The organism is Nitrosospira lacus (assembly GCF_000355765.4).
Lineage (GTDB): Bacteria > Pseudomonadota > Gammaproteobacteria > Burkholderiales > Nitrosomonadaceae > Nitrosospira > Nitrosospira lacus.
On sequence record NZ_CP021106.3, the window covers coordinates 2131263 to 2188933 of the forward strand.

The window sequence follows — 57671 nt, forward strand, 5'->3', positions numbered from 1 at the left end:
AGAAAGCGCCTCGCGATCAGTGAGAGCGTATCGCCCGGCTGTACTTTATAGGGAAAGTATTCCTTGCCCAGCATTTCCACCGGATTCGCATCGATTTGCAGCAATAAGCTGGCAGCATTTTTATGACTGGGTTCCAGCACAAGCACTTGCTGCAAGAGTGGCCTGGCTTTTACTCCATCACCGTGTTGAAGGGCATCCACACCGGCCTTGAACAATTCCTTGGCGGTACCCTGGGGTACCACAACCACCGGAACTGGCGCGGGTTCAGGTTCTGGGGGCAATGGTGCCGGTTTTGGTGCCGGTACCAAAGCACAGCCACATAAACCGGCAATCAGTAAAATACAACCAAAAATGCCCAAGCGTTTCATCGCGGCCCCTTCCATGCTCATTTTATTATTGAGCTTTTAAATATTTTCGACAGAATGGGCATGTTGTGTTGTATACGGATATTGATGGGTTACGTTATGCCTCACCCATGCTGTATGCGTGTCAAATGGAGAATAGCTCATGGGTATATTTTTACTGCATTTTTTCGTGTTTCGACTTATGGAACTATAAAAGCACATATTCCCGCCGGGCAATTTAGCGTAGCAATATTATTGCTGGCCGGCTTTCAGCATCTCCATCAGCTGGTCCTTGAAGGGATCGCCCAGATTTCCAATATCTTCCACATTGATGAGTTCCTCGAACGCGTTCTTGCCGGACAGCTCGGTACTTTCGATAACCAGAGCATCCGGAGGAAGGCTGGTGGAGATTGACGACGTAATATACGTAATGGGCAATGCGCCAAAATCCGGCAATTGGCTCGACGCAAGCGGAAAGTGCAAGGTATTGAGTATCTGAGCGAGGCCAGGCTGTTTGGAGATGACAATATGCATGGCAAGGTAGTGCAGTACAAACTGCTGCAGTTCACCATCATTCCGGTTGCGGTTTGTGAGCAGCTCCTTGAGCCGCTTTGGGGAGTAACCTGTATAGGTGATTATCGACTTGAAGGGACTAGTAACGGTGATAGTTTTGCTCTCACCATCCTTCCCGGCTGTATGGATATACTCCCATGGCGTTAGTTCAAGCGATGAGGTCATTTGCATGAGCGGCGAATTGAGTTCCCTGGGTAGATGAAACGGTGCCGCGACTGCGATGGTCTCGTACAGGCCTTGTAATTCCTTGAAGGCCTGATCAGCGCCTTTGATCGTCTCTTTTCCGCTAGCCTGTATATATTCGCCGAAAACAGCCCGCTGGCGGAACAGGGGAGTAAGCGTTGCTATGTACGCTTTCATCCGGCCGCTAATAGTCTCTCCAATCGTGCGGGTGAGCCTTCTTAAGTTGAGGAGCTTTTGAGTTGTATAAGTATCGTTCATTCGGGCTCCAATAAATCAGGCATCTGGGGTGTCTTGAACAGATCTCTTTCTAAGCAAATCAGCATTAAAGCTGCAATATCCGCACATTCAGGATGGATAATAAGCTGATTCAACGCGGTTTTCCAGTCCAAGTTGACATTCCGTGCGATTGCCCAATGTTTTGTCGCGCAGCAGGCAATCCGGCCATCCGGGAACGAGCGGTCAGCTACTCTTTCCGGTGAACCGCAATGATTTTCTCGAAAGCGCTTTGTCGGTCAGTAAAATATATGCTATCAATAGGTTACGTGAGCAATAGAAGCTATTGGACGAGAATGAGTGATCAACTGCCGGATTTAGTATTATTATTCGTGAAGATATCCGAGCGATTGACCATGCCGTTATTATTTTTTTATCGCCACCATGAATCTGCCACAACCGCCCGACGATGACCGTACCGTCATGACCCCGTCTACGCCGGGAACCGTAGATGAACAAGCGGGACAGGAGTTGGGCGTGGATAATGCGCTCCCCATCGGGACAGCGCTCGGCGAATTCAAGATAACCGGCCTGATTGGCGCAGGGGGGTTTGGGATCGTATACCTTGCCTACGATCACTCTCTACAGCGTCGGGTTGCTCTCAAGGAATATATGCCAGCAGGGCTGGCGGCGAGAAAAAGCGGCGTGACTGTCGCGAAATCGAAACAGCATGTGGAGACATTTCAGGCAGGTCTGCGCAGCTTTATCAATGAAGCCCGTCTACTCGCTCAATTCGATCATCCATCTCTGGTCAAGGTTCACCGTTTCTGGGAAGCCAATGGGACTGCCTACATGGTCATGCCGTTCTACGAAGGCAGCACGCTGAAGGAAACGTTGCAACAGCGCAGTGAACCGCCAACCGAATCCTGGCTCAAGCAGTTGCTCGGACATCTGCTCGATGCGTTGCAAATCATTCACAAGGAAAACTGTTTTCATCGGGATATCGCGCCCGACAATATCCTGATTCTGAAAGATGGCCGGCCATTGCTTCTCGATTTCGGAGCCGCGCGCCGAGTCATCAGCGACATGACGCAAAACCTGACAGTGATATTGAAGCCAGGCTACGCCCCCATCGAACAGTATGCCGAGATGAACTCGATGCAACAGGGAGCATGGACCGATATTTATGCGCTGGCCGCAGTCATATATTTTGCGGTCACGGGCAAGACCCCCGTACCAGCTGTGGCGCGTATCATCTCTGATTCGATGGTGCCACTTAGCGAGGCTGTACGAGGTCAAACCCAAAGCCGGTATTCCGCGGCATTCTTGCATGGCATCGATAAAGCATTGGCGGTGAAGCCGGAAGAACGTCCGCAGGATGTGGCCACATTCCGTATGTTGCTGGGCTTGGTAGAAACCACCCCGATCACATCCGCCTTACCCCTCGGAGACAAGGCAGTCGTCATGCCTGGGGGCGGTTCAGCGGAATTGGGGAAGGCGAATGGTAAGCGCTCTCTGGCGCCGTATGGTTTCGGCGGCACGATGCTCCTTGCCTTGATCGTTGCGGGCTGGTTTATGATGCGAGAGACCCCGGGTCCCGCGCCTACGCCGGTAACACCTGAGGAAAACAGGATACTTGCCACACCGGCTATTCCAGCCGGCGGTGCTCTGGTCGACAAGCCAGAGACAGATGGGGTTAGAGGACGCGCCAGCGATTCCACCCCGCAGGCCGCACCCGAGGCAGCACTCATCACCCCTGGAGCAGCACCCGGGTTGCCGTCCAAAATGGCGCCTGATTTCAGGCAGGGTGATATCATGAGCCCAGCGGCACCTAAGCCAGGCATCATAAAACGTGAACGGCTTGATGCTGAATCGCCGGAGGCACGTGTCCGGATTGAGAAACAACGTGAGTCTCCGGCAAGTTCAATCGAAAAAGTGATCAACGCCAGTCTTGCAGAGGGGAAGGCTTGCCTCAGTAACAAAAATTTCGAGTGTGCCATCGCAAAGGCGGAAACGGTACTGCAACTCGAACCCGGCCACGCACCCGCACGCGCACTCCTGAAGGACGCTAACATAGCGCAGCAAAGAGCGTGGGAGGCGTCTGAACTCAAATAGCGATAATTGGGGGGTATGAATGAAAACCAATAGGCAGCACAGGTATTGGCGCACAATGGCGACCGGGACAGCCATGGTCATGACCCTGTCGAGTTGCGCATCGACTGGAGGGCCGGGCTTTGCGGAGGATAATGTCGGAAAATTGCTTGGTACCTTGGGCGGGGCGGCAATTGGAGCGGCTGTGGGCGGCAAGAAAAACCCCTTGATTGGGGCAGCGATCGGAGCATTGGTTGGCTACATGGCGGGCTATGCGTTTGACAGTTACCGGGTCAGCCAAAAGAAGGATGCCGCGCAGGTGAATGATGAGTACAAGAAAGATCATGGCGGGCATCTGCCGGCCGAGACCATAGTGACAAAATATGTAACAAGAACAGACCCATCAGGCTTGGTTAACAGAGGGAGCCAGCTTGACATTGTTTCAGAGATTGAGTTGGTGAAGGGTTCGGATGCTTCCGGGAAGAAAGATCGCGTTGACGAAGAGCTAATGATCTCTGATGCGTCGGGTAAGAATACAAAGAAATTGAGGAAACAGGCTCTGAGTGAGGCAAACGCCTCGGGCGCTTATGTAACCCGATTCACTTTCAAGCCCACACAGGAGATTGCACAAGGAACATATCCTTTCAAGACCGTTCTGTACCTCAATGACGAGCCAGTCAGAGAATCCACTGGGAAGATACAGGTTGTAATAGTGAATCAGCAAATAAAAGTGGCGATTCTTGAGCAAGAAGCGGTAAGCTACGCAATTAAGTGAATTCCCATACTATCCGGATGTTCCAAAAAGGCCGGCGTAGTTTATAAAATTGGGGCGCATGCGCCTCATATATGAAATGAAAGCAGCATGGCGCGGGGGAATGGATGTCCATGGAGGTGGGCTATAATGATCCGTATCCAAGTCACTAGTTATAACGGCGCTTCGCTATCCCAACCACTCTTTGCCGAGTTTAATGAATTGGGCGGCAATATCGGTCGGGGAGAGGGAAATGCGTTGGTGCTGCATGATCCTACGCGGACGATTTCCAGAACTCACGCTTCAGTTGCATTTCGTAGTGGAGGTTACGTTATTCGTAACCTCGGCACTGCGATACCTGTTTACGTCAATAACCAGCCACTGGGTAATGGCCAGGATACGGCAATAGCCGCTGGCGACGAAATTCGTATCGGGGGTTACATCATGCAAGTGGCAAGCGCGGAAAAATCCATATCGCTACGTGATAGCGATGGTATTCCACCAAAGGATGATCCGCTGGAGCTGTTTGGAGGCCAGTCCGGTATCAATCCGTTCGATGATCTGATTAAACCTTCCCCTCCGTATACTGGGCCACAGCTCCAAGACAGCGCATTATCGAACGCGAGAGAGGCTAATGCACAGCCGTTTGGCGAGGCTGGCACCCGTGCGCCGGCTCCCGCGTCTTTCGGCATTATTCCCCCGGATTTTGATCTGTCTCAGGAGGTGCCATCGCCTGCGCCTCAGTCACGTCCTTTTTTCACGCAGCCACGTAATCTCCCACCGGAAGACATATTTGGCGGGCTGGGTCCAGTGGTACCAAACAAAAGTATCGACGAATTGTGGGATTTGGGTCCGGAAACGAGTTCCGACCCGTTTGCCCCCGGTGCTCCATTAGCATCTCCGCTCAGCCAATCAAACACAGCCAGCGTCGACCCGTTGGTCGCGCTCGATGCTGTATCGGAAACGAAACCTGCCGGCAGCCCCATCCAGCGTGACGATGCTCCCGAATGGGAAAGTTCGTTTCATCCACCGAAGGCAAAACCTGACTCCGCTATCCGTGCAGTATCACCGGCTGCGCCGCAGGCCGGCAGCATCTCATCATCCGAACCCGGCAGCCTAGTGCTCTCCTGGGTAAGCAAGGAGGCAGATCAGGATACGGGCAAACTCATAAGCGTGATTGTGCCATCACCGGCACATGAGCGGCGAAAAAGCGAGAGGCGGCGCATCGAACAACAGTCAGTATCGCTAGGAGGAGCGGGACCTGACAAAATGACCGCTCCCGCGAACGGCATGCCGCCAGCAGGCGAGCACGCAACCATGCGAGTCGCATCGGTTAACGTGCCGCTTGCTTCTATCCCCGATGCGAAATCGATCGCTGATCGTGACGAATTGTTGCGTGCGTTTCTCGCCGGTGCCGGTGTACCTGATCTTGTCATACCCGCAGGATTGACGCCCCAGTTCATGAATACTCTGGGGCAGTTATTGCGCGAATCGACGCAAGGTACACTGGATTTGCTGCTTGCCCGGACGCTCACCAAGCGCGAAGTGCGAGCGGAACTCACCATGATCGCGCCCAGGGAAAATAATCCTCTGAAATTCTCTCCTGGCGTGGAGGTTGCGCTGTCGCATCTGCTTGCCCCTCAGGGGCGCGGTTTTATGACGCCGCTTCAAGCAATGAAGGATGCTCATGATGATCTGCGCTCTCATCAGTTTGGTTTTATGGCAGGAATGCGAGCAGCCCTGGCTGGAGTGCTGGAACGTTTCAGTCCAAGGCAGCTGGAACAACGGCTCACACAGAAAACAGTGATTGATTCCCTGATTCCGATCAATCGGAAAGCGAAGCTTTGGGATCTGTTTGCCGATCGGTACAACGATATATCTCATGAAGCCGAGGAAGACTTTCATGCTCTGTTTGGTAAAGAGTTTCTGCGGGCGTATGAGGCGCAGATTGCCAAATTTGAACAGGATGACAGGGACCAAAAACACTAGCAATCTGTCCGGCTGAAGAATGGCAGCAAAAATGAAGGGTGGGACGGCTGCTGCAGCCGATTTTCTTTAAGTCCAGCGGGCTGTTCGACAGCTCAATATTCAATTAATTAATTCGCCTGCCATGCAGCTTGAAATCGTAGCGCTTTCGAAAGCCGGGGGGCGCGAAGTCAATGAAGATGCATGCGGTTTCTGGTCAACTCCGGAAGCCTGTTTCTGTGTCTTGTCTGATGGTCTCGGCGGACATTATGGTGGCGATGTAGCCTCGAAAGTCGCCGTGCAACATATCCTCGATTGGTTTCGCAAAACCCCGGAATGCAGCGCGCGCGCGGTCAGGGCATCGTTGGAAGCTGGCAATTCCGCCATCATGCTTGAGCAACAGCGCGATACGCGACTTAAGCAGATGCGTGCAACCGCGGTGGTCCTCTCCATCGACACCAGGCGTGATACAGCGATTTGGGGGCATACCGGCGACTCGCGATTATACTGTTTCCGGCAAGGCCGGATCATCGAACAAACGAGCGATCATAGTGTGTTGCAGAGCATGGTCGATGCTGGCTATCTGCAGCCGAAGGAATTGCGTATTTCACCGAATCGCAGCAAATTGCTTGCCGCGCTCGGCAATGAACAGCAATTCGAATTGAATATCAGATCCGCCGAATTTCCATTACTGCATGGTGATATTTTTCTCTTGTGCACGGATGGACTCTGGGAGTATGTGGAAGAGGAAGATATGGAGCGAACGCTGGGCGCCTCAGCTTCCGCAGCAGAATGGTTGAGAGCACTGGAGAGCCAGGTGCTTGCGCGTGGACATGAACGACAGGACAATTACTCGGCAATCGTGGTGTGGTGTAGCGATCCCGATGAAACCATGCGGCTTGATAGCATAAAGAATACGGAGACGATTTTATCTGATGAAACCCCCCTGTAGAGGGTGTCATGGCAGACGGGATATCGTAACGTTCGCTTCATGATTCGGAAAGCCGCTGCATTCTTGCAGGAATATTATTTTTGAGCATGGTGGTGAAGTAATTCTCAGGAGGGAGGCCGGAGAAGCAGTGCAATTGCGTGGTCCCCGCTTCGGCCGCTACAGCCCACCAGAAGCTCTTGCCGGTGCTCGTGGAGGTGAGAAGATCTTCTGCGGCGGTATCAAACAGATCAGCCAATGCGTTTTCGGTCGGTAGAGTAAGCGCCATAAGGGTATGCTCTCCTGTCCACCAGGCCGCGAGTTCTTGCGCATTACTACGCTGGCCGCCCGGCTCGAATAAGGGAAATGGATTCTCGGACAGATTGCGGTCGAGATCATCGGGCAGTGCATTGATATTAAGCGTAGCGAGCGCGACTCGCTCCAGGGCGCCGTACCACGCTTGCGCGGAAAACAAGGCTAGCATCGACCCGGGGCGAGGATCGATCCGTAGTGCAATCGTCAGTGGAAAATAACGCCCCACTTTATCAACACTCGGCATGAGCACACCGGCCCATATGCTGGCCGTATCGCCACAAACCCCAGGCATGAGGGTAAACCGCCATATGGGTCCGGTGAGATAAGAATCGAGCCAGTGCTCACCCAGTTCTACACGACTTGCAGCCATGGCATGCTGCAACCATGAATCCCAGGTATCGATAAAGCCGGCTGGCAGGCGGCGTGAGATGAAGTCCCCGAGGCATGGGATTTTTCCATACCAGCCTGCGATAAGCGAGTCATCAGGGCCGCTACAACCGCTCCGGGCAGTGGAATTGTTCGAGTTCATGTAAGCGGAAAGGGTTTTGTACACTACTGGTAATGACTTCGAATCGTGCTTTTCTTCCATCGATACCGAAGGTGACGGCGAACTTCTCCGGTTGTGAGGTCGGGCTGATTTGCACGCCGTCGAGCATGCGGAATAATGCCCAGGGACCTTCAAATACCTGGCCCGATGCGCCACTCGTACTGGCCGGAGAAATTTGCAAGCGCACTTGGGCGCTGCCCCGCGGCCCCGGCCACTGCAACTCCATGGGAACCTGCGGACCATGGCTGTACTTGACCAGTTGTCCATCGACATCGAGAATAAATTGTGTAATCGATGCATCCATTTCAATGGGCTTGAAAACGAGCCTCATTCCCGGTGTGCGTCCACCACTCCGGAAAAATACGTCACGGATTATCTGTGCACGGCGGAACTCCTGCAAAGCCCCCGAAGCATGGCCCATGCTGGCATCTCCGGTTTTACGAAAACTCCATGGCCGCGTTGAGGTATCCACGTATTGCATGAGATTTTTCTGAAAAAATTCATCCAGCAATCCACCCGGCGCGAATAGCCGCGCAAAATCATCCTGGGTTACATCGCGTGCACTATTCTTGACAAATGGGTAGCGACCATCGACAGCCTTGTGGCAGAAATCACTGATCGTTGCTTGGAGAGATTTATTCAGGTTGGCCAGCGTCTCTCCCAGCGCCTGGCTAATGCCACCAGTGGAAAGAGTGACAAGCATTGACCGTAGGGGCTCCGGCATGCGGCCGGCATCCGCCTTTATTTTGGCTGGTACATCGCTCGGTGGCGGCGCGCCGCCACCTTTGACTGCTGCCTCAGTTGCAGTGAGCAGTATATACAGTTCATTGATTTGGGGGGGAATCGCGTCGATCGGCGCGGGCTGACCAGGGGCGGCGGGATGCACCATGCTGCGCAATTCCTTGAAACGATCATCGACGATACGCTCTGGCATCGATTCAAACGCTGCTTTGGGTATTTTTTTGCCGGTTTTCCCAATGAGCATTTCCAGCTTGTTCCGGGCAGTTTTCATTTTATCCGCCGCCTTGTCGGCCACGGTCTTGTCGGCCTCGTCGATATCAATAAGCGTCACTTCTTTCACGATGGCGCGTATGAGTGATGTCAGAGGTGAGTCGGCTGCGGAAAGCAGCCGCGCCGACTGGATACTTTTCTGCAAGCTATCGAAACGGAGTAGCCCGATATCGTCAATAAATGCTGACCAAATCTGCGCATAGTCTTCGAGATATAAACGGCGCACTTCATCCATCAGGCGTGCTTGTGCCTGGGGATTCGTCCACTTGTTGCGATCTTTTTCCTTGAGACCAAGCACCCATACTTCTTCATCCGCCAGTTGCCCGGTTACTTCCTTTGCGGCGTGGGAAAAAAACTTATAGTAACCATCATAGCTGAACAAGCCAGGCACACCCTGGGTAAGCGGTTGTCCGCTGATCCTGGCGAAAATCAGCGGTGCAGACGGACCGGCGGCCCTTACAATGGTAAATGCGGGTATTTCAGCGCCAATACCTTGTTGTTTAAGCCGGTTATAACTGCGTTGTGCGATAGGTGTCTGCGCAACGGTATACCGCACGTTGGCAATCAATTGCTCATTGAGAGGAATAGGCGAGGATAGCGGACCGCGAGACAAGAGATTATCCAGGTGAGATTCGAGTTCGTCACGTTGCTCAACCGTTATCTCCCGTGGAAGACTGACTTCCCAATCCGCGGTGATAAAAGACTTCAACGCAATAGGATCAAAATGCTCGGGGTCGTTCAGCATGAGATAAGCTTTGAGTCCTTCGTATAACAGATCCTGGTCTGCACGACTGCCGCTGGAAAGCAGGCGTTCAATACGTAGCACAAGCTGTGGCAGAAGTGCATCATGCAGTAAATGCTGGTACGTATTGTTCGCTGCGGCCGCCAGTTTGTTGCCCTGATAAAGACCAAATCCCATGGATAACGGTACGGCGTGATTGTCACCGGGAGAAGCGCTGCCTAAATCACGTACCGATTTGAGGACTGGCAGCAAGCTGATGATATCCATGTTTTGCAGGACGGGCAGTTCCTCGACCTGTTGAAAGATTGCGGGTATTTTTTCCCTTCCTTCGGCAAGATAGGCTTTGTTGCGTGAATAACTGACGGTCCATGCGGTTATGGCGCCGAGGGTGATCAGGCCGGCAGTGGCGAATGCTCCCCATTGTAACCATGCGCGTCGGCGTTCCCAACGCAGATTGGTGCCGGCGAGCCCTGCTTCACAGAAAATTACGTCTTTTATCAGTCGTGTGAGGAAGAAGCTCTTGCCACTTGGTTTATTGGGAGCGAGCAGCTTGCGGTCAAGGTGTAGTGCCCGGGCAAGGGTACCCATTACGCGATCGATCGGATTGCCTTCCTGCGTTCCGCTGGTGAAATAGAAGCCCCGCAATAGTGGTTGCTGTTCGAAAGGGGAGGGTGAAAATACCTGGTTCAAGAAATCGCCAAGTACTTCCTTGAGACTGCTGAACTGTTGGGGGAAGGTGTAGAGCAATGCTCGCTTTTGTGTATCCCTTTCCTGCTGCAAGCGGTCGACTAGCCGATCATTCAGTCGCTGCTCCAATGCGGAGAACTCTGCACTGAAATTGGTAAGCGGTAAAGTATCCTGTTTTTCGGTGAACGGAAATGTTGCACCCCAAACCTGAGTCCTTTCCTCTTTACCGTATTCACCGAAAAACTCCATGAAACCGGCAAGTAGATCAGCCTTGGTGACAAGTACATAAAGCGGAAAACGGATATTGAGCCCCGCGTGCAGCTCCTGAATGCGTTTGCGTATTGCGATTGCTTGTGCTTCTCGCTGCGCCGTGGTCTGCTGCAGCAGATCGGTCACACTGATTGTAACGATGACGCCGTTAATCGGCCGCCGGGGACGGTATTTTTTCAGGAGCTGGAGAAAACCCGTCCAGGCCGCGCTATCAGCTTCCCGGTTGCTCTCCTGAGTTGTATAACGCCCGGCTGTATCGAGAAGCACAGCCTCGTTGGTGAACCACCAATCACAGTTGCGTGTGCCGCCAATACCTCGAATGACTTCCTGGCCAAAACGCTCCGCAAACGGAAACTGCAGCCCTGAATTGACGAGCGCTGTGGTCTTTCCCGACCCCGGTGGGCCGATAAAAATATACCAGGGGAGTTCGTAAACGTATTGCTGGCGGGTCAGGAGCGCGAGCAGCGGTTTTTTGGGTTGGCCACCGAGATTGGCCTGTTTCAACACCGCTACGGCTTCCTCGAAACGCTTGCGCAAGACTGCCACTTCTTCAGCACCCGCACTATCGCCTGGTTGTGGCGCAGGCGAGGGATGCCGCAAGAGGCCATCCATTAGCCGTGCATTCAATGTCTTTGCTTTGATGACTTTCCAGGCATGTTTTCCGGCATAGAGAATAATGACAAGTGCCATAATAAACAGCCGTACCGCGCTGGATTCCAGCGGGTGATATTCCGCGATCGCGATTAAGGGCCCGACGAACCAAATCAGCAGCGCGGCCGCAACCAGACCGAGGAATGCCAAGGTCCAACGATTGAATAAAAGTTTAATTACCTTTTTCATCCCCTTTTACCTTTATTCCTGAAGCGGCTGTTGCCGTTTGCCGGTACGGGGGACATATAGCGTGATCTCCACCCGGCGATTGCGTGCGCGATCCGCAGGCGTGTTATTCGAAACGACAGGTTCGGCATCGGCACGGCCTTCCGCAGTCAAGCGGCTTGCCAAGGTTCCTTTTTCGATAAGAAAATGCATGACAGAACGGGCACGGTCTTGCGAAAGATGCCAATTGGAAGGGAATCGCAATGATCGTATCGGCTGATTATCGGTATGACCAGTGACTCTGACTTGCCCCGGCACGGCATTAAGCGCACTTGCGATGCGTGCCAGAATTGGCAAAAAGTGCTCAGAAATTGTCGCGCTGCCTGGGGCGAACAACCCGTCGCCCCGAAGGGTAACTACACTACGTCCCTCTTCATCGCGCACAGCCACCAGTCCTTCCTGAATTTCTGTTGCAAGAAATTCCGCAAGCCGGGGTTCTGCGGCCGGTAATGGTACCGGCTCGGGAACAGGGTACTTGACGCGGATGGACTGTATCTGGGTGAAAATCGGGTCGGAGGCATTATTGAGCTGAAAGCTGAACCACAAGTAAGTGGTCAGCATAATGAGTCCGCATACGGCCGCCAAAACCCATACAGGCAGGAGTGCGAGAATTTTTGCGCGCTTGATAAGTGTGGCGTGCCAATGGGGTGACAGATCACGTTCGTATTCGCCCCGCTCTTTACTCAACAGCTGCGCGAGGCGTTCGCGTAGAGCGTCGAGATGCGCCTTGCCATTTTCGATAACGCGATAGCGGCCTTCGAAACCCAAGGCCAGGCAAATGTACATGAACTCCAGGAGATCACGGTTGGCTTTGGGGTTCTCAGCCAGCTTCGAGAGCAGTTGAAAGAATTTCTCGCCTCCCCATGCCTCGCTGTGGAACATGACAAGCAGGCTTTGTTCGGCCCACACGCCACTGCCCCAAGGCGTGGATGCGGCGGTTTCATCCAGTAGCGTACACAGTGCGTAGCGGGCCGCTATCACTTTTTCGGGCGCCAATCCGGCGGCTTTGGCACGAATTTCGAACGCCTTGATATTCTGCGCAATATAATTGCGCAGACCTGATGGGTCCGCATGCTGCAAAGTAGTACGTAATTGCGGCACGATATTCAGCAACGAATTGGCGGCGGCAATTAATGGATTCAATCCCGCAGCTGTTGTAATTTCGTCTATCTCTCTGGCCGTTCCTGTCGAGCCGGGCGTTTGCCAGATGTTCGTGGACTGGCCTGGCGAAACGGTACGCCCCCCCGGTGAAGGCATTATTACCGTTTTGTCCGCATCCAAAGATGAAAACGGGTCATCCTGACTCATAATGTACATCCGTAAATATATTTATGACGCATGCCTAGGATCCCGGGTAGGGTTTTTAAAAGATCAATAGCAGTAAGGAATCGGTTCTATTTATAGCCTTTCGCTGCATCACTCCCTTATGGCCCAGAATTCAAGTTCAAGTCCGGGGAATTCACCGGCGACATGCATCGCCAAGCCACCGGAGCGTTCCAATTGCTTCCACATTTCACCTCCCCGTTCGAGCTCGAAGTAGCTGAACCCCGCATGGAAGGGTATCTGCCGCGGGGCAACCGGCAAAGAGTTGAGGGGAATGCCGGGCAAAGCCAGATTAACAAGATCTCTAATGCGTTCGACAGAGCCGATTTTAACTTGAGCGGGAAAGCGCGTTCGCAACGCTTCCGCTGGCAACTGGGCATGGACTGCAAGAACGAAGTGGGCGGTTTTAAGAAGTTCCTGGTCAGGAATTACTGCAACCCGTATGCCATATCTACGATCCTGCAGCTCGATTGAAATTGCGTTCTGCTCCAGCACCATGCTTAATGAGCGGCGCAAATCGGTTATGAGGGGCATAAAACAGTGCACCAGCGCGTCATGTTGATATTCCGGATAGGCTGGCGGGCGGCGACTGCCATGGGTGAATGTTGCCAGTTCCCCCGCGAGGCCAAGACATGCGCTGAACAGTCGCTCCGGGTGCAATAGCCGGTGGGTGGAAAAGTTTGCAAACAGGGGCTCGTAGCGATTAATGGTCTGCAGCATAAGAAAATCGGCGACCTCAGCGACTCCGCCACGGCCCGGTTGAGCAACCCGTGAGGCAAGTGTTTCGCCTCGCTGGTGAAGCAGGCCATGCAATTCGCTTACGTATCCCGCCAGCATGAGGTCGCTGCCTACATGGAGCATGGGCGGAATAAATTCCTTCTGCAACACCAGCTGATTGTCAGCACGCCGCTCTGTAATTTGCGCCACATTCAGTGTTGTATAGGCAGCGGTCACGTCACGCTCGCGCATAACCCGCAGGCGAAGCTGCCCCACCTGCAGGAACGCGCTGTTCTGAGAATCGGCATTGGAATCGGCGACTTCCCGCTCTTCGACAGAGAAGCGTGCAAGAGAGTTGTCCTGGAGAGCAGCTGTATCGGTTTCGTCCATCCCCGCTCGGCGCATGGGCAATGCCAGCACAATGAATTCATTCCGGGTATCGACGTCGATATCCAGGGGCAAGGGTGGTACGTCCTCGGAGGGAAAATCGAACGGCGTGCCGTCAGGAAAAATTCCGCGTGCCGCAGTCAGTTGTACCTTTCCGAGGGCTGCTGCGGCAAGGTTGAGCTCCAGGCCGCTGAATCCCCAGCTATAGCCGAGCAGTGGCGCTGCACGGCCTTCAACCAGCCTTTCGACATAGCGGTCATGCTGCTGAAAATGCTGTGGTTGAAGAAACAGTCCCTCAGACCATACAACTTTGTTGTTCCAGGACATCATCTTGCTCCGATACCGGGTATTGAAAGTGAATTTTCCCCGAATGCTTCAATCTGACTGTATTTAAGGTTTCTGGATTTCGTGCAGATTGCCGAGCGGCTGTGGTTTTTGTAACGAAAGTCCACACAAAAATGAACATTCGCCTTCCGCGCCAACCAGGATTCTATTGCCATCAAGCTGGATGACTATCCGCGAGATTTTCTGCTTCGCAGGAATAGCCAGAGATGCCCGCCATTGCGCGTGCTCAAGATCCCGGAATGCAGCAACTGCCGCCACATGCCGGGCATCCGGATGCAAGGGTCTGTCAAGTTCCAGCTTCTCCCCGGGGCGGAGCTGGAATACTTCGGTATTAAGCAATTCTGAACCCAGTATTTTTTGCTCGCTGTCAAAAACAGAGAAGAAATCCGCGGCATTGAAGGCCGCGACGGATTTGAGCTCATACAACTTCACTACCACTGGCGAAGCCCTGCCGTGTGAATCCGGATTCACACTTGGTTTTGCGTGAAGAGAAACTTTAATAATGACCGGCTTTGGCGTGCTGGCGCATCCAGCCAGGAAAAGAAGTGCGATAACGGAAGTAATTTGGGCAAAATGCAATAAGGGTTTCATTCTTTTCTTCCTGCTTAAGAATAAACTTTTATAAGTATAGACAAACTTTGCCAAATTATCCGAACGGGATTAGCACTTCCATTGCTAACTTCAATTTACAACGGAACCAGTCAGTTGTGCTTTAGGGAAACGACTCATACGACGATCGGATCCTGCTACGATTCTTCGTTCCTCAGGGAAAGATTCCGCAATTTCGGCTTTCACGGAGATCGATTTTCATCTACAGTTAAAAGCAGGTGGGGGAGTTCCCAATTTTCTCGGCTACCTTCATTGTAGAATTTGGTGTATCCGGTATGTATCCAGTACTTCGCTAGACTTTTGGTATCTTCAGTCCCGTGAGCATCTTCCTTTTGTTGGATACCGAAAGGTTAATTTTTAACCGTTAAAATAGTTGGTGTTAGGTATTATAAGCATTGATGCAGCATATCTCGGAATTGTGTATCCGAAAATCCGAGCATTCTTATAACCCGGTTGCAAAGAGGACGGTTAGTATGGTCAAGTTACTCTCGGCAGGCGCAACCGACTTGGGACTCCGGCGCGGCAACAACGAGGATGCCTACCTCGCCATGCCTGAACTTGGATTCTTCGCCATCGCGGACGGAATGGGGGGTGAAGCGGCCGGAGAAATCGCCAGCAGGTATTTTATCGAGACGGCGCTTGCTGCTTTCCGCAGCCAGGTTCCTTCTTCGGAAGAAACAAATTATGCATTGGTTCAAAAAGTGTTCAGTTGTTCGAACAAACGTATATTCGAGCATGCAGAACAAAATCCCAATGATTATGGAATGGGATGCACCGGGGACCTTCTCGCGTTTTATCGCGACAAGTATGTGATCGGGCACGTAGGAGATAGCAGGGTTTACCTGTTACGGGATGGCAACCTGCGACAATTGACCAAGGATCATTCCCTGGTGCAACTTCAAGTGGAGCGTGGAATGCTCACTCCGGAGGAGGCAAGAAATCACCCAAGAAAAAACATCCTTCTCCGGGCGCTAGGGACCGATCTGGCGGTCTCCTTCGACATGCTGGAGGGTAGCGGACTGAACGGCGATATATTTCTTTTGTGCTCGGATGGATTGACGGACATGGTGGATGATGCGGCGATTCAGAATACGCTTGTTTCGACGGAAACGATTCAGCAAAAAGTAATGAGCCTGATCCGAACGGCTCTATCGGCCGGAGGCAGAGACAATATTACCGTCATTCTTTGTGAAGTGCGGATGAATGGGGATGGTGGAATCCCGCAGTGACACACTTGACGAGTTTTGCCCCGACGATGTCGTTTATGTGGTTACCGCAGCAGCAGGAATAATATTTTTATGTTCAGTCTACAATTTCTTGGTGAATGGCCGTTGATCAGGCTTGGCCCCTTAACATGTCTGCATGATATAGCGGCAGCCACCACGCAATCTCCATCCAAGGCTGCGCTGCAGCGGTTCCGTGACCCTGTTTGAGTATTTCGTGTAGGAAATATTCCTACATGGACCTCCTGCTATTTCCTACATGTTAATCGGATGGACTCCGGTTTCACGGCGACGCATGACTGCGCACAATGGAGCCTCACATCCAAGGGGGGTAAACATGCAAGCCAACGAACTAACGATGGAAATCAAGGAACTCAATTTGACCTATTTGATGCTGGCCCAGCAGATGGTGCGAGCGGACAAGGATATGGCAATTTTCCGCTTGGGAATCAGTAAGGACATTGCCGAAATATTGGGGGTGCTGACTCCCGGCCAGATTCTCAAGCTATCAAACTCCAACATGATGTTGTGCCGCATACGCTTCGACGACAGCCTGGTGCTCGGCATGCTCGCCAACTACGGCAAAGAGAAGACGATGGTGCAATCCCACGCAGCTATATTGCTGGCAGGTCAGCCAGTTGAAGAAATTTCCTGAATTAACGAATAAAAGGGTAACCATCATGGCGAAAAAGAGCGTGGTGTCAGAAGCCAAAGAGATTCAAGCCGCAATCGAGATGATTGATCTTGGCGCGCGCCTGCAGTTGCTGGAGAGCGAAACCAGCCTGAGCCGCGAGCGGCTTATCAAGCTCTACAAAGAATTGAAAGGTGTCTCCCCCCCCAAGGGAATGCTGCCATTTTCCGCCGACTGGTTTTTGACCTGGCAGCCCAATATTCATTCTTCCGTGTTTGCCGATATTTACCGCTACCTGCTCACGCACGCCGATTGCCGCGGTATCGCCGCCATTATCAAAAGCTATAAGCTTTATCTGGAGCACTGCCAGATGAGCGAAATGGAACCGGCATTGAGCCTGACACGTGCCTGGACCCTGGTGCGGTTCTTCGAAGGCCGCATCCTCCAGACCGCATCCTGCACCCAGTGCGGCGGGCATTTCGTGGTGTATACCCACGATCTCTATAGCCGCTATGTGTGCGGATTGTGCCACACCCCCTCGCGCGCCGGAAAAACCAATAAATCCCGCGCGGCCGCGCTTGCGAGCATTACCGCCACTACAGCCTCCATGGCACCTGCCGCATCCTGAGATCAAGTATTCCTCCTTCACCGGTGGCTGGGTTTCATCCCTCCACCGGTTTTTCTTTTCCGATCCTGCTTAAAGTTTGCCGTATTTTGGCCGTTACACAGATGAATGCTTCATCGTAATAAGCCCGTCACCGTACCAACCATGCATATTCAGGCCAAGGATGTACCGGTGGCTGGTCAAGGTGCAAGTGCAAGCCTTTGCGATCGGAGCAATAACCTAAGTCAGGGGGTATCGGTAAATGCTGGTCATAGTTGGATGTCTCATTGTTCTTGGCTCGGTATTTGGCGGATTTGCGCTTGCCGGTGGCCATCTCGCCGCGCTCTATCAGCCGCTGGAACTGCTGATGATCGGCGGCGCGGCGGTAGGAGCCTTCGTGCTGGGCAATACGGGCAAGGCGCTCAAGGCTACCTTCAAGGCGTTGCCCAAGGTCGCTCAAGGCTCCAGGCATACCAAGGACCTGTACATGGATCTCATGGCATTGCTCTATGACCTCCTTGCAAAAGTGCGCAAGGAAGGGTTGATGTCGATAGAAAGCGATATCGAGAACCCTGCGGAAAGTCCCATCTTTGCCCATTACCCCAACGTTCTGGCCGATCATGAGGCGATCGAATTCATGACAGACTATTTGCGCCTGATGGTGGGTGGCAACCTCAATGCATTCGAGATCGAGAATCTGATGGATAACGAAATCGAAATTCACCATCAAGAGGGTGAAGTGCCAGTGCATTGCATTGCAAAGTTGGGTGACAGCATGCCGGCATTCGGCATCGTTGCGGCGGTGATGGGCGTTATCCATACCATGGCATCGGTGGGCCTGCCACCATCTGAGCTGGGCATTCTGGTTGCCCAGGCGCTGGTAGGCACATTCCTCGGAATTCTGCTTGGATATGGTTTCGTGGGACCGTGCGCTGCCGTGCTGGAACAAAAACTGGAAGAATCCACGAAGATGTTGCAGTGCATCAGGATGACCCTGCTGGCCAGCATAAACGGCTACGCGCCCGCGCTGGCGGTCGAATTCGGCCGCAAGGCTCTGTACTCGACCGAGCGGCCGAATTTTATCGAGCTGGAAGAACGGGTCAGGCAGGCAAAAAACAAATGATTATCCTGAATCCGGTAGTTTGTAGCGAACCCCAGGGATAATGGTTAAGTGGCGCAAAAAAATCTTTATGGATCATAACGCTAATCCGAAAGATGAGCGGCCGGCTGCCGGATTCAGGATTACAGGAATATACATTCATGGCTGACGAAAAACGTACCATCGTCATCAAGAGAATCAAGAAGCATGGCCGCCACCATGGTGGCGCATGGAAGATTGCCTACGCGGATTTTGTTACCGCGATGATGGCATTCTTCCTGCTCATGTGGCTGCTTGGAGCCACCACCCAGGAACAATTGCAAGGTCTTTCCGAGTATTTTCAGACTCCCATCAAAGTTCAGCCAAACAGAGCCAGTGGCAGTGGTGACAGAAGCAGCGTGATCCAGGGCGGCGGCAAGGATACAACGCGGCGCGAGGGGCAAGTGAGGAGGGTGAGTGCAGGACCCGATAATCTCAAGGTGGCGCAGGCCGAGCTGGAGCGGCTTGACAGGCGCAAGCTGGAAGCCCTGAAGGGCCGGCTGGAGCAGTTGATCGAGTCTCATCCGATCATGCGCGACTTCAAGGAACAATTGCTGCTGGATATTACTTCCGAGGGTTTGCGAATCCAGATCGTCGATCACCTGAACCGGCCCATGTTCGCACTCGCCAAGGCCGAGCTGCAACCCTATACCAAGACGATCCTGCAAAAGCTGGGCGGGGTATTGAACGAAGTGCCCAATAAAATTAGTCTCTCAGGTCACACCGATGCAACACCCTATGCGAGCGGCGAGAAGAATTACAGCAACTGGGAGCTTTCTGCCGATCGAGCCAACGCCTCGCGCCGGCAACTGATCATGGGCGGCATGAATGAGCAAAAAATCATGCGTGTGGTAGGTTTGAGCTCGGCGGTACTGTTCGATAAGGACGACGCCACCAATCCCATCAATCGGCGTATCAGTGTTATCGTAATGAGCAACAAGGCGGCGGAGGATCTGAGCAAGGAAGGCGGGGTAACGAAACAGATCAGAAGTAATGCTACGGTGGATACGCATGCCTTGCAGCCCGCCGGCACCAGTTAAAAACCCTCGATAAATCCCGAATCCCATGCGGCCGTGGTGACGCGCCTGTTCAGAGGTTCCGCAGTGCGCACTGACAGCCACTATTCTAAAAGCGGAATTGCGGGGCTAATTTCACTCTTTTCCTTCGATGATTCACTCCTGAAGCGTTTAATAATCACACATGTAACAGATGAGCCGATTATGAACGCACTTGCGGGAGTTTGGAGTGAGCGAAGAGAGTGACCTCGAAAAAACGGAACCTGCATCGCCGCGGAAACTGGAGAAGTCCCGCGACGAAGGCCAGATTCCGCGTTCGCCAGAGCTATCCACATTCGCGGTTCTGATCACCGCTGGCTGCGGCCTTTGGTTGATGGGCGGGCATCTCACCAGCCAGCTTTCCATTTTGATGAGAGATGGAATGAAGGTGCCGCGCGATGCCGGTTTCGATTCCAGTCTGCTTCTCGATCGGTTGTTCGATCAATCCTTCGATATCCTGTTTGCATTCTCTCCTTTCCTGATTTTGATGCTCCTGATGGCGGTGACCGCACCCATGCTGATTTCGGGCTGGCTTTTTAGCTGGAAGTCGCTCGAGCCTAAATTCAACCGGCTCAATCCCATAAGTGGATTGGGCCGCATGTTTTCCCTGAACAGTCTGATCGAACTGACCAAGGCTCTTCTCAAGGCTGCACTGATCGGGGGAGCAGGGGTCTGGACAATCTGGCACAACAAGGAAGCGGTGTTGTCGCTGATTGCCGCTCCGCTTGCCGTGGGCGCCGGCCATATGGGCAACCTGATCGTCATGAGTTTTCTCACCATAGCGGGAACCATGGTGCTGATTGCGGCGGTGGATGTGCCCTTCAAGCTCTGGGATCACTACCGCAAACTCAAGATGACCAAGGAAGAAGTGCGCCAGGAAAACAAGGAGACCGATGGCGATCCACAAATGAAGGCTCGCATCCGTGCCCAGCAGCGTGAGATGGCAAGAAAGCGCATGATGGCCGAGGTTCCCAAAGCCGATGTGATTGTCACTAACCCGACGCATTACTCCGTTGCGCTTAAGTATGAAGATGGCAAGATGCGCGCCCCGCGCGTTGTGGCCAAGGGCTCACATCTGCTGGCCCTGAAGATTCGCGAGATAGGCCAGCAACATCACGTACCACTGCTGGAAGCACCGCCGCTCGCGCGCGCCTTGTATCACCACGCCGAGCTGGGCGATGAGATTCCCCAGACTTTGTATAACGCCGTGGCCGAGGTCCTGGCATATGTCTACCAGTTGCGCCGCCACCGCGAGTACGGCGGGAAGGCGCCCAATCCACCGGATATCCTGGAAGTTCCCGCCGAACTGGACCCAGAAAATACCGCATTCAAATGACATCCGATCTATCCGCGAAAGAACCGACCATTCCATGAACATAATCGCCAAATTCAACAACGTATTCAGCAGCGTGAACGCTCGCAGTCTTACCGGTCCGCTGCTGATACTCATGATTCTCGGCATGATGGTGCTGCCGCTACCGGCTTTTGTGCTGGATATGATGTTTACTTTCAATATTGCGCTTTCCATTATGGTATTGCTGGTCAGTATTCATACGCACAAGCCGCTGGAGTTTGCGGTATTCCCGACTGTGCTGCTACTTACTACCCTATTGCGGCTGTCGCTGAACGTGGCTTCAACCCGCATTGTGCTGATGGAAGGCCATACCGGGCCGGATGCGGCCGGAAAGGTGATCGAGGCGTTCGGTCATTATCTTGTGGGCGGCAACTATACGGTGGGTATTGTTGTGTTCATTATCCTGGTGGTAATCAATTTCATAGTAATCACCAAAGGTGCCGGCCGTATTGCAGAAGTCGCGGCACGTTTTACACTGGATGCGATGCCAGGCAAGCAGATGGCAATCGACGCCGATCTGAACGCTGGCCTGCTGGGCGAAGAAGAGGCCGGCAGGCGCCGTACCGCTATCGCTCAGGAGGCGGAATTCTACGGCTCGATGGATGGCGCCAGCAAGTTTGTTCGGGGCGACGCGATAGCGGGCATCCTGATTCTCTTCATCAATGTGATCGGCGGCCTGCTTGTCGGCGTACTTCAGCACGACCTGGACATGGCCACCGCTGCCAAGACTTACACACTCCTTGCCATCGGGGATGGCCTGGTGGCACAGATCCCTGCGCTCATCATCTCCACCGCAGCAGGCCTGGTAGTGAGCCGCGTAGGCACGGATGAGGATATCAGCGGCCAGCTCGTGAGCCAGCTTTTTTCCAGACCGCAGGTACTGGTCCTTACCGCCGCCATCATCGGCCTCATGGGTCTGATACCCGGCATGCCGCACATTGCCTTCCTGCTGCTGGCCGCTGTGCTGGGAGGTGGCGCGTACATGATGACTCAGCGCGAGAAACAGGCCGCGGGGCGAGTGGCGGTTGCACCTGCCGGACAGCCTGAAGTCCAGGACGCGAGCTGGGACGATGTAATGCCGGTCGACGTTCTGGGGCTTGAGGTGGGTTACCGGCTGATCTCACTGGTGGACAAGGCACAGGACGGGGAACTGCTACGGCGGATCAAGGGCGTACGCAAGAAGTTCGCGCAGGAGATCGGATATTTGCCGCCATCGGTACACATTCGCGACAATCTGGAGCTGCGCCCCAATGCTTACCGCATTACCCTCAAAGGAGTAGCAATCGGTGCCGGCGAGGTCAACGTGAGCCAATACCTGGCAATCAACCCCGGCGGCGTCTCCGGCACCTTGCCGGGATTCGCCACCAGCGACCCCGCCTTTGGGTTGCCGGCCGTCTGGATCGAAGGCAGCCTGCGTGATCAGGCCCAGGTACTAGGCTATACCGTGGTCGATCCCGGCACGGTCGTGGCAACGCATTTGAATCATTTGATGCATACCCATGCGGCAGAGTTGCTGGGCCGCCTCGAAGTGCAGCAGTTACTCGACCGTGTGGCGAAAGATTCACCCAAGCTGGTGGAGGATCTGACCCCCAAACTCCTCCCGCTTTCCACCGTACAAAAGGTATTGCAGAACCTGCTCGATGAGAGCGTCCATATTCGAGACATGCGGACCATCATCGATGCTATGGCTGAGCATGCCGCCCGTGTACAAGATCCGCACGAATTGACGGCTTTGATTCGCATCGCCCTGGGTCGCGCAATTGTTCAGCAAATCTGGCCCCAGTCCGGCGAATTACAAGTCATGGCACTGGATGCCGGGCTGGAAAGGCTGTTGACACAGGCGTTGCAAGCCAGCCCGAACAGCGCCGGCATCGAGCCGGGGCTGGCCGATACCCTGATGCGCGAAGCGGCAGGTGCGAGCAAACGCCAGGAGCAGGTGGGTCTCGTTCCGGTATTGCTGGTACCAGCGCCGCTGCGGACGCTATTGGCACGCTTTCTGCGCAGAGCCCTTCCACAGCTCAAGATCCTGTCGCACGCTGAAGTACCCGATTCCAGCAACATTAAAGTTACCTCTATTCTGGGAGCAAGAGCATGAGCATTAAACGATTTTTCGCAAAAACGACACGGGATGCATTGCATATGGTGCGCGATGCACTCGGACCCGATGGGGCGATTATCTCTAATCGTGTGGTGGATGGAGGCATCGAAATATTGGCATTGGGTCCCGACGACATTACGGCGCTGATACCCCCGTCTGTAGCGGACGGGGTCGAAGATGCTTCAACTCCGGGCAATGGAGCGTGGGAAGTCGAGCCACTCAGGGAACTGCTAGTAGAACCGCTGAATCAGGCGAAAGACATGAATCCCACCGCCGGGGGAAAATTTGCTGAAGATGGAGTGCCAACCGATGCCGGAGTCAAAGATTCACCGCGGCTTCATTTCCCCGCCTTCGACGGGAACCATGAACAGCAAGGAGAACGCTGGACAATTCCGGATCTTTCGGCCGAATCCCGTCAAACGAAAAGCCGGATACTGTCCGGAGTGCATGAGGTGAAGGCGAAACCGGATTTTGTTAACGGAGATGACTATGGACAGTCTGCAGTAGGGTCTCGCAGCTGGGCAGACACATCAGTGGAGCGGGTAGTGGGCCGGAGGACGGGCAGGCGGGAGCCGGTGGGCCTGCCAACTCCGGAATCCGGGACCCCCAGCAAAAAACGGCGTGCCGCAACCAACTCACGCGAAAAATCCAGCCCGAAGGCTCAAGTTACCCGGGCAACCCGGGCAGCCCCGGTTCCTGCAAAAAAAACATCACCCATATTTGATCCCCGTCAGATAGCAGACGAGGTCGCCGCAAGCGTACTGAGCGAGATCCAATCGATGCGTGGCACCCTGGAGCAACAATTGGCCGCGCTGGGCTGGAACGAACAACAACGGCGCCATCCCGTACGCGGGCAGGTGTTGCGCAAGCTATTGGCAGCGGGCTTCAGTGCCTCTCTTGCACATGATCTGCTGGATCAGTTGCCCGTAGGCCAATTCACGGGCCAACTTACGGGACAACTCGCAGGATCATCCACAATTCCGGAAGGACAGCAGGAGGAGAGGCGCGAGAAAGATGCGATGAACTGGATAAAGACGGTATTGGCGGGGAACCTTCTGACAATTGGCAATGAGAACGAAATGCTCGAAAAAGGCGGTGTTTATGCGCTGGTAGGGCCGACTGGCGTGGGTAAGACCACTACCACTGCCAAGCTTGCCGCGCGTTGTGTCGTGCGCCATGGATCGGATAAGCTGGCATTGCTGACGACCGATGGTTACCGGATTGGCGGGCACGAGCAACTACGCATCTATGGCAAGATTCTGGGTGTATCGGTCTACGCGGTGAAAGATGCCCAAGACCTGACTCTCGCCCTGGCGGAGCTGCGAGGCAAACATATGGTGCTGATAGACACTGTGGGAATGGGCCAGCGCGACAAGATGGTAACCGAGCAGGTGGCAATGTTGGCCGGATGCGGCACCGGGATCAAACGTTTGTTGTTACTCAATGCGGCATCCAGCGGGGATACGCTGAACGAAGTGGTTCACGCCTACCAGGGCGATGGCTTGGCGGGAGCCATCATCACCAAACTGGACGAAGCAGTTACCACGGGTTGCGTGCTGGACACAGCAATCCGCCATCAGCTGCCGCTTTACTACGGCGCCACCGGCCAGCGCGTCCCCGAGGATCTGCATTTAGCCGATTCTGCCCATCTGGTTAACAATGCATTCAACAACCTACCCGTCGCGTCCCCTTTTGCTCTGCCGGAGGACGCCCTGCCGATGCTCATGGCGGGTGTAAAGAAGGGTATGGCGAATCTGGGTGGCAATGGAGTTTATTTTGGCTAATCCAGTCGAAGACCAGGCCGAGGGATTGCGCCGCCTGCTGAGGCACGGTTCCCCGCATATCATAACTGTCGTATCGGGCAGTGTGGGTGCGGGCAAGACAAGTGCGGTGATCAATCTGGCCACGGCCCTTGCGCGCAACGGCAAGGATGTGCTGGTGATCGACGAGAATGCGGGAGCCAATAATCTGGCTGGTACGCTGGGACTTAGCGCTCACCGCGACTTGCTGGACGTGATCCGGCGCGATAAAACGCTTGATGAAGTGATCATTCCCGGCCCGGATGGAATCCGTCTTTTGCCGGCGGGACGCGGCATGCCGGTACTCGGGAAGCTTGGCCCGCATGATCAGACCCACCTGATCGATTGTTTCGACGGTTTTTCGCAGCCGGTGGACGCCATACTGATAGACGCCGCACCGGGCCGAGTCAGCCGGATGCTGTCCCTTGCTCTTTCCAGCCATGAAATTGTGGTGGTGGTTTCGCCCGAACCGGCCTCGATTACCGCGGCATATGCGTTGATCAAGCATATCAGCGGCGACCATGGCATCCAGCGGTTCCGCGTGCTGCTCAACAGGACCGTCATCGAGACCGAAGCACAGATGATATTTGACAACATGGCGGGAGTAGCGAGCCGCTACCTGGCAGTCTCGCTCGATTTCATGGGTTTTATCCCGCCGGACGACAAGCTCAGACAATCAAACCGCCGGGGGCACTCGGTAATTGAAGCATTTCCGGCCGCTATTTCAGCGACGGCGTTCCGCCGCGCGGCGGAGATGCTCACCCACGGGCCGCGCTGCGAGGAAGAGGGTAATGAAAGCAACGAAAAGGGATTGGGAGGCTTCATGCAATGCCTGATGCAAGGCAGTCAGAGCCAGCGTCAGCATGCCAGCGATAATAGCGGTAATCAGAATGGTTCCATCAGACAAAGTGCTTCCAATAACCCCGTCAAACAAAGTGATCGCAGTAGCCCGATCAAACAGGCCAATCGTAATAGCATAGCAGCTAAGGGTTCAAAAGGTCCGGTGGTGAGACATGTATAACGCTGCAGGGGTCATCGATAAAAAACAGTCACTGGCCGAGTTTGCGCCCTTGGTCAAACGCATCGCTAATCATATGATTGCCAAACTTCCTCCCAGCGTGGAGGTGGACGACATGATTCAGGTAGGCATGATCGGCCTGATGGATGCGCTGAGCCGCTATGAGGAAGCCCCGGGCGCCCAGTTCGAAACGTATGCGGCGCAACGCATTCGCGGTGCCATGCTGGATGAATTACGCCAGATGGATTGGCTGCCCCGGGGGGCACGCAAAAATATGCGCCAGATCGACGCGGCGGTTCATGCGTTACAGCAACGTTCAGGCCGCGCACCCACCGAGGCCGAGATAGCCAACGAACTCAAAGTGCCTGTCGCCGAATACCAGCAGATGCTGCTGGAGGGGCGGGGGACGCAGCTTATTCACTACGAGGATTTTCTGGAAGATGGTGACGACGATTTTCTGGAGCGCAATTGTGCCGGCAGCGGTGCCGACCCGCTGGCAAGCCTGCTGGATGACAATCTACGAGCAGTATTGATCGGCGCGATCGCCGATCTTCCCGAGCGGGAGAAAATGCTGATGGGGTTGTACTATGAGCAGGAGTTGAATTTCAAGGAGATCGGCGCGGTTCTCGGCGTGTCCGAATCCAGGATATGTCAGATACATAATCAGGCGGTTTCGCGGCTACGTGTCAAACTCAAGGAGTGTGCATGGACTTCAATAGCATAATCGGTGTTGTCATCGCTTTAATCGCTGTCTTTGGCGGCCAGGCGCTGGAAGGCGGCCATCCCGGCTCGCTCATCCAGCTTACAGCCTTTACGGTCGTGCTGGGAGGAACCCTGGGGGCGGTGCTGTTGCAAAGTCCCGTGCGCCAGTTTTTGCTTGGCATGAAAATGAGCCGTTGGGTATTCGTTCCTCCGCTGCTCGATGCTGCCGCATTGGTGGAGCATATCGCGGCCTGGAGCACTACCGCGCGTAAAGAGGGATTGCTGGCGCTTGATCCGCATATCGCGGGTATCGATGACCCGTTCGTGAAGAAAGGGCTGCAACTGGTGGTGGATGGCACGGAGCCGCGGGAATTGAAGCGGGTGCTGGAAGTGGAGATCGAAACCTTCGACGATCTGCATCGCCAGGGCGCCAGGGTATGGGAAGCAGCCGGCGGATACGCGCCAACCATCGGTATACTGGGGGCCGTGATGGGGCTTATCCAGGTGATGGAAAATCTTGCGGACCCGGCTCATCTGGGCGCAGGCATCGCGGTGGCGTTCGTGGCGACCATTTATGGCGTGGGGCTGGCCAACCTGGCGTTTCTGCCCATTGCCAACAAGCTGAAATCACTTATCGCGCGCCAGGTATTAATGCGCGAAATGCTGGTGGACGGGCTGGTTGGAATCGCCAATGGCGAGAACCCGAGACTGATTTCAGGCCGGCTGAAAGGATATGTGGTGTAAGAAATGCATAGACGTTTGCCAAGAGGTTATTCGTCAACCAGAACCCGAATTTCAAACCATGCATTACACATACAGTTTATGCAGGATAGCCGGAACGAAGCAGGATCCGGCAGATTTTCCACATAATGACGCGGGCCACATCATGACCAAGTATCGGCGCAGTTTACTCAACGGCAATAGAAGTTTTTTTGGCTCCATGCCTGCCGGCCCCAGCCAAGGTCAGCTGGTGAACCCTATCGCCGCCTTGTGGGAGGCATTCCGCACTGTTAATGCCGTTTATCCTTCCAGCATTGGATTGAAATCGTATAACCCAGGAATCGGGTTGACAAGCCTAAGGAAGCGATTACCTTGAAGCTCGGCATGCGGCGCAGCCATAGACCGGAAGAACAGGCAAGCCATGAGCGCTGGCTGGTGTCTTATGCGGATTTCATCACACTGCTGCTCGCGGTTTTTGCGGTAATGTATGCGCTCTCCCAGGTAAACGAGGGCAAATACCGGGTGATGGCCGGCTCACTCCTGAACACCATCGCCAAAGAGCAGGGGCGCCGCGATAGCCTGATCGTGGCCCACGAACCGTCGCCGCCGATTGTGCCGATCGACGACCTGGCGGCAAAAAGAGCAAGCCGCATTGGGGAAGCGCAGCTGCGGCAGCAGGAGAAGATGCGGATCATCGCTCGCGACATCATGGCGGCATTCGCTCCGCTGGTGAAAGACGGACAAGTGCGGATGACCCAAAGCGAGCGCGGTGTTCGCGTGGAGATCAATGCCAGCGCACTGTTCCCGCTCGGCGAGGCGACGCTGCAGGAAGATTCCATCAAGGCGCTTAATGCGGTGGGGCAAGTACTGAAGAACGGTGAACATGCGATTCAAGTGGAGGGGCATACCGATGACATACCTATCATTACTCCAAAGTTTCCCTCCAACTGGGAATTATCGGCGGTGCGTGCCAGCAGCGTGGTGCGATTGCTGATCGATAATGGCGTTCAGGCCACAAGGCTTACGGCCGTCGGTTACGGTGAAAACCGCCCCGTGGAATCGAATGACAGCGAAGCAGGCCGTGCACGCAACCGGCGCGTCACGCTGATGATCATGTCCACCGTGCCTGACTCATCGTCCGATACCTTTTCCGACACCGAAACGCCATCCGATGCGGTGCCCGATTCTTCATCTGATATTTTGCCAGGTGCCTCCGCCTGATCAATCAGGGTAGCCAGGATTATGCGAATTTCCGATCCAGTCAAGTGATGCCACGCGGGATTTGCCTTGAATCCGGCAACCTATCCCTCATTTCACAGGCTAGCACCATGATCCATCAAGATTTATAAGGGGCAGATTCAGGATTCTCAATCCTGGAGATGTTGCGGGGCAAACACGAAGCATGGCGAACGGGGTAAATACCGGCGAGGATCAGCCTTCGCCGAGCCGGCGTCCGCCGGAGAAAAGTGTAGGCTGACCATCGGCGCCGTACAGGCCGGCGCTACGGGTTGCGGCTTGCAGCACCGAGAGTGCCTGCTGGTTGTAGCGCAGGCGCTGGCCGATGAGAATGCCATTGATCTTATTAAGCTGACTGGCCTTTTCCGCCAGTTGGAGCAGTTCCCGCCAGATATCGGCGGCGCCGTCACTGCCATGACTTTGCAATCCCTGTTCCATGCCGTTGCGATCCCGCGTGCAACCAAGTGTCGTAAGCCAGCGGTTGCGCACATCGGCGAGATGAATCAGTTGCCGCGCCTGTTGGGCCTTTTCCCTCGCCAGTGTCAGCAGCGAAGAAACATCCGCCTGACGCAGTGCGCGCTGCTCCCGTTCCAGGAGATCAATGAAATTTTGTGTTTCATCACGCTCGCGGGCTATACCGGCGACCGGATCAAAGGCCGTGTCGTCCATGTCAGGTCCGTCTGGTCTGGATCAGGTCGCGCACTGTTTCCAGCAGACGATCCGCGACTTTCTCAGGATTCACGACGAAACGGCCTTCGCTGATTGCCTGCTTGATTTCTTCGACTCGCGCGGCATTGAATACCTCCCCATTGGCGAGGTTTTTCTCGACATTCCGCAGTTGCGTGCTCAACTGAACACTATCATTGGAGTTTGCGACCTCCTCTGTTTTTCCCCCGGTCTTGCCGGGGCGCGCCTGCGTTTCGCTTAGTGATATGGAAGTCTGAATGGAATTGTCAATTTTCATGGTATCTCTCCTACGGTTGACCGTAAATAGTTTAACGGCCGTTCGCCGGGAAACTTAAGGTTGTTCGGATTAAATGATTGACTTGCCGCGAGGCGCCATACTGAGCAATCATGTATTTTCCTGCCGGATTCAAGTTAGTAGCTTACTTCCACTATCGCCCCAGGGCGAGCGATCCCGCTAACGACTGGGCCTGACGCACTTCGAACCTGTACCAATTGGCCCTCGATCGCATTGCCGAGGGCTTTGCCTTCCGCGCTTACACTGAATCCACGTCCGTTCGAAACCAGTTTTACACTCTGGTTCACCATCACGGCTGTCTGTGCACGCAGCATATCTTGCCGCACCGGGCTGCCGAAAGGGATGCTGCCGGCCATTGTCCTGCCGAAAGCCTGGGTAACGTCGGTCACGATACCGGGCGGCAACTGGGTCAAGTCTCCCCTGCGAGTCGTTATGTCCGCGGCGGTAAGCGTCTGGCCATGTATCAATGGTCTGGCGCTGACCACATAATCGGCCACTACTTTCACGTTGGCGCGCACGTAAACAGTCCAGGGGTGAGGCACGGCACAATTCACTATCACGGTGGTGTTGCCCCAGGGACGGCTGCCCGGTGGCAATGACGGCTCCAGGGCCGCGCAGGCCGGAAGATTGATCCTCGCATCCATCGCGCCGGGCGTGATTTCCACTTGCCCGGGAAAACCGGCCGACTGAACATGGAGAAAGTGTACGACAGCCTCCTGTATAAGACGCGGGTCCTGCTTCCCGTGCGCTGATGCCAACGCCAGTTCAGATCCGGAAAAAATGGCAATTAGACCCAGACCGAGCGATAACCGCCGCAAATACGTGATATGCATGATGGGGTTCCTCCAACGATGTTCCCCGGGTCGGGTGAGCCGAGAATGAAGGCCATTCTAGTCTGTACCCACCGCAGCCAGCGGGCGGAAATGAAGCCGATTTCCCCCGTTGTTCGTTGGATTGCTCGGACGGGGCTGCCTTATATTGTTATCAAGCGCCGGAACCTGCAAGGTGGCAGGCATAATGCGGCCCATTCGTGGATACGGCGTTTCAAGCCCGAATATAGGGGAATTTTACCCGGCTGCTTCACAATTTGAATGAAGGAGCCGTGCAATATCATGGCTTATGTAACGTTTAACGGCAGGAGAATGCACGATTTGAGGAGATTTTATGATTGACAAGCTCGACACGGCATTTCGTTTTTATCAGGACTCCGCCAATTTGCGAGCCCACCGTCAGCAATTGATCGCTTCCAATATTGCCAACGCGGATACACCGGGCTACAAGGCGCGTGACATCGACTTTAAAACCACGCTGCAGGGCGTGCTGACGGGTAGCGGAGCAGTTACGCTGGCCACGAGTGCGCCCCATCATATTGCCCCAGACACCCATAGCGCATCGGGCGGCGGGGCACCCCTGCTGTACCGCAATGCCGTGCAGGGCAGTGTGGATGGCAATACGGTCGATATGGACGTGGAACGAAGCCAGTTCGCCGACAATGCGATCCATTATGAAGCCAACCTGACGTTTATTGGCAACCAGATCAAGATGATGCTGGCCGCCATTCAGAGTTAAGGAGAAAACATATCATGTCACTGTTCAACATATTCACCGTTGCCGGATCGGCAATGACGGCCCAGAACCAGCGGCTCAATGTAGTTGCGAGCAATCTGGCCAATGCCGATAGCGCGGTGAGTTCCAACGGCCAGCCTTACAAGGCCAAGCAGGTGGTATTCATGAGTACGCAACCCGCAGGAGGTCCTCAAGCGGGCAGTACCGCCAGCAGTGTCAACGGTGTCAGGGTGGGGAAGGTAATCGAGGATCAATCGCCCATGAGGATGGTGCATGACCCCAGCCATCCGCTGGCCAACAAGGAAGGTTTCGTGACCATGCCCAATGTGAATGTGGTGGAAGAGATGGTCGATATGATTTCCGCTTCGCGCTCGTACCAGAACAACGTGGATATGATGAATACCGCCAAGACACTTCTGTTGAAGACTTTAACCATCGGACAATAAGGAAAACCCCCATGAGCTCCATTCAGGACATCGGAACTGCTTCCAATCTGTTTGCGTCATATAACACCAATAATACCGCGAAGCCAGCGGCGGAAGATCCGCAAGACCGATTTCTCAAGCTACTGGTCACGCAAATGAAAAACCAGGATCCCCTAAACCCTCTCGACAACGCCCAGGTGACTACGCAACTTGCACAAATCAGCACCGTAAACGGTATCGAGAAGTTGAATGCCACCCTGCAAGGCATGGCAAGCGGCATTACCGCAGGACAATCCCTGCAGGCTGCGGGCATGATCGGACACAACGTACTCGTACCCGGTTCGGCATTGCAACTGGCGGGCGGCAGCGGTGTATTCGGTGTTGATCTGCCACAACCCGCGGACAATGTAAAAGTGACTATCCACGATAGCACGGGCCAGGCGGTGCGAGTCATGGATCTGGGCGCGCAAGTGGCCGGACCGCTAACCTTGCAGTGGGATGGCATGTCTGACAATGGCACTCCCGCAGCCGATGGCAGCTATACCATGAGTGTCAGCGCGCAACGCGGCGACCAGAAAGTCGACGCGCAAACGCTCGCGTTCGGGATCGTCCAGGGGGTATCCCAGGGAAACCAGGGGGTTCAGCTGAACGTCGGGGGACTGGGAACGGCAGCCCTGTCGGATGTCAAGCAGATCTTCTAAACCGTATTATCCAATAATTCCGTCTCCAATCCCCTGGTCTCCAGGCAGAGACGCTTACCCAAGGAGTGCATCATGAGTTTTCAGCAAGGCTTAAGTGGTCTGAACGCGGCGTCAAGGAATCTGGATGTGATCGGCAACAATGTAGCCAACACCAATACGGTGGGTTTCAAGCAGTCGCAAGCGCAGTTTGCCGATGTTTACGCCAATTCGTTGTCGGGCGGAACCCAGCCGGGTCTTGGCGTCAAGGTGGCCGCGGTTGCGCAGCAATTCAGCCAGGGCGGCATTACCGCTTCCAACAACTCGCTTGATATCGCGATCAGCGGCAACGGTTTTTATCGCCTCAGCGATCAGGGCACTATCAGTTACTCGCGTAACGGTCAGTTCCATCCGGACAAGGATGGATATATTGTCAACAGCAGCGGCCTGCGTCTCACCGGATATACGGCGGATGCCGCTGGCCAGATCAATGCGGGCGCGCCATCCGATATTCAGATTTCCACGGCCGATTTGCCGCCGCGCGCAACCACCTTGGTGAATACCCTGGTTAATCTGGATTCGCGCGAAACGGCGCTGAGTTCCACTGCCTTCGATCCGGCCGATGCAAATACTTACCACAGCTTTACCCCCATGCCGATTCACGACAGCCTGGGCAACTCCAGCACGGTTTCGACTTATTTCGTCAAGACCGCTGCCAATAGCTGGGACGTATTTGCGGCCAGCGACGGAACGCTGCTCAATGGCGGGGCACCGCTGGGAGCACTGAATTTTCTGTCCAGCGGCGCTCTTGATCCGCTGAGTTCCGCGATATTCAATGTAACGAAACCCGTGACCACCGGTGCGAACCCGGTGGTTTTCGATATGGATTTTACGGGCACGACACAGTTCGGTTCCAGCTTTGGTGTCAACGCGCTGACCGAGGACGGCTATGCCTCCGGCCGGCTGACCGGTTTTGATGTCGGCGCCGATGGCATGATCCGTGGCAGCTACTCCAGCGGAAAAATCCTGAACCTCGGGCAGGTTGTACTGGCTAATTTTGCCAATCCACAGGGCTTGCAGATACAGGGCAACAACACCTGGACGGAGAGCTCTGCATCCGGCGCTCCCCTGGTGGGAGCGCCAAATACGGGTGGCCTCGGAAGTTTGCAATCCGGCGCGGTGGAGGACTCGAACGTGGAGCTGACTTCCGAGCTGGTCAATATGATCACGGCCCAACGTGTTTATCAGGCTAACGCGCAAACCATCAAAACGCAGGACCAGCTATTGCAAACGCTGGTGAATCTGAGGTAATGACATAACGGAAATGGGTAGCTGGGCAGCAGGATAGGCTGCCCCTTTTGCAGTCATGCCCATCTAATACAGGAGCATATATGGACCGCATGATCTACACGGCCATGACCGGTGCCAAGCATACGCTGGGGCAGCAGGCTGTCATGTCGAATAATCTGGCGAATGCAAATACCACAGGCTTCCGTGCCGAAACCAGCGTGTTGCGCGCGGTGCCGGTCTTCAGCGAAGCCCTGGCGACGCGGGCATTTGTGGTGGATTCAAGCGCTGGCGCGGATTTTCGTCCTGGCACCGTACAGCAAACCGGGCGTGATCTCGACGTGGCGGTAGAGGGACCGGGGTGGATCGCGGTGCGGCTAGAGGATGGCAGCGAAGCCTATACCCGCAACGGCAATCTGCATGTCAGCGCCAACGGCGTATTGCAGACTCGTAACGGTCTGAACATACAGGGCGATGGCGGTGCGATTGCCATCCCTCCCGGCTCGACCATCTCGATTGCGAAAGACGGAACCGTATCCACGGTGGCCATTCGCCCCGGGTCGAACGAGTCGAATGTCGTGCTGACAGCCGGCCGCATCAAGCTGGTCAATCCGCCCGAAACTCAACTTACGCGCGGTGCGGACGGCCTATTCCGGCTTGCCGGCGGTGCGGCGGATGCGGATGCCAATGTCACGTTAATCAATGGCGCTGTGGAAGGAAGCAACGTCAATGTCGTGGAGGCGCTGGTCGACATGATTTCGTTGTCCCGCCAATTCGAGACGCACATGAAATTGCTGAAGAATGCCGAAGGCAACGCGCAACGGGCGAGTAGCCTGCTGAGCCTAAGTTAACAGTCGATTAAAGCGGAATTGAAGCGCGGCGGGTCAGAATGAAACCGGAAAGTAAGAGGGGATCACCCTTCTTTTTCAGGCATCGACTTTATCCACTCTGTCATATGATGCCCCAAATGATGTCATCTTCACAATGATGTCCCGCATAGCATAAGCTGGCAATGCCTAATTTTGCCGCAGTGATGGATTTATTCTAGGAGATTTACATGATCCGTTCGTTATGGATTGCCAAGACCGGCCTGGATGCACAGCAGACGCAGATGGACGTGATCGCCAATAATCTGGCCAATGTCAGCACCAATGGATTCAAGCGCTCACGTGCCGTTTTCGAGGACCTGCTGTATCAGACCCTGCGCCAGCCCGGTGCACAGTCGTCGCAGCAGACACAACTGCCATCGGGATTGCAGATCGGCACCGGTGTCAGGCCTGTCGCCACCGAACGCGTATTCACCCAAGGCAATTTGCAGCAAACCGGAAATTCCAAGGACGTGGCCATTCAGGGCCAGGGATTCTTTCAGGTACTGATGCCCGACGGCACCACCGCCTACACCCGGGATGGCTCGTTTCAGTCCGATTCCCAAGGCCAGCTCGTGACATCCAGCGGTTATCAGATTCAACCCAACATCACCATTCCTGTCAACGCCCTGAGCATCACCATCGGCCGCGATGGAACCGTTTCCGTCACCCAGCCGGGCTCCAGCACGCCGGTTGAGGTGGGTTCCCTGCAGCTGGCCACGTTCATCAACCCGGTCGGGTTACAGAGCGTGGGCGAGAATTTCTATGTGGAGACCTTCTCCAGTGGCCCCCCCAACATCAATACACCCGGCATAGATGGCGCCGGAGTGCTCAACCAGGGATATGTGGAAACTTCCAACGTCAACGTGGTGGAGGAATTGGTCAACATGATCCAGACCCAGCGCGCCTATGAGATCAACAGTAAGGCAATCCAGACCTCGGATCAGATGCTTCAGCGTCTGTCCCAGATGTCATAAGCAGCGATAACGGTGAGAACAGCATGTATCGGCAATATAAAGATAACCAGATAACTGCGTATTTTTCTGCAAAACGAAGCGGGCTGCCTGTGTGGAGCGGAACACCCATGGTCATCATGATGCTGGCACTCTCGGGCTGCATCAGTCTGCCGGCTCCCATGGCCATCGTGCAGCAACCGATGTCCGCCCGCACGGGGTCACGCGGGCTCCCGCCCGCCAATGGCGCCATTTTCCAGGCAGGCACGCATGACCGGCCGTTATTCGAGGATCGCCGTGCGCGCGTGGTGGGCGACACCCTGGTGGTTGTTCTCAACGAGAAGACCAACGCAAGCAAGAAATCCGCCAGCAGTGCCAACAAGAACGGCGGCGTAAATTATGCCGTTCCACCCATGATATTCGGGGTGCCCATCACAAAGAATGTGGATATAGGGGCATCATCTTCCAATGATTTCTCCGGCAAGGGCGAAGCGGCTTCCACCAATAATTTTACCGGCACGATCTCCGTCACCGTGCTGGAAGTTTTACCCAATCGCAACCTGCTGGTGAGCGGCGAGAAGCAGCTGGCCATGACGCAGGGCACCGAATATATCCGCTTCTCCGGGGTAGTGCGTCCGGAAACCATTATCAACAACACGGTATCGTCGATCCAGGTGGCGGATGCGAAGATTGAGTACAAGGCCAACGGCTATATCGATGAGGCGCAGACCATGGGTTGGCTCTCGCGCTTTTTCCTCACTATCTCACCGTTCTGAGAGATTCCAAAAATGGCACATGCCACAGCCCGAAAACAAATCTGTCTGATACTTTCCATGGTATTGCTCGGATGCAGCATCCTGGCCACTCCGGTGCACGCCGAGCGTATCAAGGATCTGGCTTCCATCCAGGGCGTGCGGACCAACCAGCTTATCGGATACGGACTGGTGGTGGGGCTGGATGGGACCGGCGACCAGACCAGTCAGACGCCATTCACCGTGCAGACCATAGTCAGTATGCTTATGCAAATGGGCATCAATCTGCCGCCCGGCACCAACTTGCGGCTGCGCAACGTGGCGGCGGTGATGGTCACCGCTTCTCTGCCTCCGTTCGCCCAGCCAGGCCAGGTCATCGACGTGACGGTATCCAGCATGGGCAATGCCCGCAGCCTGCGTGGCGGCACGTTGCTGATGACACCGCTCAAGGGAGCCGACGGCCAGGTTTACGGCATGGCGCAGGGCAATTTGCTGGTTGGCGGCTTCGGCGCCGCCGCCAGCGGCAGCCAGGTGCAAGTGAACCATCTGAGCGTAGGGCGCATTACCGGCGGCGCGACGGTCGAGCGCGCGGTGCCGGTCGCCCTGGGCCAGGACAACGTAATTCGGCTTGAGCTTAACACCACCGATTTTTCCAATACCAAAAGGATTGTGGACGCCATCAACGGAAAATTTGGCGCGGGCACCGCCGCGGCGCTGGACGCCAGGGCGATCCAGGTGCGCACGCCGGAGGGAAGCGACCGGCGCGTGGCATTCGTGGCGGAGGTGGAAAGCCTGAATATAAATCCGGCACCCACCCACGCCAAGGTCATTGTCAACAGCCGCACCGGCTCGGTGGTCATGAATCAGGCGGCGACGGTTGATGCCTGTGCCATCGCTCACGGCAATCTATCGGTAGTCATCAGCACCGAACCGGTCATCAGCCAGCCGGGGCCATTCTCCAGCGGACAGACAGTACAGGCGCAACGTTCAACCATCGAAATCCGGCAGGAGTCCGGCATGCTCACGATGGTCGAGGGTGCCTCGCTGGCCGAAGTGGTGAAGGCGTTGAACGCGATCGGTGCGACGCCGCAGGATCTGCTGGCGATCCTGCAGGCGATGAAATCCGCCGGAGCGCTGCGGGCGGATCTGGAGATCATCTGATAATGACCTCGGCCGATCTTTCAGGCAAATTTGCGCTTGATGTGCAGGCCGTCAACGGGCTACGCGTCGACGTCAAAAGAGCCGACAAGGCCGGGCTTGCAGCCGCCGCCCGGCAGTTCGAGGCCCTGTTCATGAACATGATGCTGAAGAGCATGCGCGAGGCGACTTCCCAGGATAGCCTGATGGATAGCGACCAGAGCCGTCTTTACACCTCCATGCTCGATCAGCAGTTGTCGCAAAGCATGGCTGCGCGTGGCATTGGCCTGGCCGATATGATGGTGCGTCAACTGGGCCGCGGATTGCCGGTGGATTTGCCGGAAGGGAACGCTGAGTCAACTTCCGTTCCAGCACTTACGCACCCTCCGGCCGGCGTTCCGCTGCAGGCACCGCCGCAAGGGAACATCCCTGCACAGCAGCAGCCTCAGCGGACGAGCGGGCCGGCTCCGCAGTCCTTGCAGTTGCCGGCGGTGCCTCAACAGGCTGCATCTCAACCGGGATCGCAATCTCAGGTGGCCGAGTTTCAGAGCAAGCTGATGCCGCATGCGCTCCAGGCCAGCCAGACGACAGGCATACCGGCGCGGTTCATGCTCGGACAAGCGGCACTTGAAAGTGGATGGGGCAAGCGCGAGATTCGCGCGGCGGATGGCACGCCCAGTCACAATCTGTTCGGCGTGAAAGCCGGGGCCAGCTGGAAAGGCGCCGTGGTTGAAACGGTGACGACAGAGTATGTCAATGGCGTAGCACAGAAGAGCGTCGAAAAATTTCGCGCCTACCCCTCATACGCTGATGCTTTCCGCGACTACGCCGGTTTGCTGCGCAGCAACCCGCGCTATGCGGGTGTGGTGGCGCAGGCGGCACAAGGAATCGATGCGGCGGGCTTCGCACAGGGGTTGCAACGGGCGGGCTATGCCACCGACCCCAACTATGCGGACAAACTGACACGCGTCATCAAGACAACGCAGTGGTCCTGAGGCTTGCCAGTGACGGCACAGGCCGCCGAAGCCCCACCAATGGCTGGCTGAAAGAGCGGCCGCTATTGCTAAATATTTTCCATTCGCGGCCGTTAACATTGGATATAGCGATGGCCATTGCCATGGAGAAGGAGGGATTGCATGGGTAACGGAATTTTCGGCATCGGACTGAGCGCGCTCAACGCCGCGCAGAGGGGATTGCTCGTGACCGGGCATAACGTCAGTAACGCGGCTACCCCCGGCTATACCCGCCAGCAAATCGTGCAATCGACCAATCCAGCGCAAGGCACCAGTGCCGGATTTATTGGCCAGGGAGCGAAGGTCGATACGGTGAGCCGTTCATATAATCAGTTTCTGACCCAGCAGGTTACGCAGGCGAAAACCGAATCCGCCCAGCTCGATACGTATCTTGCCCAGATGCAGCAGATCGATAAACTGCTGGCCGATCCGAGCGGAAATCTCGGCCTCGCACCGGCCCTGCAGAATTTTTTCGGGAGCGTGCAAGACGTCGCCACCAACCCGTCCGACGTGCCTTCCCGGCAATCGATGCTGTCGGGCGCGGAGATCCTGGTGCGGCGATTCCAGTCATTGGATAGCCGCCTTAACGAAATCCAGGATGGGGTAAATACGCAAATAAAGGATAGCGTGTCGCTGATCAACACGCTCGCGGCGCAGATCGGTAAGTTGAATGCCACCATCAGCCAGGCTGAAGGCGCCGCCCGCGGCCAGCCAGCAAATGATCTGCGGGATCAGCGCGACGAACTGGTGGGACAACTCAATCAGGAGATCCGCACCAACGTCGTGCAGCAGGGCGACGGTTCGTACAGCATCCTGATCGGCAACGGCCAGCCGTTGCTGGTCGGCACCCAGGTTTTTCAGCTCGCGACGGCGCCTTCTCCAACCGACGCGCGCCGCATCGACGTGACCTACGTTGCCGACGGCGGCAGCACGCCCATCCGGGAATCGACTCTGGATGGCGGCAAGCTCGGCGGGTTATTGCAGTTTCGCAGCGAATCGCTGGATGCCGCTCGCAATGGTCTGGGGCGCGTCGCCATCGGTCTGGCGGGAACCTTCAATGAACAGCATCGCCTGGGGCAGGATCTGCACGGTAATCTGGGCGGCGATTTCTTCACCGTGCCGAGCCCGGCGGTGGTGGCCTCCGCCAATAACAGCGGCAGCGCGGTTATTGGCGCCGAAATCACCAGCTTCAGCGCGCTCACCACCAGTGATTACCGCCTCCAGTTCGACGGCGCCACCTATAGCGTTACGCGCATGAGCAACGGGGCTGCCCAGGGCGCCCCGCAGACGTTCACCACATTTCCGGTGACTGTGGATGGCGTGCGCTTGAGCCTTTCTTCCGGAACGGCCGCCGCAGGCGACGAATTTCTGATCCGGCCTACCGTAAACGGTGCCGGTCAGATTGGAGTCGCCATTCAGGAAACCAGCCTGATTGCAGCCGCTGCGCCCATCCGCACCGATGCACCGCTTGCCAATACCGGCACCGGGCGCATCAGTGCCGGGACCGTCAACGCGCCGCCGGCCGATCCCAACCTGCAACAGCCGGTGACGCTTACTTTCACCAGTGCAACCACTTTCGACGTGAGCGGCACCGGCAGCGGCAATCCCTCCGGTGTCGCGTTCACGCCGGGTGGCACCATCAGCTACAACGGATGGACCGTGCAAATCACCGGTTCGCCGCAGCCGGGCGATACGTTCAATATCGGCCCCAACACCAATGGCGTAGGTGATAACCGCAATGCCTTGCTATTGGGGGCATTGCAAAGAAACAACACTATGGCGGGCGGCACGATAAATTACCAGACGGCCTATGGTCAAATGGTCAGTCAGATGGGCAACAAGACCCGCGAGCTGGAAGTCACCAGTGCCGCACAGACCAACCTGGTAAGCCAGACGCAGGTTTTGCAGCAATCGGAGTCGGGGGTCAATCTGGATGAGGAGGCGGCCAACCTGCTGCGCTATCAGCAGGCGTATCAGGCAGCCGGAAAGATAATACAGACTGCCAGCGTGATGTTCGATACGCTGCTTGAGATGTCGAGATAGCAAAGCATCAGAGCTCCTGGAATGAATAGATAACAGGCCGGGTAGCAAAAAATAAAGGAGAAATTACCATGCGTGTCAGCAGCAACACCAGTTATGAACTCGGCATCGCCGCCCTCAATCGCCAGCAGACCGCGCAGGTCAAGACCCTGGAACAGATAAGCAGCGGCAAGCGCCTCCTTTCGCCTTCGGAGAGCCCGGCAGCCTACGTCCGCGCGCTGGAGGTATCCCAGGCAGACGCCGGTAATACCCAGTATGCCGCTAACCGGCAGAGCGCCACGAGCAGCCTGGGGATGCTGGAAGGAACCTTGAAGGACGTAACGAATCTGGTGCAGAACGCACAGGAGCTCGCTGTGTACGCGGGTAACGGTACGCTTAATGACAGCGGACGTACTGCTATTGCCACCGAATTGCGTGGCAATCTTGATGAATTGCTGAGTCTTTCCAACCGTACCGACGCCAACGGGCAATACTTGTTTTCCGGCTTTCAGGGAGCGACCAAGCCTTTCGTGGATACAGGCAGCGGCGTGCAGTACATGGGCGACGATGGCATGCGTCGGGTACAGGCCAGCGATTCGCGCCAGCTCGCCGTGAACGCATCGGGGCAGGAGGTATTCGAACGCATTCCGGCTTCCGGCGGCGGCTACCAGAGTCTGTTCAAGACACTTTCCGATCTGATCGGCGTGCTCGAAACCCCAGTCGTTACTACTGCCGACAAGACTGCGCTCGCCAACGGCTTGAACGCAGCCCAGAGCAATTTATCCAGCTCACTGGACAATGTGCTGCGCGTCCGCTCGGACGTGGGCACACGCATGAATGAAGTGGATACGCTCAACGATGCGGGTGACGAATTGAGTATTCAGTACAAGCAGCAGCTTGCCGACCTGCAGGATGTCGACTATGCCAAGGCTATCAGCAGCCTGGCCCAGCAGCAGACTTACCTCCAGGCGACACAGCAGGCCTTCCTGAAGGTGCAGGGGTTGTCGCTGTTTGATTATCTTCGGTGATCGTATAAGCCACTAAATACCTAGATTGACATAATTCTTCACTAAATGCTCGCAGCAACGCAGCGCGTTGGATGAGAAAATCAGCATAATTATCTCAAAATAAGTTGTGTGGAATTAATGACTTGCTAAGAATTTCATCGATATTTCTAGGCATCTTTGCTCGATACATGCTTGCAGCAACCCCCCCAAGTTCCCTGTTATCAGCGCGAGTTCGGTCTGAAAAACCCCAAAAATCGAGGTAATGCGTTGCTGTCCATGGAGAACATAATCGACTGGGTAATCCTCAACAGGAGGTGGGAGTTTAAAGGGGCCTAAGTCACGCTCGGTTTTTAGTTCTTCTTTCGTTCGCCAAAATAGCAGTGATCCAAATGGGAAGCCTTTATATATACCGTCCATTAAATAGGCTACTCGATCCGGCTCCCAAACAAAACCGCGTTGAAAGGCGGGTATTCGAATTTGTCTACTATGACAATGTCAAGTATTTCGCGTACTGTTAATTGTTCCACGAATATTCCTAAATAAAAATTGTCTGTGCTTTATAGATATTCAGATTAGTCTGAAAGAAGGTATTGATCGAAAAAGTATGATAATAGCTGTACCATCTTTGGCACTATATCAATAGACTCATATGGCTCATCTCCTTTAATTAGTGGGTTTAGTTGGCTGATATATGCGTTGCCTAACGAAGTGGTTCTTGCGGAAAAACCCACGAAATCATAACATAACCGATAGTACATTCGACTTTTCCCATATAGATGTACCGCCATGTTTATTCAATACAGATTTCTCAGTTGGAGCGAACGTGTCAAGCATACGTGTAACACCGCTTTCCTGGTGGTAGATAATACGCAGTTACGGCAAATTTTTGCTAACAATTGTTTACCCTAAATGACAAAAACATCATCGTAACGATGAAAGATGCAGATAAATCAGAAGAAAAAATAGAAGAGCCCATGCAGGCTGTGGATGGGGAAGCCCAGTCCCTCGCCATCGTTGCCAATGCGCCCGGCATGGTATTTCAGTATGTGCTGGGCGAAGATGCCCAACACACCCTGCCGTTTATAAGCGGCCAGTGCCTCAACGTGCTCGGCATCACGGTCGAGGCATTACAGGCTAACCCTGCATTATTCATGGATATCGTCTTGCGGGAAGACCGGGAGAACTTGCGCCGTTCCAGGGCCCAGTCGGCCGCCGATCTCTCGACATGGAACTGGGAAGGCCGCTTGTGGATCGAGTCGTTCCGTGATGTGAAGTGGGTGAGCCTGCGAGCCAGTCCGCGCCGGGAGAAAGGCGTCGGCGTGATCTGGGAAGGCATTATTATCAATATCACGCAAAGCAGGCGCAGGGAAACGGAGCTCAAGGAATCACACGAACGGCTGCGGGAGGTGTCGTCCCATATTATCGCGGCGAGAGAGCACGAGCGCATTCGCATCGCGCAGGAAATCCACGATGATCTCGGCGGCAATCTGACGGCCATCAAGATCGATCTGGACTGGCTGGGCCGCCACATTGCTGACGAAGACGCGGTGTTACTCACAAAGATCCATACCATCGATCAACTGGTGGATCGCACTATCGATTCAATCCGGCGCTTGTCGCGCGATCTGCGTCCCGGCATCATGGATTTTGGTATTGTCGCGGCGATAGAATGGGAGGCGGAAGAATTCACCAAACGGCTCGGCATTCCGTGCCAGGTCGTATGTGCCCAGGAGGATATCGAACTGGGGCAGGACGCCGCGGTCGCCGTATTCCGGATCTTTCAGGAAGCCCTTACCAATATTGCCAAGCATGGACGGGCTTCGCATGTCCGGGTGCGGCTTGATGCGGATATATCCGCCAAGGGACAGTTGGATCTGGAGGTGCGGGATAATGGTCGTGGCATTGCGCCGGCGGATACCGAGAAATTCAATTCTTTCGGCATTCGCGGCATGATCGAACGTGCGGGGTTGCTCAACGGCAAACTGACCGTCAGCGGTGCGCCGGGGGAGGGCACGGCGGTGCATTTGTCGATCCCGCTTGTGCCGGGGCCGGACAGTCTGGCGATCCCGCAATCGAACATCCAGCAGTCATAGCGGCCATGAATATACTGATTGTCGACGATCACGCCATTGTCCGGCAGGGCTTGCGGCAAATCCTGATGGAAAGCGGTGAAGCCATTTTTATCAAGGAAGCGGATTGCGGTTCCGACGCAATCCGGCAGGTACGCGAGGGCGAGTGGAACGTGGTGGTGCTGGATATATCGCTGCCGGACAGGAGCGGTATCGAGGTTCTGAAGCAGATCAAGAAGGAATATCCGAGAATTCCCGTGCTCATGCTCAGCATGCACGAGGAAGGTTTGTATGCGATCCGGGCGCTGAAGGCGGGCGCATCCGGCTACATTACCAAGCAAAGTGCGCCGGCCGAGTTGATGGCGGCCATTCGCCAGGTAGCGCGCGGCCGCAAGTATCTTACCGCGACCCTGGCCGAGGCGATGGCGGATAGTCTCGGCGCCGATTACGAGCAGCCGCCTCATGAGACTCTGTCCGACCGGGAATACCAGACCCTGTGCCTGATCGCTTCGGGCAAAGGCCTCACCGATGCGGCTGAAGAAATGTGCCTGTCCGTCAAGACCGTCAGCGTCTACCGCGCGCGGCTGCTGGAAAAGATGAAACTCAGGAACAATGCCGAACTGACCCACTACGCCATTAAAAACGGGCTGGTCTGATTGGCACACGGTGTTTCATCAGCAGGGCGGAGAGGGTGGCTTTGGGCCGGTTTTAGAAGTTATCCATCACTTGATTAGTACGCGGTTGGAATTACGCATTAAACCCCGATAATCCATTAGGCGGCCTCCGAGCCTAAGCGAGTGCTGGCGGTCAGTTTGCGTCCATTTTTGCCACTTGCCCGGTGCCCATAGACCAGGCTATGGACTTCTCCCAACCGGCAAAGCTGTCTCGTAACCCGCCTTACCATCATCCGCGCCCTAAATGGATTATCCAGATTAAAAATCCTGACGAATCGATTAAATTTATTTTGTGAAGCGCCGTTAATCAATATAACAGCAGTTGATCGGCCTCGGGTTAATGTGGGTGGATCAAAGTTGAAAGCTGTAGGGTTTAATTCCATCACACTTTAATCGAGGAGATTTTGAAATGGCCGCAATTATCAATACCAACGTAATCTCGCTGAACGCGCAACGCAACCTTAGCAGTTCGCAAAGCGCGCTTGCCACTTCCCTGCAACGCCTGTCTTCCGGCATGCGCATCAACAGCGCCAAGGACGACGCCGCAGGATTGGCGATTTCCGATCGGATGACTTCCCAGATTCGCGGTCTGAACCAGGCGGCGCGCAACGCCAACGACGGCATCTCGATGGCGCAGACCGCCGAGGGCGCACTGGGAGAAATCGGTAACAACCTGCAGCGCATCCGCGAACTGGCGGTGCAATCGCGCAATGCGAGCAACAGCGTAAGTGACCGTACCGCGCTCAACAACGAAGTCCAGCAGCTCAAGGATGAAATCGACCGGGTATCTTCAACGACCGCATTCAACGGCATCAAGCTGCTCGATGGCACATTTACCAATCAGGCATTCCAGGTTGGCGCCAACGTTGGCGAAACCATTTCCATCAGCGGCCTGGTCAACGCACAGAGCACATCTCTGGGCACCAGCACCAGCAGCACCGCCAATGTTACCGGCGTCGCCGCCACGGCTTTCACCGCGATCACCGCAGGTGACCTGACCATCAACGGCACCAGCGTGGGCGCGGTTGCCGCCGGTGGCAACGCCGTTACACAGGGTGCCAACATTGCGGCCGCCATCAACACGGTATCGGATACCACCGGCGTTACCGCCACCGCCGACGCCGCTGGCCTGGTCTCGCTGACCAATGTATCAGGTAATACCACGGTCGTGGCTTTCGCCGGCGCCTCCGCCACCACGGCGACCACCGGTCTGACAGCCGCTACCACCGCGGTAACGACCGCGACCGGCGCGGGATTTGCGAATCTGGACATCAGCAATACCACAAATGCCGACTTTGCCATTGCCGCGATGGATTCAGCGCTGAGCGCGCTCAATGCAGGCCGCGCCGACCTGGGCGCCTACCAGAACCGGTTCTCGTCGGCGATCGCGAACGTGCAAACCGCAGCGGAGAATCTGACCGCATCGCGCAGCCGCATCGTCGATACCGATTTTGCGGCGGAAACCGCCACGTTATCGAGGAACCAGGTGCTGCAACAGGCAGGCACGGCGATGCTGGCCCAGGCCAATGCCATGCCGCAGTCCGTGCTGGCGCTGCTGAGAGGTTAATTGAAAAAATCAGTCTACCCAAGGTTCTGATTGGGGGAAGCAACCCGGGGCGGCGCCCCGGGTTTGCATTTGCGCCCCAGCCGTTCGTGATGGTTTATGTTTTCTGGAAGACGAGTGCGGCGAAGCGCAGTCCAAGACCCAATAAAACCCCGGCACCTGTTTCACCACTGGGCTACGCTACACTTTACCCATTCCGCATAAAATAAGCATCGCCGGGATTACAGCATTCGCTTCGCAATGCAATGAAGGCCCAGGATGTTTTGGTGCGGGCTTCTCACAGCTGTTTTTATGGTCGAAATCCGGATATACGATATGGATTGCCCTTTAATCGTTGGATTGCACAGTATCTCCTACGCTTATCATTTCAAGTCTGGCTATTTGTCGAATTGACGTTCTGAAAAATTTTGACGAATCGATTAAATTTATTTTGTGGGGCGCCGTTAATCAACATAACAGCAGTTGATCGGCCTCGGGTTAATGCGGGTGGATCAAAGTTGAAAGCTGTAGGGTTTAATTCCATCACACTTTAATCGAGGAGATTTTGAAATGGCCGCAATTATCAATACCAACGTAATCTCGCTGAACGCGCAACGCAACCTTAGCAGTTCGCAAAGCGCGCTTGCCACTTCCCTGCAACGCCTGTCTTCCGGCATGCGCATCAACAGCGCCAAGGACGACGCCGCAGGATTGGCGATTTCCGATCGGATGACTTCCCAGATTCGCGGTCTGAACCAGGCGGCGCGCAACGCCAACGACGGCATCTCGATGGCGCAGACCGCCGAGGGCGCACTGGGAGAAATCGGTAACAACCTGCAGCGCATCCGCGAACTGGCGGTGCAATCGCGCAATGCGAGCAACAGCGTAAGCGACCGTACCGCGCTCAACAACGAAGTCCAGCAGCTCAAGGATGAAATCGACCGGGTATCTTCAACGACCGCATTCAACGGCATCAAGCTGCTCGATGGCACATTTACCAACCAGGCATTCCAGGTTGGCGCCAACGTTGGCGAAACCATTTCCATCAGCGGCCTGGTCAATGCACAGAGCTCAGCCCTGGGTTCCACGACCAGTACCACCGCCAATGTTACCGGCGTTGCCGCCACGGCTTTCACCGCGATCACCGCGGGTGACCTGACCATCAATGGCACCAGCGTGGGCGCGGTTGCCGCCGGTGGCAACGCCGTTACGCAGGGCGCCAACATTGCGGCCGCCATTAACACGGTGACGAATACCACCGGCGTTATCGCCACCGCCGACGCCGCTGGCCTGGTCTCGCTGACCAACATGTCGGGCAGTAACACGGTCGTGGCTTTTGCCGGCGCCTCCGCCACCACGGCAACCACCGGCCTGACAGCTGCTACGACCACCGCGACAACTACCACTGTCGCCGGTTTTTCAGGGGTGGATATCGGCAACACGTGGGGTGCCGACATTGCCATTGCCTCAATGGATTCGGCTTTGAGCGCGCTCAATGCAGGACGCGCCGACTTGGGCGCCTATCAGAACCGTTTCTCGTCGGCGATCGCGAACGTGCAAACCGCAGCGGAGAACCTGACCGCATCACGCAGCCGCATCGTCGATACCGATTTTGCGGCGGAAACCGCCACGTTGTCGAGGAACCAGGTGCTGCAACAGGCAGGCACGGCGATGCTGGCCCAGGCCAATGCCATGCCGCAGTCCGTGCTGGCGCTGCTGAGAGGTTAACCAGGCAGGCGATTAACCGGTCAAGAGCCGGTTGTCAGGAGCGAATCCGGGGGCGATCCCCCTGGATTCGAGTTTTCGGAATCAAATTCTTTGTAATCCGATTTCGACTGAAGTCCGATTACAAAGATAACATCGAATCGAATAAACCCCGGCCGGATCGCCGGCATGTGTCCAGCAGCGTGGTGAATGGGATCATAACGAGTACAGGCGGGAGATAAGCATGGGTATATCCGCACCGGGCGTTGGCTCGAATCTGGATGTCAATGGCATTGTCAGCCAGTTGATGGCGGTCGAACGGCAGCCGCTTGCGTTGCTGGCGAAACGTGAAGCCGATTATCAGGCAAAGTTGTCCGCATACGGCACGCTGAAGGGCGCACTGGCATCGTTCCAGACAGTGATGAAAGGAATGGCTGATGGGTCCAGGTTTCAAGCGCTCACAGCCAGCGCGGCGGATACTTCCGTATTGACCGCCACGGCCAACGCCAGCGCCAAGGCAGTACCGGGCAGTTATTCAATAGAGGTGGAGCAACTGGCGCAACAGCAGAAAATCCGTTCCGACGGTTTTGCCAGTACCGCCAGCGTGGTGGGCAGCGGCACACTGACGATTCAGTATGGGAGTTACGACAGCGGGACCAACAGCTTTACCCTGAACAGCGCAAAACCGGCACAAACAGTGACTATCGATCCGTCCAACAATACGCTTGCCGGCGTGCGCGATGCGATCAATACCGCCAATATCGGTGTCAGTGCAACGATCATCAATGATGGCACCAGTAACAGGCTGGTGCTGACCTCCAAGGATACCGGTGCCGCCAGCAGCGTCAAAATCACCACCGCCGACAACGATGGGACCCACCTGGACACGGCCGGGTTATCCCGGCTCGCCTTCGACCCGGCGGCCGCCGCTGGTGCCGGCAAGAATCTGACCGAGGTACAGGCTGCGCAGGATGCCAAGCTTGAAATCGACGGAATAACCATCAGCAAGGGTTCGAATACGATTACCGATGCGATTGAAGGAGTGACGCTCAACCTGCTCAAGAGTAATCTCAACGCCCCCACCACTCTTGCCGTGGCGCGTGACAGCGCCGGCGTGAAGGCGGCGGTGGAGGCCTTCGTCAAGTCTTACAACAGCATCAACCAAACGCTGGCGGACCTCAGTTCCTACAACGCGGCGGCAAAAAAGGGTGGCATATTGCAGGGCGATTCGGCAGCGTTGTCGATTCAGACTCATATTCGCGCCACGCTATCAGCTGCGGTGGGCGGCGCAGGCGGTGGCATCGATTCATTATCGCAGATTGGCGTCGCCTTCCAGAAAGATGGCAGTCTGGCGCTGGATTCCACCAAACTCCAGGCGGCCCTCGACAATGGCTTCGATGGTATCGCCGGCCTGTTTGCGGTGCGCGGCACGCCGACGGATAGCCTGATTTCCTATAGCGGCGCCACCGGCAAGACGGCAGTTGGCGATTATGCGGTTGCTGTCACCCAACTTGCGGCTCGGGGCAACCTCACCGGCAGCCAGCCGGCGGGATTGAGCATTATCGCCGGAGTCAACGATCAATTGGATATCAATGTCGACGGCATGGCGGTCAGCGTCACACTTGCCGCGGGAACTTACGCATCGGCGGATACGCTGGCGGCCGAGGTTCAAAGCAAGCTGAACGGCACCGCCAGTCTGATGGGCGCAGGTGGTTCCACCGTGGTTTCACAGGCCGCCGGGATACTCAGCATCATGTCAGCGCGCTATGGTTCCGCTTCCAGTGTCACTATTACCGGGGGCAGCGCCGCCACCGGCCTATTGGGTGCAAGCCCCGCGTCAACGGCCGGGGTGGACGTGGCCGGCACCGTTAATGGGGTGGCCGCGACTGGCTCGGGACAGACGCTTGCGGCCGCGCCCGGAGGCGTCTCGGAAGGCTTGCGCATCGCCATCAATGGTGGCGCACTCGGCGCCCGCGGCACCGTCAGCTTCTCGCGCGGCTATGCCGATCAGTTGAATACGCTGGTGGGAGACCTATTGACAAGCGATGGCATTATCGCCAGCCGTACGGACGGCATTAACGCCAGCATCAAGGATATCGATCGCCGTCAGGATGATTTTACCCGCCGCCTGGAGGGGATTGAAGCGCGTTACCGCGCACAATTTACCGCGCTGGATACCATGCTCAGCAGCCTGAACCAGACCAGCCAGTTTTTTCAGCAGCAACTGGCCAGCCTGCAGAAAAATAATTCTTAAAAAGGAGATATCTGATATGTACACCGCATCCGGCTACGGCATTCATGGCGTCAGCGCCTACGCCAGGGTTGGTCTGGAAACCGGCGTTATCGCGGCCAGCCCCCACAAGCTTATTCTGATGCTGTTCGAGGGTGCTCGCATCGCATTGTCATCCGCTCTCATTCATATGAAAAATGGCGAGATCACCTCCAAGGGGCAAGCAATTTCCAAAGCCATTGCAATCATCGGCTCCGGCTTGCAGGCCAGTCTCGATGTCAAGGCCGGCGGCGAACTGGCCCAGCAGCTCCATGCCCTTTACGATTATATGAACCGCCGGCTGTTGCAGGCCAATCTGCATAACAAACCCGAGTATATCGAAGAGGTGGTTCGCCTGCTGGGCGAGCTGAATGAAGCATGGGAAGCGATAGGTTTATCACCTATGCCACAAGCGGAGCATCCTGGTGTGCAGGCAGCCGGGCTTGCCGCCGGCTACGGACAGGCATGAGTGCCATGAGCAGCATGGATACGCTCACCGCCTACCAGAACATTTCCAATGTTACCGGCGAAATGGCCGCAGCCGCCCGAGCCGGTCAATGGGATCGGCTGACGGTACTGGAACGGCATTACTCCGCCCTGGTGTCGCGTCTTGCAGCCGCGAAACCCGCACGGCTCACAAACGACATGCTCCGGCAGAAAATTGAATTGATTCACAAGATACTGGCCGATGACGCCGAAATACGCAGCTACACGGAACCTTGGCTGGATCGTGTGCAGAGTTTGCTGGGCAATGCGGGAATGGAGCGGCGTCTACGCCGGGCGTACGATCAGGAGCCGGGCGGCGCATAATAAACCGGATGCGGCGGCGACCTGCCGTACAACATGCCCTGGACACATCGATATGTTTGCATTCAATGCACTCAACGCATTAACCCGTATCTCTCCCGGCCTGGCGCTGGCGCGCCGTCAATCCGGCGATGTCCAGCTGCTGGCGGGATTGGAACCGGGCCAGCGGTTGCGGGCCACGGTACAGAGCAATCTTGCCAACGGTGAATTTATGGTGGCGCTGGATGCCCGGAATTCGGGAAGTGCGGGGAGCGGGCAGACATTACACATGAGGTTGCCCGCGGGTGTGCGTTCAGGTGATGTGTTGAACCTGATTTTTGTCTCACGCGAGCCTCAGCCAACGTTTACACTCACATCTGACGCATCACCCGCAGGAGTCTTTTCGCGACTGAGCGAAGCTGGACGCCTGATCGACAGTCTGCTGCGCCACCCGGTCTTCCCGAGTGGTTCCGCAACATTGTCAAGTGCGGCTTCCTTCCAATTTCCCTTGCTCGCCACGCCGCCGACCAATGGTGCTGACCTGGCCCGGAGCCTGGAAAGTGCCTTGGGCCGTAGCGGGTTATTTTATGAATCTCATCTGGCGCAGTGGGTCGCGGGCACAAGGTCATTGGCGGAATTATTGCTGGAGCCACAGGCGCGCCTGTCTGGACAGCCGATCCGTTTTTTTGCAAACGCCGAGTCTAATGCGGGCGTTACCGTACCCAATAATACCACTGATGCCACCAAGGCCTTGGCGTCCGAGGTGCTTGATCCGGTTCACCCCTCCGCGATGGGTCTTGTGCGGCAACAACTGGAAGCTTTCGAGATGCGTCATTTTTCATGGCAGGGCGTCGCATGGCCCGGTCAGACCATCACATGGGAGGCGTTCGAGGAAGGACCGCAGGAGCAAAAGGAGGAGCGCGAAGGACTCGATCAGTCCGCTGCAACCTGGCAAACCTGCTTACGGTTAACGTTGCCGAACCTGGGACCGGTTACCGCCAGCTTGCGGCTCAACGCTCGCGGGACGGGTGAGATGAGCGGCGCGGAGGTACGGCTTACCGCAGCGGAGCCGATGACGGCGGCAGCTTTACGGGCAGGTGCTGTACCACTGGCGAAGGGTCTGGAGGCCGTTGGAATCAAACTGACGAGCATGGGGGTGGATCTCGATGAAGAAGAAGCCTGATCCACGCGAAGCCGCCGTCGCGCTGGCTTATCGTGCCGGGCAGTCGGCTCCGCAGGTCGTAGCCAAGGGATGTGGCTTGGTTGCCGAGAGCATAATCAGGAAAGCACGAGACCATGGCGTCTATGTGCATGAGTCGGCGGAACTGGTGTCGCTATTGATGCAAGTGGATCTGGATCAGCATATCCCGCCGCAACTGTACCAGGCGGTAGCAGAATTGCTCGCCTGGCTTTATAAGCTGGAAGCGGGCACGGTCCTTTCACTTCCCTATGCGGCTTTGCCTTCTCCATCTGAATCTAGCGGAAGAACGAAAGCCCTTCTACTCGACAAACCCGATATCTTGCCGGATAAAGCGTCAAACCGATAAATGCCGGTTTTACACCGGCATATTCATGATGTCCTGATAGGCCATGACGAGCTTGTTACGGACCTGCAGGGTGTATTGGAGCGAGATGTTCGCCTTTTGCATCGAGATCATCGCCTCGGTCAGGTTGGCGCCCGGTGCGCCCATTTCAAAATCCTGCATGAGTTTTGCGGCATTCTGTTGCGAGTTATTGACCTGATCCAGCGAGTGTTTCAATACTGCGCTGAAATCAACGCGTCCGCCTTCACCTGTTTCGCGCACGCCCGGCGTGGTTGCGCCGGACACCGGTTTGCCGGAGGCCACTGCCGCACCGGCCCGCAACTGCGCCAGCATTGCGTCTATCTTCGATACATCCATACGGTCCCCATTTTTTTATTCCGAATATGCGCACGATAGCATTGCCAGCTCAAATCCGTGCCCTGAAATGGCGGGAAAATTTGCTTCTGTTCTCCATTTTAAATTCGGCCGGGACATTGATAATGCAGTCATTCGGTTAAAGCAAGTGTTGCTTTCAATGACTGGATGCGAGTTGCATTCGATGGCTGCGAGTAAAAAAATACTTATGATTGGTATTGAATCACCGGGGAGAACATGATGACGGCAGGCGCGGAAGCGGTTGCGGTAAGCAGTCCAATGAGTTTGAGCAGTCCACAGGTTTTTCTGAGCCGGATGTCCAGTCAGCAAAAAATGGGCTTTATGCTGGCTATTTCCGCCATCATTGCATTATTCGCGGGTGGCTGGATGTGGAGTCAGGCTCCCGATTACAAGGTGCTGTTCAGCAATGTGTCCGACCGCGACGGCGGCGCCATCATCGCCTCCCTTCAGCAAATGAATGTGCCGTATAAATACGCCGATGGGGGCGGAGCGATCCTCGTGCCCGCCAAGGAGGTGCACGATGCCCGCCTCAAGCTCGCCGCGCAAGGATTGCCCAAAGGCGGCCTGGTGGGCTTCGAACTGATGGAAAACCAGAAATTCGGCACCAGCCAGTTTCTCGAACAAGTGAATTTCCAGCGCGCGCTGGAAGGTGAGCTGGCGCGCTCGGTCCAGGCGCTGGCGGCGGTCAGCAGCGCCCGTGTCCATCTGGCCATGGCCAAGCAATCGGTATTCATGCGTGAACAGCAGAAGCCCAGCGCCTCGGTGCTGGTGAATCTTTACCCGGGACGCACGCTTGATCCGCAGCAGGTGACTGCGATCATGCATCTGGTATCGAGCAGTGTTCCGAATCTGCCCATCAAGAATGTGACGGTGGTGGATCAGACCGGCAGCCTTTTAAGTAAAACCGATGAATCCAATCCCGGCACTGGTCTGGACCCCAATCAGTTGAAGTACGTGCAGGCATTGGAGCAGAGTTATGTGAAACGGATCGAGGCAATCCTCATTCCGATCGTGGGGCAGGAAAATGTGCGTGCCCAAGTTGCGGCGGATGTGGATTTCGCCCACTCGGAGCAGATGGATGAGCGCTACAAACCCAATCAGACACCGGAAAGTGCTGCATTGCGCAGCCAGCAGACATCGGAATCGATGACCTCCGGCCAGGGCGAGGGCGGGGTGCCCGGCGCGCTTTCCAATCAACCTCCGGCGCCCGCAACAGCCCCGATCACGACAGCAGCGGCTACACCTCCCAATCAGGCGCCGGCGCCTGGCGCGCCCGGTCAGGCAGGCGTGGAGCCTGCCACGCAAGCCGTGCCATCGCTGCCTGTTAATACGCGCAAGGATGCCACCACCAACTACGAGGTGGACAAAACCATCCAGCATGTACGCAAACAGGTAGGCGGAATCAGACGGCTGTCAGTTGCGGTAGTGGTCAATCACCGCAAGGTGACGGATGAGAAGGGGATAGCCAGCATGCAACCGCTGGCCGAAGCGGAAAAAGCACAGATCATGGATCTGGTGAAAGAGGCCATGGGCTTCAGCAGGGAGCGCGGAGATACTCTGAACGTGGTCAATAGCCCCTTCACGGATATAGCAAAAGAACCTGTGCCGGAGCTCCCCTTGTGGCAGCAACCGGAGATGATCGAGCTTGCCAAGGAAATCGCGAAGAATGTGTTGATCGCCGCGCTGATTCTGTACCTGGTACTCGGTGTACTGCGGCCGATGCTGAGGCGCATGAGCCAGCCACCGGCAGAGGCACCCGCATTGCTCACCGGGAATAGTGAGGATCAAGAGGCGGCGCCTGCTCTACAACAAGCGCCTCAGCTTTCCCAGTATGATGAAAAACTGGCTCTGGCCAGGCAAATGGCAAGGGACGACCCAAAGATGGTGGCGACCGTGGTTAAAAAATGGGTGGCGGGCCATGACTGAGCTGGGTGTCAATAAAAGCGCAATCCTGCTCATGTCGCTGGGCGAGGACGAAGCGGTGCAGGTGCTCAAGCATCTCACTCCCCGCGAGGTGCAGAAGGTCGGCACTGCCATGGCAAAGATCAAGAATCTGAGCCGGGATCAGATCGATAGCGTGATCAGCGATTTCTGCAACCAACCGAAAGATACGACCTCCGTTGTGGCTCTCGACCCGGAAAACTATGCCCGCTCGGTACTTCATAAAGCGTTGGGCGAGGACAAATCCGCGGATCTTATCAGCCGCATTCTGGAAGGGAGCGATACCAGCGGCATAGAGGGCCTCAAATGGATAGATTCACCGTCAGTGGCGGAGCTGATCAAGAGCGAACATCCGCAGATTATCGCCACCATCCTGGTGCACCTTGATCGTGATCAGGCAAGCGAGATTCTGGGACAGCTCCCCGAGCTGCTGCGCAACGATGTGCTGCTGCGTATTGCTACTCTTGACGGCATCCAGCCCTCGGCATTGCGGGAACTCAACGATGTGCTGACCGACTTGCTGTCGGGTAGCGAGAATATCAACAAAAGTCCGGTGGGGGGGACCCGGACCGCGGCGGAAATCATCAATTTCATGGGCAGCGCAGCCGAGACTTCCATACTTGACAATTTGCGCGAATTCGACGCGGATCTGGCCCAGAAAATAATAGACCAGATGATCGTGTTCGAAAACCTGATGGATATCGATGACCGGGGCATACAGCTGGTGCTGCGCGAGATCCAGTCCGACACGCTTATCATCGCGCTGAAAGGCGCCGCGCCGGAACTGCGAGAGAAAATATTCAAGAACATGTCCAGTCGGGCTTCGGAAATGCTGCGCGAAGATCTGGAAGCGATGGGTCCGGTGAAAGTGCGAGAGGTGGAGGCCCAGCAGAAGCATATACTGCAGACCGTCCGGCGGCTCGCCGATGAAGGTCAGATCGCGTTCGGGGGCAAGGGCGAAGAGAGTTATGTTTAAATCAGGAGTTTCTTCGTAAGTTTGCATTTCAGGCTTTTAATTCATAGCGACGCTCCAAGCTTCTGCTCCCGCCCGGGAGGGAATGACATAAGGAAACAACAAGAATGGTCAGTCAGATTATTCCTAGAGAACGACTCGCCGCCTATGAGCGCTGGGAGATGGGTGCCTTCGAAAAAACTGCTGCGTCCGCCATGGCATCGGCCGCGTGTATCAAGATCGAGGAGCCGGAACAGCAGACAGCGGTCATTCTGCCCACCGTCGAGCAGATCGAGCGGATACATCAGGAAGCGCACCAGGATGGCTACGCGGCGGGGTACAAGACAGGTCACGAGGCGGGTTATGAAGCCGGGCGCCAGCAGGCGACGATGGAAGCTGAACGATTGCAGCATCTCCTCAGCGGTTTCCAGCGGGCATTGAGTGACGCTGATCAGGCTATTGGCAACGACCTGCTTGCCCTGGCGCTCGATCTTGCCAAGCAAATGGTGCGCGAGGCCCTCAAGGTAAAACCGGAACTCGTGTTAGCAGTGGTGCGCGAAACCATGCACCATGAGTCCGCATTCAATCAGCCGCCACAGTTGCACCTGCACCCGGAAGACGCCGCTCTGGTACACGAACACCTGAAACACGAACTCAACGACTGCACGGTTCGCGTCGATACCCACTTGGAACGTGGCGATTGCAGGGTTAGGACGGGCCACGGCCAGGTGGATGCCACCCTTGCCACCCGGTGGCGGCGTATCGCGCAAGCACTGGGGCAGAACAGCAGCTGGCTGGAATAACCCTGAACCCCCATGAATGGCATAATGACACAAGCTCCCGCCGCCTATAACCCGATGGACACCCACGCCAGCCAATGGCACGGCTTTCTCAGTCGCTGCGGTGATGTAGCCGCCAGCACGGAACCCTTTCAGCGCTCAGGCAGCCTCACTCGCGTCACCGGGCTGGTAATGGAAGCAGTGGGACTCAAGCTCGCGGTAGGCAGCGGATGCACGGTGCTGATGCCCAATGGCAACAGGGTGGAAGCGGAAGTAGTGGGTTTCCACGGGGACCGGCTTTACCTGATGCCAACCCAGGACATATTCGGCCTCACTCCTGGCGCCCAGGTCATTCCATGGGAAAACACCACGAATCCCCCGACATTGGCCGGCGTTGCCAGCCATCCACGCCGCCGCGCATCTGACCGGGTCAGGCACTTCCCGGTAGGCGAAGGGCTGCTGGGGCGAGTGCTCGACGGTGCGGGGCGTCCGCTGGATGGACTCGGGCCGCTAACGGCGGAGCGCGCCGCGCCGCTCGTCAACCAGTCATTCAATCCGCTTGACCGGGAACCCATCAATCAAATACTGGATGTCGGGGTGCGTGCCATCAATGCATTGCTCACCGTGGGGCGCGGTCAACGCATGGGCCTGTTTGCGGGTTCCGGAGTGGGCAAGAGCGTCCTGCTTGGCATGATGGCACGCTATACCAGCGCCGATGTAATCGTGGTCGGATTGATCGGGGAGCGGGGGCGAGAGGTCAAGGAATTCATTGAACAAATCTTGGGGCCGGAAGGACTGGCACGCTCGGTGGTGGTTGCCGCGCCCGCCGATACCTGGCCCTTGATGCGGTTACAGGGCGCATCCTACGCCACATCCATCGCCGAATATTTTCGCGACCAGGGCAAGAACGTGCTGCTGATCATGGATTCACTCACACGCTACGCCATGGCACAGCGAGAGATTGCATTGGCGATCGGGGAGCCTCCCGCCACGAAGGGGTACCCGCCTTCCGTCTTCGCCAAACTGCCGCAACTGGTGGAGCGGGCTGGAAACGGTATCAAAGGCGGCGGCTCCATCACCGCTTTCTATACCGTATTGACCGAAGGAGACGATCAGCAGGATCCCATCGCCGATTCGGCCCGTGCAATTCTCGACGGGCACATTGTCTTGTCGCGCCAGCTTGCGGAAGGCGGACACTACCCGGCTATCGACATCGAGGCTTCGATCAGCCGTGCCATGTCGAGCCTGATTACACCAGAATACTTCGAGCAGGTGCGCGGTTTCAAGCAACTCTACTCACGTTATCAGCGTTCACGCGATCTGATCAGTGTCGGGGCTTACGCGCCTGGCAGCGATCCATTGCTGGACCGGGCGATCGTGTTGCATCCCCGGCTGGAAGCGTTCCTTCAGCAGGGAATGTTCGAATGTGCCGGTCATGCGGACAGTGCCGCGAAATTGGGAGCAATGCTGGCTCCGCAAAATTGATTGATTCTATTTAAATTCTAATAGAACCCCTAATAGAACCCATGGAGATCTGACTGAAAATGGCGAAACAGTCCGCTTTGGATACCCTGCTCGAGCTTGCTCAGACGCGCACTGACGACGCAGCGAAACGGCTGGGCGTGCTAAACGCGCAAGGTATCGACATGGAAGCCAAGCTTGCCCTGCTGGTGCAATATTGGCAGGAATACTCTTCTCGCTTCCAGGCATCGATGCAGCAGGGGATAACGGCATCCGACTGGCGCAATTACCAGGAATTTCTCGACAAACTGGATGCTGCCATCGTGCAGCAACGCGGGCTTTTGGCTGCCACGCGGCAACGGGTCGAAGCCGGCCGGGTTGACTGGCAGACGGCGAGACGCACCCTTAAATCCTATCATACCCTGGCGCAGCGGC

At 55.8% G+C, this 57671-nt stretch carries 53 protein-coding genes (2 of these 53 cut by a window edge); 41 read left to right on the top strand and 12 right to left on the bottom strand.

Annotation, left to right across the window (positions count from 1 at the left end; genetic code table 11):
* On the bottom strand, positions 1-368 hold the beginning of the coding sequence (locus tag EBAPG3_RS09585; RefSeq protein ID WP_004175216.1) for a LysM peptidoglycan-binding domain-containing protein. 751 nt of this gene lie to the left of the window's left edge; the window shows 368 of its 1119 coding nt (coding positions 1-368); it begins with the start codon at positions 366-368; the stop codon falls past the left edge of the window.
* A gap of 228 nt (positions 369-596) precedes the next feature.
* Complete coding sequence (locus EBAPG3_RS09590) at positions 597-1358, bottom strand: hypothetical protein (protein ID WP_151898922.1); 762 nt, start codon at positions 1356-1358, stop codon at positions 597-599.
* A 399-nt stretch (positions 1359-1757) separates the two neighbouring features.
* Here EBAPG3_RS09590 and EBAPG3_RS09595 point away from each other — a divergent pair, with 399 nt between their 5' ends.
* From EBAPG3_RS09595 to EBAPG3_RS09610, 4 genes are all read left to right on the top strand, one after another.
* The gene (locus EBAPG3_RS09595; RefSeq protein WP_004175223.1) at positions 1758-3428 is read left to right on the top strand and encodes a serine/threonine protein kinase; all 1671 of its coding nucleotides are present in this window, start codon (positions 1758-1760) and stop codon (positions 3426-3428) included.
* Positions 3429-3501: 73 nt separating this feature from the next.
* Positions 3502-4179 (top strand): glycine zipper domain-containing protein, encoded by a 678-nt coding sequence (locus tag EBAPG3_RS09600; RefSeq protein WP_173844510.1) that lies wholly within the window; start codon positions 3502-3504, stop codon positions 4177-4179.
* 126 nt (positions 4180-4305) lie between these two features.
* A complete protein-coding gene (gene tagH, locus EBAPG3_RS09605) occupies positions 4306-6144 on the top strand; it encodes a type VI secretion system-associated FHA domain protein TagH (protein ID WP_051048923.1) in 1839 nt (612 codons plus the stop codon).
* Positions 6145-6265: 121 nt separating this feature from the next.
* The gene (locus tag EBAPG3_RS09610) at positions 6266-7072 is read left to right on the top strand and encodes a PP2C family protein-serine/threonine phosphatase (RefSeq protein WP_004175228.1); all 807 of its coding nucleotides are present in this window, start codon (positions 6266-6268) and stop codon (positions 7070-7072) included.
* 37 nt (positions 7073-7109) lie between these two features.
* On the opposite strand, the gene tagF is transcribed toward EBAPG3_RS09610, so the two are convergent.
* The 5 genes from tagF to tssJ all read right to left on the bottom strand — a co-directional run bounded on the left by tagF (position 7110) and on the right by tssJ (position 14859).
* On the bottom strand, positions 7110-7952 hold the full coding sequence (gene tagF, locus EBAPG3_RS09615) for a type VI secretion system-associated protein TagF (protein WP_081607230.1): 843 nt from the start codon (positions 7950-7952) through the stop codon (positions 7110-7112).
* Positions 7855-11460, bottom strand: coding sequence for a type VI secretion system membrane subunit TssM (gene tssM / locus EBAPG3_RS09620; RefSeq protein WP_004175235.1), 3606 nt, complete (start codon positions 11458-11460; stop codon positions 7855-7857). The genes tagF and tssM overlap by 98 nt, the downstream gene beginning before the upstream one ends.
* 12 nt (positions 11461-11472) lie before the next feature.
* Positions 11473-12804 carry a DotU family type VI secretion system protein gene (locus tag EBAPG3_RS09625; RefSeq protein ID WP_004175237.1) on the bottom strand — a complete coding sequence of 444 codons (1332 nt, stop codon included), beginning with the start codon at positions 12802-12804 and terminating at the stop codon, positions 11473-11475.
* A 108-nt stretch (positions 12805-12912) separates the two neighbouring features.
* Entirely contained in the window at positions 12913-14253 is a 1341-nt protein-coding gene (gene tssK / locus EBAPG3_RS09630) for a type VI secretion system baseplate subunit TssK (RefSeq protein WP_227869192.1), read from the bottom strand.
* 60 nt (positions 14254-14313) lie between these two features.
* On the bottom strand, positions 14314-14859 hold the full coding sequence (gene tssJ / locus EBAPG3_RS09635) for a type VI secretion system lipoprotein TssJ (RefSeq protein WP_051048924.1): 546 nt from the start codon (positions 14857-14859) through the stop codon (positions 14314-14316).
* A gap of 491 nt (positions 14860-15350) precedes the next feature.
* Here tssJ and EBAPG3_RS09640 point away from each other — a divergent pair, with 491 nt between their 5' ends.
* From EBAPG3_RS09640 to motD, 12 genes are all read left to right on the top strand, one after another.
* Entirely contained in the window at positions 15351-16106 is a 756-nt protein-coding gene (locus EBAPG3_RS09640) for a Stp1/IreP family PP2C-type Ser/Thr phosphatase (protein ID WP_004175244.1), read from the top strand.
* Positions 16107-16437: 331 nt separating this feature from the next.
* Complete coding sequence (flhD, locus tag EBAPG3_RS09645; RefSeq protein ID WP_004175247.1) at positions 16438-16755, top strand: flagellar transcriptional regulator FlhD; 318 nt, start codon at positions 16438-16440, stop codon at positions 16753-16755.
* A 25-nt stretch (positions 16756-16780) separates the two neighbouring features.
* Positions 16781-17359 carry a flagellar transcriptional regulator FlhC gene (flhC, locus tag EBAPG3_RS09650; RefSeq protein WP_004175248.1) on the top strand — a complete coding sequence of 193 codons (579 nt, stop codon included), beginning with the start codon at positions 16781-16783 and terminating at the stop codon, positions 17357-17359.
* 238 nt (positions 17360-17597) lie between these two features.
* A complete protein-coding gene (gene motA, locus EBAPG3_RS09655) occupies positions 17598-18458 on the top strand; it encodes a flagellar motor stator protein MotA (protein ID WP_004175251.1) in 861 nt (286 codons plus the stop codon).
* A gap of 137 nt (positions 18459-18595) precedes the next feature.
* Positions 18596-19513, top strand: coding sequence for a flagellar motor protein MotB (motB, locus tag EBAPG3_RS09660; RefSeq protein ID WP_040851432.1), 918 nt, complete (start codon positions 18596-18598; stop codon positions 19511-19513).
* 205 nt (positions 19514-19718) lie between these two features.
* The gene (gene flhB / locus EBAPG3_RS09665) at positions 19719-20864 is read left to right on the top strand and encodes a flagellar biosynthesis protein FlhB (RefSeq protein WP_004175254.1); all 1146 of its coding nucleotides are present in this window, start codon (positions 19719-19721) and stop codon (positions 20862-20864) included.
* 34 nt (positions 20865-20898) lie between these two features.
* Complete coding sequence (flhA, locus tag EBAPG3_RS09670; RefSeq protein ID WP_004175255.1) at positions 20899-22977, top strand: flagellar biosynthesis protein FlhA; 2079 nt, start codon at positions 20899-20901, stop codon at positions 22975-22977.
* Positions 22974-24764: a flagellar biosynthesis protein FlhF gene (gene flhF / locus EBAPG3_RS09675; RefSeq protein WP_227869193.1), complete on the top strand. Its 1791-nt coding sequence runs from the start codon at positions 22974-22976 to the stop codon at positions 24762-24764. The genes flhA and flhF overlap by 4 nt, the downstream gene beginning before the upstream one ends.
* On the top strand, positions 24757-25800 hold the full coding sequence (locus EBAPG3_RS09680; RefSeq protein ID WP_161493789.1) for a MinD/ParA family ATP-binding protein: 1044 nt from the start codon (positions 24757-24759) through the stop codon (positions 25798-25800). The genes flhF and EBAPG3_RS09680 overlap by 8 nt, the downstream gene beginning before the upstream one ends.
* Positions 25793-26521, top strand: a complete 729-nt coding sequence (locus tag EBAPG3_RS09685; protein WP_004175461.1) for an RNA polymerase sigma factor FliA — start codon at positions 25793-25795, stop codon at positions 26519-26521. The genes EBAPG3_RS09680 and EBAPG3_RS09685 overlap by 8 nt, the downstream gene beginning before the upstream one ends.
* Positions 26503-27243: a flagellar motor protein gene (locus EBAPG3_RS09690; protein WP_004175460.1), complete on the top strand. Its 741-nt coding sequence runs from the start codon at positions 26503-26505 to the stop codon at positions 27241-27243. The genes EBAPG3_RS09685 and EBAPG3_RS09690 overlap by 19 nt, the downstream gene beginning before the upstream one ends.
* A gap of 348 nt (positions 27244-27591) precedes the next feature.
* Complete coding sequence (motD, locus tag EBAPG3_RS09700; protein ID WP_004175457.1) at positions 27592-28440, top strand: flagellar motor protein MotD; 849 nt, start codon at positions 27592-27594, stop codon at positions 28438-28440.
* A 210-nt stretch (positions 28441-28650) separates the two neighbouring features.
* Here the strand turns inward: motD and EBAPG3_RS09705 are convergent, their stop codons facing one another.
* The 3 genes from EBAPG3_RS09705 to flgA all read right to left on the bottom strand — a co-directional run bounded on the left by EBAPG3_RS09705 (position 28651) and on the right by flgA (position 30270).
* Positions 28651-29124 carry a flagella synthesis protein FlgN gene (locus EBAPG3_RS09705; protein ID WP_004175455.1) on the bottom strand — a complete coding sequence of 158 codons (474 nt, stop codon included), beginning with the start codon at positions 29122-29124 and terminating at the stop codon, positions 28651-28653.
* Between the two features lies 1 nt (position 29125).
* Positions 29126-29419: a flagellar biosynthesis anti-sigma factor FlgM gene (flgM, locus tag EBAPG3_RS09710; RefSeq protein ID WP_004175453.1), complete on the bottom strand. Its 294-nt coding sequence runs from the start codon at positions 29417-29419 to the stop codon at positions 29126-29128.
* Positions 29420-29553: 134 nt separating this feature from the next.
* A complete protein-coding gene (gene flgA / locus EBAPG3_RS09715; RefSeq protein WP_004175451.1) occupies positions 29554-30270 on the bottom strand; it encodes a flagellar basal body P-ring formation chaperone FlgA in 717 nt (238 codons plus the stop codon).
* Positions 30271-30601: 331 nt separating this feature from the next.
* On the opposite strand from flgA, the gene flgB reads away from it, so the two are divergent.
* The 11 genes from flgB to flgL all read left to right on the top strand — a co-directional run bounded on the left by flgB (position 30602) and on the right by flgL (position 41160).
* Complete coding sequence (flgB, locus tag EBAPG3_RS09720) at positions 30602-31006, top strand: flagellar basal body rod protein FlgB (protein WP_004175447.1); 405 nt, start codon at positions 30602-30604, stop codon at positions 31004-31006.
* 14 nt (positions 31007-31020) lie between these two features.
* Positions 31021-31449 carry a flagellar basal body rod protein FlgC gene (flgC, locus tag EBAPG3_RS09725; protein WP_004175446.1) on the top strand — a complete coding sequence of 143 codons (429 nt, stop codon included), beginning with the start codon at positions 31021-31023 and terminating at the stop codon, positions 31447-31449.
* 11 nt (positions 31450-31460) lie between these two features.
* Positions 31461-32129 (top strand): flagellar hook assembly protein FlgD, encoded by a 669-nt coding sequence (gene flgD / locus EBAPG3_RS09730; protein ID WP_004175445.1) that lies wholly within the window; start codon positions 31461-31463, stop codon positions 32127-32129.
* Positions 32130-32201: 72 nt separating this feature from the next.
* The gene (flgE, locus tag EBAPG3_RS09735; RefSeq protein WP_004175443.1) at positions 32202-33416 is read left to right on the top strand and encodes a flagellar hook protein FlgE; all 1215 of its coding nucleotides are present in this window, start codon (positions 32202-32204) and stop codon (positions 33414-33416) included.
* Between the two features lie 80 nt (positions 33417-33496).
* Complete coding sequence (gene flgF / locus EBAPG3_RS09740; RefSeq protein ID WP_004175441.1) at positions 33497-34243, top strand: flagellar basal-body rod protein FlgF; 747 nt, start codon at positions 33497-33499, stop codon at positions 34241-34243.
* Between the two features lie 206 nt (positions 34244-34449).
* Positions 34450-35235, top strand: a complete 786-nt coding sequence (gene flgG, locus EBAPG3_RS09745; RefSeq protein WP_004175440.1) for a flagellar basal-body rod protein FlgG — start codon at positions 34450-34452, stop codon at positions 35233-35235.
* 107 nt (positions 35236-35342) lie between these two features.
* Positions 35343-35987, top strand: coding sequence for a flagellar basal body L-ring protein FlgH (locus tag EBAPG3_RS09750; RefSeq protein ID WP_151898923.1), 645 nt, complete (start codon positions 35343-35345; stop codon positions 35985-35987).
* 12 nt (positions 35988-35999) lie between these two features.
* Positions 36000-37124 carry a flagellar basal body P-ring protein FlgI gene (locus EBAPG3_RS09755; protein WP_004175437.1) on the top strand — a complete coding sequence of 375 codons (1125 nt, stop codon included), beginning with the start codon at positions 36000-36002 and terminating at the stop codon, positions 37122-37124.
* Between the two features lie 2 nt (positions 37125-37126).
* Positions 37127-38095 (top strand): flagellar assembly peptidoglycan hydrolase FlgJ, encoded by a 969-nt coding sequence (flgJ, locus tag EBAPG3_RS09760; RefSeq protein WP_004175435.1) that lies wholly within the window; start codon positions 37127-37129, stop codon positions 38093-38095.
* 141 nt (positions 38096-38236) lie between these two features.
* Positions 38237-40156: a flagellar hook-associated protein FlgK gene (gene flgK / locus EBAPG3_RS09765; RefSeq protein WP_004175430.1), complete on the top strand. Its 1920-nt coding sequence runs from the start codon at positions 38237-38239 to the stop codon at positions 40154-40156.
* Between the two features lie 68 nt (positions 40157-40224).
* On the top strand, positions 40225-41160 hold the full coding sequence (flgL, locus tag EBAPG3_RS09770) for a flagellar hook-associated protein FlgL (RefSeq protein WP_004175429.1): 936 nt from the start codon (positions 40225-40227) through the stop codon (positions 41158-41160).
* 114 nt (positions 41161-41274) lie between these two features.
* On the opposite strand, the gene EBAPG3_RS15640 is transcribed toward flgL, so the two are convergent.
* Positions 41275-41616 (bottom strand): GmrSD restriction endonuclease domain-containing protein, encoded by a 342-nt coding sequence (locus EBAPG3_RS15640; protein ID WP_081607235.1) that lies wholly within the window; start codon positions 41614-41616, stop codon positions 41275-41277.
* A gap of 419 nt (positions 41617-42035) precedes the next feature.
* Between EBAPG3_RS15640 and EBAPG3_RS09780 the strand changes: the two genes are divergently transcribed.
* From EBAPG3_RS09780 to EBAPG3_RS09820, 9 genes are all read left to right on the top strand, one after another.
* Positions 42036-43232: a sensor histidine kinase gene (locus EBAPG3_RS09780; RefSeq protein WP_004175428.1), complete on the top strand. Its 1197-nt coding sequence runs from the start codon at positions 42036-42038 to the stop codon at positions 43230-43232.
* A gap of 5 nt (positions 43233-43237) precedes the next feature.
* Positions 43238-43864 (top strand): response regulator, encoded by a 627-nt coding sequence (locus EBAPG3_RS09785; RefSeq protein WP_004175427.1) that lies wholly within the window; start codon positions 43238-43240, stop codon positions 43862-43864.
* A gap of 427 nt (positions 43865-44291) precedes the next feature.
* Entirely contained in the window at positions 44292-45449 is a 1158-nt protein-coding gene (locus EBAPG3_RS09790; RefSeq protein WP_085922013.1) for a flagellin N-terminal helical domain-containing protein, read from the top strand.
* Between the two features lie 546 nt (positions 45450-45995).
* Positions 45996-47153 carry a flagellin N-terminal helical domain-containing protein gene (locus EBAPG3_RS09795; protein WP_085922014.1) on the top strand — a complete coding sequence of 386 codons (1158 nt, stop codon included), beginning with the start codon at positions 45996-45998 and terminating at the stop codon, positions 47151-47153.
* A 220-nt stretch (positions 47154-47373) separates the two neighbouring features.
* Complete coding sequence (gene fliD / locus EBAPG3_RS09800) at positions 47374-49383, top strand: flagellar filament capping protein FliD (RefSeq protein ID WP_004178706.1); 2010 nt, start codon at positions 47374-47376, stop codon at positions 49381-49383.
* 16 nt (positions 49384-49399) lie between these two features.
* A complete protein-coding gene (gene fliS / locus EBAPG3_RS09805; RefSeq protein ID WP_004178704.1) occupies positions 49400-49867 on the top strand; it encodes a flagellar export chaperone FliS in 468 nt (155 codons plus the stop codon).
* 5 nt (positions 49868-49872) lie between these two features.
* A complete protein-coding gene (locus EBAPG3_RS09810) occupies positions 49873-50208 on the top strand; it encodes a flagellar protein FliT (RefSeq protein WP_040852620.1) in 336 nt (111 codons plus the stop codon).
* Between the two features lie 52 nt (positions 50209-50260).
* Entirely contained in the window at positions 50261-51367 is a 1107-nt protein-coding gene (gene fliK / locus EBAPG3_RS09815) for a flagellar hook-length control protein FliK (RefSeq protein WP_004178699.1), read from the top strand.
* The gene (locus EBAPG3_RS09820; protein ID WP_004178697.1) at positions 51351-51731 is read left to right on the top strand and encodes an EscU/YscU/HrcU family type III secretion system export apparatus switch protein; all 381 of its coding nucleotides are present in this window, start codon (positions 51351-51353) and stop codon (positions 51729-51731) included. Before fliK ends, EBAPG3_RS09820 begins: the two co-directional genes overlap by 17 nt.
* A 9-nt stretch (positions 51732-51740) precedes the next feature.
* On the opposite strand, the gene fliE is transcribed toward EBAPG3_RS09820, so the two are convergent.
* On the bottom strand, positions 51741-52085 hold the full coding sequence (gene fliE / locus EBAPG3_RS09825; RefSeq protein ID WP_004178695.1) for a flagellar hook-basal body complex protein FliE: 345 nt from the start codon (positions 52083-52085) through the stop codon (positions 51741-51743).
* 237 nt (positions 52086-52322) lie between these two features.
* Between fliE and fliF the strand changes: the two genes are divergently transcribed.
* The 5 genes from fliF to fliJ form a co-directional block, all read left to right on the top strand.
* Positions 52323-54029, top strand: coding sequence for a flagellar basal-body MS-ring/collar protein FliF (gene fliF, locus EBAPG3_RS09830; RefSeq protein ID WP_004178679.1), 1707 nt, complete (start codon positions 52323-52325; stop codon positions 54027-54029).
* Positions 54022-55020, top strand: coding sequence for a flagellar motor switch protein FliG (fliG, locus tag EBAPG3_RS09835; RefSeq protein ID WP_004178677.1), 999 nt, complete (start codon positions 54022-54024; stop codon positions 55018-55020). Before fliF ends, fliG begins: the two co-directional genes overlap by 8 nt.
* Before the next feature lie 104 nt (positions 55021-55124).
* A complete protein-coding gene (locus EBAPG3_RS09840; protein ID WP_004178676.1) occupies positions 55125-55799 on the top strand; it encodes a flagellar assembly protein FliH in 675 nt (224 codons plus the stop codon).
* Positions 55800-55823: 24 nt separating this feature from the next.
* Positions 55824-57260, top strand: coding sequence for a flagellar protein export ATPase FliI (gene fliI, locus EBAPG3_RS09845; RefSeq protein WP_004178675.1), 1437 nt, complete (start codon positions 55824-55826; stop codon positions 57258-57260).
* Between the two features lie 59 nt (positions 57261-57319).
* Positions 57320-57671, top strand: the 5' portion of a protein-coding gene (fliJ, locus tag EBAPG3_RS09850) for a flagellar export protein FliJ (protein WP_004178674.1). The gene runs 98 nt beyond the window's last position; 352 of the gene's 450 nt are visible here — the first part of the coding sequence; it begins with the start codon at positions 57320-57322; its stop codon lies off the right edge, out of view.

Excerpts from the sequence above, each read along its gene's own strand:
- fliD (WP_004178706.1), top strand. The coding sequence starts at position 47,374 with ATGGGTATATCCGCACCGGGCGTTGGCTCGAATCTGGATGTCAATGGC.
- flhF (WP_227869193.1), top strand. The coding sequence starts at position 22,974 with ATGAGCATTAAACGATTTTTCGCAAAAACGACACGGGATGCATTGCAT.
- fliG (WP_004178677.1), top strand. The coding sequence starts at position 54,022 with ATGACTGAGCTGGGTGTCAATAAAAGCGCAATCCTGCTCATGTCGCTG.
- EBAPG3_RS09595 (WP_004175223.1), top strand. The coding sequence starts at position 1,758 with ATGAATCTGCCACAACCGCCCGACGATGACCGTACCGTCATGACCCCG.
- EBAPG3_RS09685 (WP_004175461.1), top strand. The coding sequence starts at position 25,793 with ATGTATAACGCTGCAGGGGTCATCGATAAAAAACAGTCACTGGCCGAG.
- fliI (WP_004178675.1), top strand. The coding sequence starts at position 55,824 with ATGACACAAGCTCCCGCCGCCTATAACCCGATGGACACCCACGCCAGC.
- EBAPG3_RS09705 (WP_004175455.1), bottom strand. The coding sequence starts at position 29,124 with ATGGACGACACGGCCTTTGATCCGGTCGCCGGTATAGCCCGCGAGCGT.
- EBAPG3_RS09790 (WP_085922013.1), top strand. The coding sequence starts at position 44,292 with ATGGCCGCAATTATCAATACCAACGTAATCTCGCTGAACGCGCAACGC.
- tagF (WP_081607230.1), bottom strand. The coding sequence starts at position 7,952 with ATGGAAGAAAAGCACGATTCGAAGTCATTACCAGTAGTGTACAAAACC.
- flgM (WP_004175453.1), bottom strand. The coding sequence starts at position 29,419 with ATGAAAATTGACAATTCCATTCAGACTTCCATATCACTAAGCGAAACG.
- fliS (WP_004178704.1), top strand. The coding sequence starts at position 49,400 with ATGTACACCGCATCCGGCTACGGCATTCATGGCGTCAGCGCCTACGCC.
- flgC (WP_004175446.1), top strand. The coding sequence starts at position 31,021 with ATGTCACTGTTCAACATATTCACCGTTGCCGGATCGGCAATGACGGCC.
- tssJ (WP_051048924.1), bottom strand. The coding sequence starts at position 14,859 with ATGAAACCCTTATTGCATTTTGCCCAAATTACTTCCGTTATCGCACTT.
- tagH (WP_051048923.1), top strand. The coding sequence starts at position 4,306 with ATGATCCGTATCCAAGTCACTAGTTATAACGGCGCTTCGCTATCCCAA.
- flhD (WP_004175247.1), top strand. The coding sequence starts at position 16,438 with ATGCAAGCCAACGAACTAACGATGGAAATCAAGGAACTCAATTTGACC.
- motA (WP_004175251.1), top strand. The coding sequence starts at position 17,598 with ATGCTGGTCATAGTTGGATGTCTCATTGTTCTTGGCTCGGTATTTGGC.
- EBAPG3_RS09625 (WP_004175237.1), bottom strand. The coding sequence starts at position 12,804 with ATGAGTCAGGATGACCCGTTTTCATCTTTGGATGCGGACAAAACGGTA.
- EBAPG3_RS09810 (WP_040852620.1), top strand. The coding sequence starts at position 49,873 with ATGAGCAGCATGGATACGCTCACCGCCTACCAGAACATTTCCAATGTT.
- fliF (WP_004178679.1), top strand. The coding sequence starts at position 52,323 with ATGACGGCAGGCGCGGAAGCGGTTGCGGTAAGCAGTCCAATGAGTTTG.
- EBAPG3_RS09795 (WP_085922014.1), top strand. The coding sequence starts at position 45,996 with ATGGCCGCAATTATCAATACCAACGTAATCTCGCTGAACGCGCAACGC.
- flgK (WP_004175430.1), top strand. The coding sequence starts at position 38,237 with ATGGGTAACGGAATTTTCGGCATCGGACTGAGCGCGCTCAACGCCGCG.
- flgG (WP_004175440.1), top strand. The coding sequence starts at position 34,450 with ATGATCCGTTCGTTATGGATTGCCAAGACCGGCCTGGATGCACAGCAG.
- EBAPG3_RS09600 (WP_173844510.1), top strand. The coding sequence starts at position 3,502 with ATGGTCATGACCCTGTCGAGTTGCGCATCGACTGGAGGGCCGGGCTTT.
- flgB (WP_004175447.1), top strand. The coding sequence starts at position 30,602 with ATGATTGACAAGCTCGACACGGCATTTCGTTTTTATCAGGACTCCGCC.
- EBAPG3_RS09640 (WP_004175244.1), top strand. The coding sequence starts at position 15,351 with ATGGTCAAGTTACTCTCGGCAGGCGCAACCGACTTGGGACTCCGGCGC.
- EBAPG3_RS09610 (WP_004175228.1), top strand. The coding sequence starts at position 6,266 with ATGCAGCTTGAAATCGTAGCGCTTTCGAAAGCCGGGGGGCGCGAAGTC.
- flgJ (WP_004175435.1), top strand. The coding sequence starts at position 37,127 with ATGACCTCGGCCGATCTTTCAGGCAAATTTGCGCTTGATGTGCAGGCC.
- flgF (WP_004175441.1), top strand. The coding sequence starts at position 33,497 with ATGGACCGCATGATCTACACGGCCATGACCGGTGCCAAGCATACGCTG.
- tssK (WP_227869192.1), bottom strand. The coding sequence starts at position 14,253 with ATGATGTCCTGGAACAACAAAGTTGTATGGTCTGAGGGACTGTTTCTT.
- EBAPG3_RS09820 (WP_004178697.1), top strand. The coding sequence starts at position 51,351 with ATGAAGAAGAAGCCTGATCCACGCGAAGCCGCCGTCGCGCTGGCTTAT.
- EBAPG3_RS09755 (WP_004175437.1), top strand. The coding sequence starts at position 36,000 with ATGGCACATGCCACAGCCCGAAAACAAATCTGTCTGATACTTTCCATG.
- flhC (WP_004175248.1), top strand. The coding sequence starts at position 16,781 with ATGGCGAAAAAGAGCGTGGTGTCAGAAGCCAAAGAGATTCAAGCCGCA.
- EBAPG3_RS09840 (WP_004178676.1), top strand. The coding sequence starts at position 55,125 with ATGGTCAGTCAGATTATTCCTAGAGAACGACTCGCCGCCTATGAGCGC.
- flgL (WP_004175429.1), top strand. The coding sequence starts at position 40,225 with ATGCGTGTCAGCAGCAACACCAGTTATGAACTCGGCATCGCCGCCCTC.
- fliK (WP_004178699.1), top strand. The coding sequence starts at position 50,261 with ATGTTTGCATTCAATGCACTCAACGCATTAACCCGTATCTCTCCCGGC.
- EBAPG3_RS09690 (WP_004175460.1), top strand. The coding sequence starts at position 26,503 with ATGGACTTCAATAGCATAATCGGTGTTGTCATCGCTTTAATCGCTGTC.
- EBAPG3_RS09750 (WP_151898923.1), top strand. The coding sequence starts at position 35,343 with ATGGTCATCATGATGCTGGCACTCTCGGGCTGCATCAGTCTGCCGGCT.
- EBAPG3_RS09590 (WP_151898922.1), bottom strand. The coding sequence starts at position 1,358 with ATGAACGATACTTATACAACTCAAAAGCTCCTCAACTTAAGAAGGCTC.
- EBAPG3_RS09785 (WP_004175427.1), top strand. The coding sequence starts at position 43,238 with ATGAATATACTGATTGTCGACGATCACGCCATTGTCCGGCAGGGCTTG.
- flgE (WP_004175443.1), top strand. The coding sequence starts at position 32,202 with ATGAGTTTTCAGCAAGGCTTAAGTGGTCTGAACGCGGCGTCAAGGAAT.
- flhA (WP_004175255.1), top strand. The coding sequence starts at position 20,899 with ATGAACATAATCGCCAAATTCAACAACGTATTCAGCAGCGTGAACGCT.
- tssM (WP_004175235.1), bottom strand. The coding sequence starts at position 11,460 with ATGAAAAAGGTAATTAAACTTTTATTCAATCGTTGGACCTTGGCATTC.
- motB (WP_040851432.1), top strand. The coding sequence starts at position 18,596 with ATGGCTGACGAAAAACGTACCATCGTCATCAAGAGAATCAAGAAGCAT.
- flgA (WP_004175451.1), bottom strand. The coding sequence starts at position 30,270 with ATGCATATCACGTATTTGCGGCGGTTATCGCTCGGTCTGGGTCTAATT.
- flgD (WP_004175445.1), top strand. The coding sequence starts at position 31,461 with ATGAGCTCCATTCAGGACATCGGAACTGCTTCCAATCTGTTTGCGTCA.
- fliE (WP_004178695.1), bottom strand. The coding sequence starts at position 52,085 with ATGGATGTATCGAAGATAGACGCAATGCTGGCGCAGTTGCGGGCCGGT.